The organism is Streptomyces sp. NPDC051020 (genome assembly GCF_040683105.1).
GTDB lineage: Bacteria > Actinomycetota > Actinomycetes > Streptomycetales > Streptomycetaceae > Streptomyces.
The window spans coordinates 226,487-274,127 of sequence record NZ_JBFBCG010000002.1 but is presented as its reverse complement, the minus strand read 5'-3'; the positions used below and the strand labels follow the sequence as shown (position 1 = coordinate 274,127).

Sequence of the window (47,641 nt, the reverse complement as noted above, 5' to 3'; positions counted from 1 at the left end):
GTTGATAGGCCAGATGTGGAAGCCCGGTAACGGGTGGAGCTGACTGGTACTAATAGGCCGAGGGCTTGTCCTCAGTTGCTCGCGTCCACTGTGTTGTTCCCGGGTTGCGAACAGTCGCACCGGTTGAACAGTTTCACTCATTAATTAAAAAGTGTGCTTGTTCGCTAGAACCCGATAGGGTTTCGGTGGTCATTGCGTTAGGGAAACGCCCGGTTACATTCCGAACCCGGAAGCTAAGCCTTTCAGCGCCGATGGTACTGCAGGGGGGACCCTGTGGGAGAGTAGGACGCCGCCGAACAATCTTTCAAGGACCCCTGGTCCCAGCGTTCACGCTGGGACCAGGGGTCTTTTTTGTCTTGCCGAAGCGCATCGAGTGTCCGACTGCGCGAGAATGTCTGTAGTACCTGAAGACAGGAGTTCCACCCATGTCCACCAACTCTCCCGACGATCGTTCGGAGCGCGAGCCGCGTCGCCGGGACGGTGGTGACCGGGGCGGCTTCCGGGGTGGTCGTGACGACCGCTCCGGCGGCTCGCGTCGGGACAACGACCGCGGTGGCTTCCGCCGTGATGACAGTCGCGGTGGCGGTTCCGGCGGTGGGTTCCGTCGTGATGACAGTCGCGGTGGCGGTTCCGGCGGTGGGTTCCGTCGTGATGACAGTCGCGGTGGCGGTTCCGGCGGTGGGTTCCGTCGTGACGACAGCCGCGGTGGCGGTTCCGGCGGTGGGTTCCGTCGTGACGACAGCCGCGGCAGTGGCTCCGGCGGTGGGTTCCGTCGCGATGATCGTGCGCCGCGGCGCGAGGACGACCGTGGTGGGTACCGCGGGCCGCGTCGTGATGATGAGCGTGGTGGGCGTCCCGGTGGTGGCTTCGAGCGCCGTGAGGACCGGTCGCGTGGGCCCCGTCGCGACGACGACAGCCGCGGCGGCTTCCGCCGTGACGACAGCCGCGGCGGTGGCTCCGGTGGCGGCTTCCGCCGTGACGACAGTCGGCCCACGAGCGGCGACCGGGGCGGCTTCCGTCGTGACGACCGTGCCGGTGGCTTCCGCCGTGACGACAGCCGCGGTGGCGGTTCCGGCGGTGGGTTCCGTCGCGATGATCGTGCGCCGCGGCGCGAGGACGACCGTGGCGGATATCGCGGGCCGCGTCGTGATGATGAGCGTGGTGGGCGTCCCGGTGGTGGCTTCGAGCGCCGTGAGGACCGGTCGCGTGGGCCCCGTCGCGACGACGACAGCCGCGGCGGCTTCCGCCGTGACGACAGTCGGCCCACGAGCGGCGACCGGGGCGGCTTCCGTCGTGACGACCGTGCCGGTGGCTTCCGTCGGGATGACAGTCGTGGCGGTGGCGGCGCCGGCAGGTTCCCCCGCGATGATCGTGCGCCGCGGCGCGAGGACGACCGTGGTGGGTACCGCGGGCCGCGTCGTGATGATGAGCGTGGTGGGCGTCCCGGTGGTGGCTTCGAGCGCCGTGAGGACCGGCCGCGTGGGCCCCGTCGCGACGACAGCCGCGGCGGCGGTGGATACCGCGGGCAGCGGGACGACCGCGAGCGTGGTGGCTACCGTGGGCGCGACGACCGTGGTGGCTACGACCGCCGGGACGACCGGGACCGTGAGCCGATCAAGCGGCTTCCCATTCCTGACGACGTCACCGGTGACGAGATCGACAAGGATGTGCGGCAGGAGCTGATGAGCCTGCCGAAGACCCTGGCCGAGGATGTTGCCCGCAACCTCGTCATGGTCGCCCGGCTCATCGACGAGGACCCCGAGCAGGCTTACGCGTACTCGCGTATCGCGCTGCGGCTGGCCTCGCGGGTGGCTGCTGTGCGGGAGGCGGCCGGCTTCGCCGCGTACGCGACGCAGAAGTACTCGGAGGCGCTGGCCGAGTTCCGGGCGGCGAAGCGGATGACCGGTTCCGTGGAGTTGTGGCCCGTCATGGCCGACTGCGAGCGTGGACTCGGGCGGCCCGAGCGAGCGATGGCCATGGCCGGCGAGCCCGAGGTGCAGAAGCTGGACAAGGCCGGGCAGGTCGAGATGCGCCTGGTGGCCGCCGGGGCGCGCAGGGACATGGGGCAGATCGATGCCGCCATCGTCACCTTGCAGAGCTCCGAGCTCGCATCAAGTGCCGTGCACCCGTGGACGCCGCGACTGCGCTACGCGTACGCCGACGCGCTGCTGGCCGCGGGGCGCGAGAACGAGGCGCGTGAATGGTTCGCGAAGGCCTTGGAGGCCGACAAGGACGGGGCCACCGACGCGTCGGACCGGCTCGCCGAGCTGGACGGTGTCGAGTTCGTCGACGCTCTCGGTGAGAGCGACGACGACGAGACGGTCGAGGCCGACACTGACGCTGATGTCGATGTCGACGATGCGGATGAGGACGGGTCGACGAAGGCGTAAGACATGAGAGGGGGCGGCATCCCGGGAGGGATGCCGCCCCCTCTTTTTGTGTCTGGCGTCCGTGCCCGCGGTCAGTCGAGGGTGAGGCTGCGCAGGACCAGGCCCGTGGCCGGCTTGGGGCCGAACGAGGTGGACTTGCGGGGCATGGTGACTCCCTGTCGGGCCAGGTCCCGGACGACTTCTTCGCGTACCGGATGCATCAGGACCGCGGTGGCGTTGCGGCGCTCGGCCTGTTCCACGGCTGCCTCGGTGTCGTGTATGTACGCGATGCGTTCCGGGCTGTCGGGGATCTGCCACACATGATCGAGAAGCGTCGCGTGCAGGACCGTCGCATCGAGAGTGCGCCAGGCGAGTGGGCGGTCGGCCGGGATCGTGCGGGCCAGCAGGGCCTCGTCCGGGCGGTCGACGAGATGGAATCGGCCGTCGCCCGCCAGCAGGAAGGCGTTGCCCTCGGCGGCCGCCTCGGCGAGGGCGTCGAGGGCAACGGGAAGTGGTTCCTCGATGTCGCGGACTCGGAAGGTGCCGTTCAACGCGGCCAGCGCGTCAGCGACGGGGAGGCGGTGCAGCAGCCGGTGGATGGCGCGGACCCGGAGCGGGTAGCGGGCCGTGTCGACGAGGAGGACCAGGCCGAAGTCCCAGGGGCCCGGGTCGGTGTGTTCCTGCTGCAGCCGGAGGTAGGTGGCCCAGCGGTGGTGGCCGTCGGCGATGAGCGCCTGGTGGTGAGTGAGGTCGGTCTCGATCTCGGACCGGTCGGCCGGGTCGGTGACCGCCCAGAGCCGGTGCCGGTAGCCGTCCTCGGTGGTCGTCGCGAGCAGCGGCGGCCGGTGGATGGTGCGCTCGATCACAGCGGTCACGCCGGTCGCTTCGCCCTCGCTGCGGTAGGTGAGCAGGAGCGGTTCCAGGTGGGCGGCTGTGGTGCGCATCAGGTTGGCGCGATCCTCGACGACATGGGCCATGACGTCCTCGTGCGGCAGGACGATGCCGTCGGCGGGGGAGGAGAGCGCCAGTGCTCCCACGATGCCGCGTTGCAGGATCTCGCCGCTGCGCTGCTCGTAGACGTAGAGCGTGGGCTCGCGCTCGGGGGCCAGTATGCCCTCGGCGAGCCAGCGGTTCAGAGTCTCGGCGGCCTGTTCCTGGCGGGCGTCGGGCGTGTCGGCCTGCGGCAGGATCAATCGGACGATGTTGTGCGGGTCCGCCGATTCCAGGTGGTGCAGCCCGTCGGGGCGCACGACGACGTCATAGGGCGGTGAGGTCACCGCGGCGAGACTCCCGACCCGCTCGGGGACGTAGCGCAGCCCGCGGAACGGGATCAGGCGCAGCCCCTGGCCGGTGGGACCTGGTGTCTTCATTTCTGCATCGTATGTGCGTTGTGCCGATGCGCGATGATCGGAGGAGAAGCATGCAATGAGGAGCGCAAAGATATGAGTCAGGCGAGCAGGACCCGGCCGAGCGGAATCAGCACTGCGCTGAGTAAGGCGTACGACACGGCTCTGCTGGATCTTGACGGGGTGGTGTACGCGGGCGGCCACGCGATCGTGCATGCCGTCGATTCGCTGGGCGCCGCGCGGGACGGGGGAATGCATCTCGCGTACGTGACCAACAATGCGCTGCGTACGCCGGCTGCCGTGGCGGACCATCTGACCGAGCTCGGGGTGCCGGCCGAGCCCGCCGACGTGATCACCTCGGCGCAGGCAGTGGCGCGGCTGATGGCCGATCAGCTGCCGGCCGGGGCCCGGGTGCTCGTGGTCGGGGGCGAGGGGCTGAAGGTCGCGCTGGTGGAGCGCGGGCTGGTGCCGGTGGAGTCGGCGGACGACGAGCCGGTGGCGGTGGCGCAGGGGTACGGCGGTCCCGACATGGCGTGGGGACGGCTCGCGGAGGCTGCGTACGCGATCAACCGAGGGGTGCCGTGGTTCGCGTCCAACACCGATCTGACGATCCCGGGGGCCCGGGGGATCGCGCCGGGCAATGGTGCGGCGGTCGAGGTCGTACGGATCGCCACCGGTGCCGAGCCGCAGGTCGCTGGGAAGCCGCTGCCGCCGATGCACCGTGAGACCGTGCTGCGGACCGGGGCGGAGCGGCCGCTGGTGGTCGGGGACCGGCTGGACACGGACATCGAGGGTGCGTTCGACGGTGGAGTGGACTCACTGCTGGTGCTCACCGGAGTGACGGACGCGGCGCAGCTGGTGGCGGCCGAGCCGAGGCACCGGCCCACGTATGTGGATGCTGATCTGCGGGGACTGCTCACCGGGCAGCCCGAGGTGACGGAGAACGACGGTGGGTTCGGCTGCGGTGGCTGGACGGCCGCGGTGCGCGGCGACGAGCTGGCACTGGAGGGTGACGGGGACGTGCTCGACGGGCTGCGGGCGCTGTGCGGGGCTGCCTGGTCGTACGCCGGTGAGGGGGCGTGCCGGCTTGATGCGGGAAAGGCGGTGGCCAGGCTCGGGCTGTAGTCCGGCGGCAGCCTGAGGGTGCTGCGGGCGAGGCCTGGGCAACTGGGAGGGGGAGTCCGGGAGTTCGCCGAGGCGACGGATCCTTGCGGGATGAATCGGGCGTATCCGGTGTTCTGCTGGGTGCGGGGAGCCGGGTGGCCCGACAGGTAAGTAGGTTAGGCTAACCTAACCTCGTGTTGGTTGAGAGTCCGCCAGAGCCGAGCGCAGGTCCCAGGGCCGCGCCGGCGACATCCGCGCCCCCGGGGCGCCATGCGATCCGTGCCGTGGGGCTGTTGATCGCCGTGCTCGCGCTGGTGCTGGTATGCCTCGCGAGTATCGCGATCGGTGCCAAGGCGCTGCCCCTCGCTGATGTCTGGCACGGTCTGTTCCACGCCTCGGGGACCCAGAGCGATGTCCTCGTACGGGAGGTGCGTATCCCGCGGACCGTGCTCGGGCTGATCGTCGGCACCGCGCTCGGCCTCGCCGGGGCGGTGATGCAGGCCCTGACCCGTAACCCGCTGGCAGAACCCGGACTGCTCGGGGTCAACGCAGGAGCCTCTGCAGCTGTCGTGTCCGCGATCAGCTTCTTCGGTGTCACCTCCCTGACCGGGTACGTGTGGTTCGCGTTCCTCGGCGCCGCGGTCGTGTCGGTCGCGGTGTACCTGCTCGGTGGCAGCCGGTCCGCGACGCCTGTGCGCCTCGCCCTCGCCGGGACCGCGGCCGGCGCCGCGCTGTTCGGCTATGTCAACGCCGTACAGCTGCTGGATGCGGCGGCACTCGACCGACTGCGGTTCTGGACGGTCGGGTCGCTGGCCTCGGCGAACATGGAGACCGTCGGCAAGGTGTGGCCGTTCATCGCGGTCGGTGTCGTCCTCGCACTGCTCATCGCTCGGCCGCTGAACGCCCTGGAGATGGGCGATGACACCGCCAGGGCGCTCGGCGCCCATCTGACCCGCACTCGCGTCCTCGCGATGCTCACCGTCACTCTGCTGTGCGGGGCCGCGACCGCCGCCTGCGGGCCGATCGTCTTCATCGGGCTGATGATCCCGCACCTGGTGCGCGCGATCACCGGCCCCGACATGCGGTGGATCCTGCCGTACGCGGCCGTGCTCGCGCCGGTGCTGCTGCTGGGCGCGGACGTGGTGGGGCGGGTGATCGCCCGACCGTCCGAGCTGCAGGTCGGCATCGTCACCGCGCTGCTCGGCGGTCCCGTCTTCATCCATCTCGTACGCCGCAAGAGGATGGCCCAGCTGTGAAGGCCATGAAGACCCGCGCGAAGGGTGGAGCCGGCGCGGTCCGGGCCGTACGGACCGGCGGCGGGCTCTCCTTCCGGGTGGACGTCCGGGCGTTCGTGGTGATCGTGCTCCTTGCCGCCGTGGCAGCCGGGGCCGGCATCGTGCTCATCGGCAGCGGGGACTACGCGATGACGCCCGGCGAGGTCGTCAGCACGCTGTTCGGGCACGGCACCTTCCAGCAGCAGTTCATCGTCTCGGACCTGCGCCTGCCGCGGGTCCTCGTCGGGCTCCTGGTCGGCGCGGCACTCGGGGTCGGCGGCGCCGTGTTCCAGACCATCTCCCGCAACCCGCTCGGCAGCCCCGACGTGCTCGGCTTCGGCCAGGGCGCCACGGTCGGTGCGCTGACGGTGATCGTCCTCTTCCAGGGCGGGGCCACCGCGGTCGCGGGCGGCGCCGTAGTCGGCGGCCTGCTCACCGGCGCCGCGGTGTACTTGCTGGCGTGGAAACGAGGGGTCCACGGCTACCGGCTGGTGCTCGTCGGTATCGGCACGGCCGCGATGCTCACCGCCGCCTCGCAGTATTTGATCACCAAGGCCGACCTGGTCGACGCGACCCGTGCCGTCGTCTGGATGACCGGCTCGCTCGACGGGCGCGACTGGGCACAGGTCTGGCCGCTGCTCGCGGTGTGCGGCCTGCTCATTCCGCTGGTGCTCGGGCACGGGCGGGCGCTGCGCACGATGGAGATGGGTGACGACGCCGCGTACGCTCTGGGTGTACGGGTGGAACGCACCCGGCTCGTCCTGATGGGCTGTGCCGTGGTGCTCGTCGCCGTCGCCACCGCCGCGGCCGGGCCCATCGCGTTCGTGTCGCTGAGTGCCCCGCAGCTGGCACGCCGGCTCACCCGCTCGCCCGGGCCCAATCTGGCGCCCGCCGCCTTCATGGGGGCCGCGCTGCTGCTCGTCGCCGACTGGATCGCGATGGACGCCTTCGGCGACCGGCAGCTGCCGGTGGGTGTCGTCACCGGCGTGCTGGGTGGCTGCTACCTGCTGTGGCTGCTCGTCTCCGAGCGCAGGGCGGGGCGGATATGAGAACCCGCCGCACGGCGAATCCGCCCCGAAGGACCAACCCGTCGATGACCCGACCCACCGACTCCCGGAGTACGACCATGCAGCGCCTCACCGCGGACTCGGTGACCCTCGGCTACGACCAGCGGGTCATCGCGGAGAACCTCTCGGTCGAGATCCCCGACAATTCGTTCACCGTGATCGTCGGCCCCAATGCCTGTGGGAAGTCCACGCTGCTGCGGGCGCTGTCCCGGATGCTCAAGCCGAGCCGGGGGCAGGTGCTGCTGGACGGGCAGACGATCCATGCGATGCCTGCGAAGAAGGTCGCGAAGACCCTGGGGCTGCTGCCGCAGTCCTCGATCGCGCCCGACGGCATCACCGTCGCGGACCTGGTCGCACGCGGGCGGTATCCACATCAGGGGCTGCTGCGGCAGTGGTCGCCGGACGACGAACGCATTGTCGAGGAATCGATGGTGTCGACCGGTGTCCGCGAGCTGGCCGATCGCTTTGTCGACGAACTGTCCGGCGGTCAGCGGCAGCGTGTCTGGATCGCGATGGCGCTTGCGCAGGAGACGCCGTTGCTGCTGCTCGACGAGCCGACGACGTACCTCGACATCCAGCACCAGATCGATGTCCTCGACCTGTGCGCGGAGCTGCATGAGACGCGCGGGCGGACGCTGGTCGCCGTACTCCACGACCTGAACCACGCCGCGCGCTACGCCACGCATCTGATTGCCATGCGCGAGGGCGAGGTCATTGCCGAGGGGGCGCCGGGAGACGTGGTCACGGCGGAGCTGGTGGAGCGGGTGTTCGGGCTGCGGTGTCAGGTGATCGCTGATCCGGAGACGGGGACGCCGTTGGTGGTGCCGGCCGCGCGGGCCGCGCGCGTTGTGGATTCGGTGAGGGCTTGAGCGTGGTTGCGCTGCCTGCCGGCGTGCCTCTCCTCGATCGCCGGACGGGCTTGATTCCGGCGGGCGTGATCGGTCGGCGCGGTAGACGCCATGGCCTGGGCGTGGTCGGTTGCCCCAGGGGTCTGGTGGGGTGGGTGTACTACAGCAGTGTTCTGAGGCGCATGAGGTCTCGGATGCTTGCTTCCAGCCGGACCCGGCCCGAGGCCCAGGCCTTTGCGAAGTTCAGGTTCCCGTTCACCATGGCCACCAGATCGTCGCCGTTCATCGCGAGCCGGATCTCGGCCTTCTCGCGCGGTGGGCCCTCGAACGTGTCGAGTACCTGGATCCGGCCATCCTTGAGACGGCCGGTGAAGGTGATCCCGAGGTCCTTGATGTGACAGCTCAGCGAGCGGTCCAGGGCAGCCGCGCTGCGCACGTTGCCCTCGGCCGTCTCGAGGTTGTCGGAAAGTGTGTCGAGTGCGCTGCGGCACTCCGCCATGGTCGCCATCGTGACCGACGGTACCCCAGGCCTTCGCGGTAGCGTTTCCGCATGAGCGACTTGATGCGGGAGCCCGGGACGGCGCCCGGGGAATCGGCGGAGACGGCCGGCCCCGCACCCGAGCCCGCAGCCGCCGCGCGCCTCGGCGTCACGTGCACCCCCACCGGACACGCCGAGGTGGACGCGGGGCTGGAGCGGCTGGCCGACGCGGACCACCTCCCGGCGGAGGGACACATCGAGGTGTACGAGGATGTACACAGTGGGCTGCGCGATGCGCTGACCGCGCTGGATGCCCGGCCCGCACCCGCACCGGTACACGCACCGATGCCCCCGTACAACAACAGGAGCTGAACCGAACGTGGCAGGAGTGGCACGTCGCCGCCTCGACGCCGAGCTGGTACGCCGAAAGCTCGCCCGCTCACGCGAGCATGCGAGCCAGTTGATCGCCGCAGGGCGGGTGACCGTCGGCGGCAACACCGCGACCAAACCCGCCACCCAGGTCGAGACCAGCGCCGCAGTCGTCGTCATCAAGGACGACAGCGACCCCGAGTACGTCTCGCGCGGCGGGCACAAGCTCGCGGGCGCCCTCGCCGCCTTCGTGCCCCTCGGGCTGAAGGTCGAGGGGCGGCGGGCGCTGGACGCAGGGGCGTCGACCGGTGGATTCACCGACGTACTGCTGCGGGCCGGAGCCGGTCATGTCGTCGCCGTCGACGTGGGCTACGGGCAGCTCGCCTGGTCGCTGCAGTCCGATGAACGCGTCACCGTCAAGGACCGTACCAACGTACGCGAATTGACGCTGGAAGCGATCGACGGAGAGGCGGTGGACCTGGTGGTCGGCGATCTGTCGTTCATCCCGCTCGGGCTCGTCCTGCCTGCCCTGGCGCGCTGTGCCGCCCCCGATGCGGACCTGGTCCTGATGGTCAAGCCGCAGTTCGAGGTCGGCAAGGAGCGGCTGGGCAGCGGTGGCGTGGTGCGCAGCCCCGAGCTGCGGGCCGAAGCGGTACGAGAGGTGGCGCGCCGGGCCTGGGCGCTGGGACTCGGAGTGCGCGGAGTGACCGCGAGCCCGCTGCCCGGGCCTTCCGGCAACGTCGAGTATTTTCTCTGGCTGCGGGCCGGAGCGCCCGAGCTGGATCCCGCGGATGTCGACCGTGCAGTGGCGGAGGGGCCTCGTTGACGACGAATGCGGCACGAACTGTCTTTCTTTTGGCACATACCGGCCGGCCGGCCGCGATCCGCAGCGCCGAACTCGTGGTGCAGGGGCTGCTGCGCAGCGGACTCGGGGTACGGGTCCTTGCCGCGGAGGCCGCAGACTTGCCGCTCCCGACGGCCGTGGAGACGGTCGACGACGCCACGCCCGCGGCCGTGGACGGCTGTGAGCTGCTGATCGTCCTCGGCGGGGACGGGACGCTGCTGCGCGGCGCCGAGATCTCCCGGGCCTCCGGGGTGCCGATGCTCGGTGTCAACCTCGGCCGGGTCGGCTTCCTCGCCGAGGCCGAGCGGGACGACCTGGACAAGGTGGTCGACCGGGTCGTCACCCGGGCGTACCGGGTCGAGGAGCGCATGACGATCGACGTCCTCGTGCACAGCAACGGCGACATCGTCCACACCGACTGGGCAATGAACGAAGCGGCCGTGCAGAAGGTGTCGCCCGAGCGGATGCTCGAAGTCGTCCTGGAGATCGACGGGCGCCCGGTCACCGGCTTCGGCTGCGACGGGATCGTCTGTGCGACGCCGACCGGCTCCACCGCGTACGCCTTCTCGGCGGGTGGGCCCGTGGTGTGGCCGGAGGTCGAGGCGCTGCTGATGGTCCCGATCAGCGCTCACGCCCTGTTCGCCAAGCCGCTGGTGACGTCGCCGACCTCGGTGCTCGCCGTCGAGGTCCAGCCGCATACCCCGCACGGGGTGCTGTGGTGCGACGGGCGCAGGACCGTGGAGCTGCCGGCCGGAGCACGGGTCGAGGTGCGGCGCGGGGCCGTGCCCGTACGGCTGGCGCGGCTGCACCAGGCCTCGTTCACGGACCGGCTGGTGGCGAAGTTCGCGCTGCCCGTCTCGGGGTGGCGGGGCGCGCCCCACTGATCGCATCGGTGCCGCAGATCGCGGCCCTCCGGCGCACGGGAGAGTGAATCCGCGGCCGGGGTCCGTCGCACACCGGGGTCCGGACCTCGTAAGGTCGTGTCCGTGTTGGAGGAGATGCGGATACGGTCGCTCGGAGTCATCGACGACGCGGTGGTGGAGCTGTCACCCGGGTTCACCGCGGTGACGGGCGAGACCGGCGCGGGCAAGACCATGGTCGTCACCAGCCTGGGGCTGCTGCTCGGCGGGCGCGCCGACCCCGCCCTGGTGCGGATCGGCGCCAAGGCCGCCGTCGTCGAGGGACGGATCACCGTGTCCGTCGATGAAGCAGCCGCGGTACGGGCCGAGGAGGCCGGGGCCGAAATCGACGAGGGTGCGCTGCTGATCAGCCGTACCGTTTCCGCGGAAGGGCGCTCGCGCGCCCATCTCGGCGGACGGTCCGTACCGGTGGGCGTACTCACCGAACTCGCCGACGAACTCGTCGCCGTGCACGGCCAGACCGACCAGCAGGGGCTGCTCAAGCCCGCGCGGCAGCGGCAGGCCCTGGACCGGTACGCGGGCGACGGCGTCGCCGTGCCGCACGCCAAGTACGCGGCCGCATACCGGCGGCTGCGGGCCGTCGTCACGGAGCTCGACGAGCTGACCACGCGCGCCCGCGAACGTGCCCAGGAAGCGGATCTGCTGCGCTTCGGACTGGGCGAGATCGCCGGCGTCGAACCGCTGCCCGGCGAGGACACCGATCTCGCCGCCGAGGCCGAACGGCTCGGTCACGCCGAAGCGCTCGCCTCCGCGGCCGCCCTCGCGCACGCCGCGCTCGCGGGCAACCCGGAGGACCAGGAGGCCGTCGACGCGACGACCGTCGTCGCCGCGGCCGGGCGGTCGCTCGACGCCGTCCGCGCCCACGACCCGGCGCTCGCCTCGCTCGCCGACCGGATCGGCGAGATCTCCATCCTGCTCGCCGATGTGGCGGGCGAACTGGCCGGGTACGCCGACCAGCTGGACGCCGATCCGCTGCGGCTCGCCGCGGTGGAGGAGCGGCGCGCCGCGCTCACCGCGCTCACCCGCAAGTACGGCGAGGACATCGCCGCCGTGCTCGCCTGGGCCGAGGAAGGGGCGCGCCGACTCACCGAACTCGAGGGCGACGACGACCGGATCGGCGAGCTGACGGCCGAACGGGACGCGCTGCGGGCCGAACTCTCCGGGCTCGGACAGGCGCTGACCGATGCGCGGACGGCGGCGGCGGCGCTCTTCGCCGAAGCGGTGACCGAGGAACTGGCCTCCCTCGCCATGCCGCACGCCCGGGTCTCCTTCGACATCCGCCAGACCGACGCGGCGGACGAGGCGTCCGGCATCGACATCGGCGGGCGGAGCGTGCTCTACGGTCCGTCCGGCGCCGACGAGGTGGAACTGCTGCTGGCCCCGCACCCCGGCGCCCAGCCCCGGCCGATCGCCAAGGGAGCGTCGGGCGGTGAGCTGTCCCGCGTGATGCTCGCCGTCGAGGTGGTGTTCGCGGGCTCCGACCCCGTACCCACGTACCTCTTCGACGAGGTCGACGCGGGCGTCGGCGGCAAGGCGGCCGTCGAGGTCGGACGGCGACTGGCGAAGCTCGCCAAGTCCGCGCAGGTGGTCGTCGTCACGCACCTGCCGCAGGTGGCGGCGTTCGCCGACCGGCAGCTGCTGGTCGAGAAGACGGTCGACGGGGCGGTGACCCGGAGCGGTGTCACGGTCCTGGAGGGCGAGGACCGGGTGCGGGAGCTGTCTCGGATGCTTGCGGGGCAGGAGGACTCGGAGACGGCGCGGGCGCATGCGGAGGAGCTGCTGGCCGCGGCGCGGGCGGACGGGTAGGCGGCGGCGCACTGCGGTGCGGGGGAGTCTTTGCCGTTCGGCGCGGGGGCGGGCCGGCTTCGGTGTCTGCGGCGCGGTGCGGTGCGCGCGCGGGCCTCGGCGCCCCTGCGTCCGAGTGTTCGGGGCCGGCTCGTAGCCTGGCGCGCATGGGAGCAATGATCAGCAGGGTCGCCGCCGGTGCCGTCGCCGCCGGGGTCGCAGGCGGGGTGTACCGGGCGCTGCGGGGGCGGTCGCGCCCGGGGTGGTTGCGGACCAACTATGCGGGGCGCACCGTCGATCTGTACGCCGGGCCCGCCGTCGCACTCGGGGCCGCCGCCGGAGCCACCGTGCTCCCGCTGCCGCCCCGCACCAGGACCGCCGCCGCCCTCGCCGTGCTGGCCGCCGGGGGCTGTGGCGCGTACGACGACTTCGCCGGCGCCGAGGATCCGCGCCGCGGCTTCCGCGCCCATCTCACCGCGCTGCGGCACGGCGAGGTGACCAGTGGCGCCGTGAAGCTCTTCGGCATCGGGGCGGCCGGGCTCGCTGCGGGCGCCCTGCTGAAGGAACGGCCCGTCGACCGGGTCCTCGCCGGTGTCGTGATCGCCGGAACCGCTCATCTCGTCAATCTGACGGACGTGCGGCCGGGCGTCGCGACCGCCACCGTGCTTGCTCTCGGGACCCCTGGGCTGGTCCGGGGCGGACTCGCTGCCGCGCCGATGGGGGCCGTGGCCGCCCTCGCTGCCGAGGAGCTGGGGGAACGCACCATGATCGGGGACGCGGGCGCGCAAGCCCTGGGCGCGGCCCTCGGCCTCGCGGTCGGTGCGGGCAACGGCCGGTGCGGGCTCGCCGCCCATGCGGCGGGGGTCCTGGCCGCGGCGGCCTATGGGGACCGGATCAGCGGGCTCGCCCGGCGCTGTCGGATCGGTGACGTGCTGTCGGGGCGCTGACGCGTCGCCAGTGCAGCGGGTCGCCGGCGTGGCAATATCGCACCGTTGTCCTCACCCGTCCGGGTGGTAACGCACGCCCGGTTGTCGCCGCGCACACCGGAACCACGGCTCCGAGGTGCCGGAACGTGCGTACGGACTGGCATCCTTGGCGATGCACATACCGCCGACTCGGTAGCCCCGGGAGCCATTCAACGTGTCACAGCTGCGTACGGTCCAAGTCCTGGGCGGCGGCAGTGCGGGCAGCAGCGCTCACGTCAGCTCGCTGGCCGGGGGGCTGGTGGCGAGAGGCGTACACGTCACCGTCTGCGCCCCGGCCGAACTGGACCGCGCCTACGACTTCTCCGGTGCGGGGGCCCGCTTCGTCCCCGTACCGCGGTGCAGCGACCCCGCCGCCGTCGCCGCCCTGCGGAGCGCCTGCGTGGGGGCGGACGTGGTCCATGCGCACGGGCTGCACGCCGCCGTACGCACCGGTCTTGCGCTCGGCGGGCGGCGCACCCCCCTGGTTCTGACCTGGCACACCCGGGCGTACGCCGAAGGTGCCCGCAGCCGGCTGCTCCACCTCCTGGAGCGAAGGGCCGCCCGGGCGGCGGCCGTTGTGCTCGGTACGTCGTCGGATCTGGTCGACCGGGCGCGGCGGCGGGGCGCGCGCGACGCGAGGCTCGCGCCGTTCGTCATTCCCCTGTCGCGCATTCCCGCCGCTGTCCGCGACGATGGCAAGGTGCGGGCCGAACTCGGAGTGGTGGGGCGGCCGTTACTCGTCTCCATCGGCAGTCTGGTACCGCATCACGGGTACGAAACGCTGCTCGATGCGGCACGGATGTGGCGTCAACTCGACCCCGTACCCCTGCTGGTCATCGCAGGGGAGGGGCGGGAGCGGGGTGCGCTCCAGCGGCGGATCCGGGACGAGGAACTGCCCGTCAGGCTGATCGGGAGCCGTGACGATGTCGCCGAGCTTCTTGCCGTCGCCGATCTGGCTCTGCTGCCCAGCCGGTGGGAGGCGCGGTCGCTGGTGGCGCAGGAGGCGCTGCGGATGGGAGTGCCGTTGGTCGCCACGGCGGTGGGCGGGATGCCCGAACTGGTCGGGGACGCGGCGGAACTTGTGCCGTACGGCAACGCGGAGGCCATGGCGCGGGTCGTTGTACGGCTGCTGGAGGACCCGGCGGCTCGGGAGCGGATGGCCGGCGCGGGGCGTGCGCAGGCGGCGAGTTGGCCCACGGAGGACGACACGATCGCGCAAGTCCTCAGTGTCTACGACGAGTTGACTCAGCCGTTGGCGATCGGGCGGGGATGGTGAGGTGACGGCGGGGACGCCGAAGCGTCCCGCGGTCGTCTTGGACCCACCCCCCATGCGCCGGTCGGTCTGAGAGGTCGCGCACAGAGGTGGGGTGGAGGAAGGAGCGGGGCGAGGGGCAAGCCTGGCAAGGCGGAGGGGGCACCTCCCATGCCTTTAGGGCTATGGGGGAGTCGTCGACCGACGACAACGCCGCCAGGCGCCGCCCATCGGCACGCGACGCCGCCCCACCTATGGGCGCGACTTCTTCATCTCAGTCGCCCGATGCTCCCGGTTTGGCGTGGCGGCGGGCTCTCAGGGCCAGGCTCAGAGCCAGGACCGTCTGGGGGTCGTCCAGGTCCGTGCCCAGCAGCTCGCCGATGCGGGCCAGACGGTTGTAGAGGGTCTGGCGGTTCAGGTGCAGTTCGCGGGCCGTCTCCGCCTTGCGGCCCGCGTGGGCGAGATACGACTCCAGGGTGGGCAGCAGCGGCGGGCGCGAGGTGCGGTCGTGATCACGCAGCGGGCCGATCGCCCGATCCACGAACGCCGCCAGGTCCGGATGGTCCCGCAGCCGCCACAGCAGCAGGTCGATGTCCAGGCGCCGGGCGTCGTACCAGGGCCGGTTGCCGAGCCCCTGCGCGGCCGTCGCCGTCTCAGCCGCGTGCCGCAGCCCCGCCCCGGCCGCCGCCCAGCCGCCGGCGACTCCGACCACCACGACCGGCGGCTGCGCCCCCGCCCGCTCCAGCGCGGCCCGCTCGACGCCCGCCCGCAGCGCCGCCGCGACCCGGTCGGCGACCGCCGTACGCTCCGACTCGGACCGCAGGCCGAGCAGCAGCGGAACCCTGCCCTCCACGGGGCGGACGCCGAGCAGCACCGGCATGCCCACCGACGACAGCTCCTCCAGGACCGCGCGCGCCAGCAGCGCCCAGTTGCCCGATGGGGACAGCTCGGGGGCCAGTCGCATCACCACCGGCAGCAGCGGCGCCGCGCCCGGCTTGAAGCCCAGTACGCGGGCCTGCGCGGGTGCGTCCTCCGGAGCGATCCGGCCCTCCGCGAGGTCCGTCAGGAAGTCGCCGCGGCCGCGCGCAGCGAGTTCCTCCTCCTGGCGGGCCTGCATCAGCACCACGGCGAGGATGCCCGCCGCCCGCTCCGCCGCCATCCGGTGCACCGTCACCAGCGGCCCGGACACCGCGAGGAGCACCAGCCTGGCCCGTACCGAACCGGACCCGGGGCCGCCGCCCGGCACATCCACCAGCACCGCACCCGTGGGCGGTGCCTCGCGGGCCGCCCGGCCGCCGCGCATCCCGTCCCACACCTGGAGCGGATCGGCGGAGACCGGACCGGACTCGGTGCCCGCCGCGTACAGCAGCTGGCCGTCAGCCGTCTCCAGGAAGACCGGGTTGGCGGTGAAGTCCGCCAGGATGCCGAGCACCTGCGGGACCCCGCCGCCGCCGAGCAGCGCCTCCGTGCACCGCCGGTGCACGTCCTCCGCCTGCCGCAGCAGCGCGTAATGGCCGTTGACGATCTCGGTGTGGATCTCTTCGGTCACCGTCACGAACGGCACCTCGCGGTGCAGCTGCACGAGCGGCAGACCAGCTGCCCGCGCGGCGTCCACGATCGAGGCGGGCAGTCTGCTGAAGCGCGGCCCGAGCTCCACCACCAGGGCGGCGATCCCGCGGTCGGCGAGCCTGCGCACGAAGGTGCGCTGCTCGGCGGGGCGGGTGCCGAGCCCCAGACCGGTGGTGAGCAGCAGCTCACCGCCCTTGAGGAGGGATGCGATGTTCGGGACCTCGCCCGCGTGCACCCAGCGCACCGTGCGGTTCAGCCGGTCCGCGCCGGCCACCACCTCGGGGAGTCCGCTGCGCAGCCCCGGCAGCTCCAGGGCGCGCTGCACGGTGATTCCGCCTTGGTTCTCCACTGGTTCTGGCCTCGTGCTTCTGTTCGGGTCGGGCGGGCTGTCGTTCCTGGTCAGGAAGGTACCGGCCGGGGGCTGCGGAGCCGTCGTCGGGGGAGTTCACCGGGCGGCGGCAGGCTCAATATTGTGGTTGAGGTGGAACACGTTGTCAGGGTCGTACGCGGCCTTGACCGCGGCGAGCCGGGCGTGGTTCTCGGCGCCGAGTCCGGCGACGACCCGGCCCGGGCCCTCGCGCCCGATGAAGTTGAGGTAGACGGCGCCGGTGGACCAGGGGCGCACATCGGTGCGCACCTGATGTACCCACTGGCGGCCGCGCGCGTCGTCGGACGGGCTCTCCCAGACGCCGAACGGGTGCACGGCCCAGCGGGCGGTGCGCCACGGCAGCGGGTACTCGGCGGGGCCGCGGGCCACCGCGCCGCCCATCGGGAAGAGGGCGTGCTGCGAAGCGGAGGGGACGGGCATGTCGGCGGCGCGGGAGCAGAACAGGTCCACCGCTTCGTCGGGGAAGGTGTCCAGGTACTCGGCGGACCAGTAGTTCCGCATCCCGGGCGGGGCGTCGAGCATGCACTGCAGGTCCGCGTACGGGATGTCGGTGATCACCTCGGACTCGTGGTCGAGGGCGAGCAGCGGCCCGGCCAGTTCCCGAGCCCGGGCCGACGGCCCGGTACAGGTGAGCAGGACGCCGCAGACGAGTGCGCCGACCAGATGCTCCGGTACGAAGTCCTCGGGCGGCCCGGTGATGTAGAGAAGGGCTCCGCCGGCCTCGTCCGGTGCGGAGGCCATCAGGTCCCGGTACGCACGCAGCACGTCGGGACCGGCCTCCGGACGGTACAGCAGCAGCGCGAAGGACATCTCCGGCAGTTCGTGCAGGTCGATGGTGAGTGAGGTGGCGACGCCGAAGTTGCCGCCGCCGCCGTGCAGCGCCCAGAAAAGTTCAGGATTCTCGTCGAGGCTCGCGTGGACGGTGCTGCCGTCCGCGGTCACCAGCTCGGCGGCCAGCAGGTTGTCGCAGGCCAGACCGAATCTCCGCTCCAGCCAGCCCGAGCCGCCGCCCAGTGTGAAGCCGCCCACACCGGTGGTGGAGGCCCGGCCACCGGTGGTCGCCAGACCGTACGGCTGGGTGGCCCGGTCCAGATCGCTCATGGTCGCGCCGCCGCCGATGCGTGCCGCCTGGTCGTTCGGGGCGACCGTCACGCTGTTCATGCGGCGGAGGTCGACCACCAGTCCGCCGTCGGTGAGTGACATGCCCGCGACGCTGTGGCCGCCGCCACGGACCGCGATCTCCAGGCCGTGCTCACGGGCGAACCGGACCGACAGCGCCACGTCCGCCTCCGACGCGCACTGGGCGACCACTGCGGGCCGCCGGTCGATCATGCCGTTGAAGATCATGCGCGCCTCGTCGTATCCGGCGTCCCCGGGTGCGAAGGCATCGCCGGTGAGATCGCGGCGGAGACTGTCCACGGCGAGGTCCGTCGTACCGGTGGTGCCGGTGGTACTGCGGGGCGTCATGATGCCCCCTTCCGAGGGCGTGACAGGTCAGTTCCATCGTAGGGCGGTTCCCGGACCGCACCGGCCCGGGAACCGCCCTGCCACGCAACCGGCGGCCGGCGGTCAGCCGACGTAGGCCCCGCTCGCCGTCAGCCGCAGCGCCGTGTCGATCAGCGGCACATGGCTGAACGCCTGCGGGAAGTTCCCCACCTGCCGCTGCAGCCGCGGATCCCACTCCTCTGCGAGCAGTCCCAGGTCGTTCCGGAGCGAGAGCAGCCGTTCGAAGAGCTGGCGTGCCTCGTCGACCCGTCCGATCATCGCCAGGTCGTCGGCCAGCCAGAACGAGCACGCGAGGAACGCTCCCTCGTCGCCCTCGAGACCGTCGACGCCCGCGTCCTCGCCCCTGGTGGGGTAGCGCAGCACGAAGCCGTCCTCCGTGGACAGCTCGCGCTGGATCGCCTCGATCGTGCCGATGACCCGCTTGTCGTCCGGGGGCAGGAAGCCCATCTGCGGGATCAGCAGCAGCGACGCGTCGAGCTCCCTCGACCCGTAGGACTGGGTGAAGGTGTTGCGTTCCTTGTCGTAGCCGTTTTCGCAGACAGCGCGGTGGATGGTGTCGCGCAGTTCCCGCCACCGCTCCAGAGGTCCCTCGATGTCCCCGGACTCGATCAGCTTGATGGTGCGGTCGACGGCGACCCAGGCCATGACCTTGGAGTGGACGAAGTGACGGCGCGGCCCGCGCACCTCCCAGATGCCCTCGTCCGGTTCGTCCCAGTGGTTCTCCAGGTACGAGATCAGCTTGAGCTGCAGCCCCGTCGCGTAGTCGTTGCGGGTCAGGCCCGTCATGTGGGCGAGGTGCAGCGCCTCGATGACCTCGCCGTACACATCGAGCTGCAGCTGTCCCGCCGCGCCGTTGCCGACCCGGACCGGGCTTGAATTCTCGTAACCGGGCAGCCAGTCCAGCTCGGCCTCGCCCAGCTCGCGCTCGCCCGCGATGCCGTACATGATCTGCAGGTTCTCCGGGTCACCCGCGACCGCCCGCAGCAGCCACTCGCGCCAGGCGCGGGCCTCCTCGCGGTAACCGGTGCGCAGCAGCGAGGAGAGGGTGATCGCCGCGTCGCGCAGCCAGGTGTAGCGATAGTCCCAGTTCCGCGAGCCGCCGATGTCCTCCGGCAGGGAGGTGGTCGGGGCGGCGACGATGCCGCCGGTAGGCGCGTACGTCAGTGCCTTCAGGGTGATCAGGGAGCGGACCACCGCCTCGCGGTAGGGGCCGTGGTACGTGCACTGCTCGACCCACTCGCGCCAGAAGTCCTCCGTCGCCTCCAGCGACCCCTCGGGGTCCGGCAGTCCGGGCGGCTCGTGATGCGAGGGCTGCCAGCTGATGGTGAAGGCGATCCGGTCTCCCGGTGCGACGGTGAAGTCGGAGTACGTCGTGAGGTTCTCGCCGTACGTGTCGGCGGGCGTGTCCAGCCAGACGGAGTCCGGGCCGGCGACCGCGACCGTACGGCCGTCGACCCTGTGCACCCACGGGATGACCCGCCCGTAGCTGAACCGCATCCGCAGCTCGGAGCGCATCGGCACCCGGCCGCTGATCCCTTCCACGATCCGGATCAGTTGCGGCGCGCCGTCACGCGGGGGCATGAAGTCGGTCACGCGGACCGTGCCGCGCGGCGTATCCCACTCCGACTCCAGGATGAGGGAGTCCCCACGGTAGCGCCGCCGGTCCGCTGCCGGCGGCTCCGTCCCGGTCGCGTACGCGGGGCCCAGGCGCCAGAAGCCGTGCTCCTCGGTACCCAGCAGTCCCGCGAAGATGGCATGCGAGTCGAAGCGGGGCAGGCACAGCCAGTCGGCCGTGCCGTCCCGGCAGACCAGGGCAGCGGTCTGCATGTCTCCGATGAGTGCGTAATCCTCGATGCGCCCGGCCACGTGCATCTCCAGTCGAACGGCCATGTCGCCCCGTGGGGCGCTTACTGCGGGTCAAGAGGTCGTTGCAAGGGGTTGTTGTGGTGAGCCGAGGGCTCCAATGCCTCGCCCGGGGCGAGTGTCCGAGCAGGATACGACGCACGTGCATGATCCGCGCGACGGTCCCGGCAACACGTCTGCGCCGAACGGGTGGGGCGTGAAGGTGGTGCGGTGATTCTGTGCAACGAGTGTGCCAGGTGTGGCCGGAAGCGGGCTCCCCCAGTCGCTGATACCCTGGTAGCCCGTGGACCGGTGGTCGTCAGCAACAGCGGACGAGGACCCCGAACCGCAGCGACGGCACCTCCGAATCTCCGGATGGAAACGCCGGTACGCACCTCAAGATCCGCGACCACGGGAGCCCCCTTTGGCTATGCAGCCCACATCCACGACGACCAAGCACATCTTCGTCACCGGGGGTGTCGCCTCATCCCTCGGCAAGGGTCTGACTGCCTCCAGCCTGGGTGCCCTGCTCAAGGCGCGGGGCCTTCGGGTCACCATGCAGAAGCTCGACCCCTATCTGAACGTCGACCCGGGCACGATGAACCCGTTCCAGCACGGCGAGGTGTTCGTCACCAACGACGGCGCCGAGACCGACCTGGACATCGGCCACTACGAGCGCTTCCTCGACGTCGACCTCGACGGATCCGCCAACGTCACGACCGGCCAGGTGTACTCGCAGGTCATCGCCAAGGAGCGGCGCGGCGAGTACCTCGGTGACACCGTGCAGGTCATCCCGCACATCACCAACGAGATCAAGCACCGCATCCGCCGCATGGCCACCGACGACGTCGACGTCGTCATCACCGAGGTCGGCGGCACGGTCGGCGACATCGAGTCGCTGCCGTTCCTGGAGACCGTCCGCCAGGTCCGTCACGAGGTCGGCCGGGACAACGTCTTCGTCGTGCACATCTCGCTGCTGCCGTACATCGGCCCGTCCGGCGAGCTCAAGACCAAGCCCACCCAGCACTCCGTCGCGGCGCTGCGCAACATCGGTATCCAGCCGGACGCCATCGTGCTGCGCGCCGACCGTGACGTACCGACCGCCATCAAGCGCAAGATCTCGCTGATGTGCGACGTCGACGAAGCCGCTGTGGTGGCCTGTGTGGACGCCAAGTCGATCTACGACATTCCGAAGGTGTTGCACACCGAGGGTCTGGACGCGTACGTGGTGCGCAAGCTCGACCTGCCGTTCCGCGATGTCGACTGGACCACCTGGGACGACCTGCTGGACCGCGTCCACAACCCCGACCACGAGGTCACCGTCGCGCTCGTCGGCAAGTACATCGACCTGCCCGACGCGTACCTCTCCGTCACCGAGGCCATCCGGGCCGGCGGCTTCGCGAACAAGGCCCGGGTCAAGGTCAAGTGGGTCGCCTCCGACGACTGCAAGACCCCGGCCGGTGCCGCCAGGCAGCTCTCCGACGTCGACGCCATCTGCGTCCCCGGCGGCTTCGGCGACCGCGGTGTCAACGGCAAGATCGGTGCCATTCAGTACGCCCGTGAGAACAAGGTGCCGCTGCTCGGCCTCTGCCTCGGCCTGCAGTGCATCGTGATCGAGGCCGCGCGCAACCTCGCCGAGATCCCCGACGCCAACTCGACCGAGTTCGACGCCGCCACCTCCCACCCCGTCATCTCGACGATGGAGGAGCAGCTCGCCTACGTCGAGGGCGCGGGTGACCTGGGCGGCACTATGCGGCTCGGCCTGTACCCGGCGAAGCTCGCCGAGGGCTCGGTGGTCCGTGAGGCTTACGGCGACCAGCCGTACGTGGAGGAGCGTCACCGCCACCGCTACGAGGTCAACAACGCCTACCGCGCCGAGCTGGAGAAGAAGGCCGGTCTGGTCTTCTCCGGCACCTCGCCGGACAACAAGCTCGTCGAGTACGTCGAGTACCCGCGGGAGATCCACCCCTACCTGGTCGCCACCCAGGCGCACCCGGAGCTCCGTTCCCGCCCGACGCGCCCGCACCCGCTCTTCGCGGGCCTGGTGAAGGCGGCCGTCGAGCGCAGGACGGGCGCCCGGACAGACAGCAAGCAGGGCGCCACGTCGGGCAAGTAGTCCGGCGGCAGGCAGGCGTTACCGTTGACCGGGGTACGGATCGATCGAGGATCCGTACCCCGGTTTCTGTTTTTGTGGGAGGACGTAGATGGTTATCCAGGACACGCCCGAGGAGTGGCAGGTCACTGCGACCGGGACCCCCTTCACGGGCAACAAGACCAGCGTCCGCACCGATGACGTGGTGATGCCCGACGGATCGGTCGTCCGCCGTGACTACCAGGTCCACCCCGGATCGGTCGCCGTGCTCGCACTCGACGACGCCGGCCGGGTTCTCGTATTGCGGCAGTACCGGCACCCCGTGCGCCACAAGCTCTGGGAGATCCCCGCCGGACTGCTCGACGTCCCCGGTGAGAATCCGCTGCACGCGGCGCAGCGCGAGCTCTACGAGGAGGCGTACGCCAAGGCCGAGGACTGGCGGGTGCTGACCGACGTCTACACCACACCCGGCGGCTGCGACGAAGCCGTACGGATCTTCCTCGCCCGGAACCTCTCCGAGGCGGACGGTGAGCGCTTCGCGGTCTCCGAGGAGGAGGCCGACATGGAGCTGGCACGGGTGGAGCTGCAGGAACTTGTACGGGGGGTGCTCGCCGGGGAGTTGCACAACAACTGCCTCGTGGTGGGTGTCCTCTCGCTCGCGGCGGTGCTCGCCGGTGACGGGATCGATTCGTTGCGGCCGGCCGAGGCGCCGTGGCCGGCCCGGCCGTTCGAGGTCTGACGGTCCGCCGGCCCATCGGGACGGAGATAAGACCGACCGGCACATGGGAGGCGGCGTCACGGGCTGGGGCACGCATTTCGCGGCGTTGTCGTCCCTCACCATGGCTCAATCCTTCGCCTGGCGGCTGTATGTAAGTCTTCCGATCGGACGAACTGCCGATCCGATCGGGGGATGCCCTGCCGCGCTCCACTCTGAGGGCGCATACGCCTGAACTACGCTCGGAATGCCCTGTCCGGAGTCCCGGCGGGCAACGCGTGCAGCGAAGTGGAGCGTGGCCCGTGACGGATCAGGCGGTGGACACCAGCGGCCCGGCGACGGCAGCGGGTACCGAGGAGCCGTCCGGCGCCGCACCACCCCGATTCTTCGGCCGCGAACGCGAGTTGAAGGCGCTGCGGGACGATATCGAACGGGCCGGGCTGGACACCCTGGCCGGCCGCAAGACCGCCCGTGCCCGGGTCCTGCTGATCGCCGGACGCCCCGGCTCCGGACGCACCGCACTCGCCGAGGAACTCGCCCGCGGGCTCATGGACTCCGGCGACTACCCCGACGGGCTGCTCCGGGTCCGGCTCACCGAACCCGGCGGCGCCCCCGTCCCCACCGAACGCACCGCACGCGAGCTCCTCGACCAACTGGGCGTCACCGGCCCGCCCGGCGCGGACGGTGACGAACTGTCCGAGATGGTCCGCGAGGCCCTCGCCGCGCGGAGCGCCCTGCTGCTGCTCGACGATGCGGCCGACGCCGAGCAGGTTGATCCGCTGCTGCCGGACAACCCGGACTGCCTCGTCGTCGCCACCGCGCAGGGCCCGCTGACCGGCATTCCCGGCGTCCGGCCCTGCACCCTCGGCGGTCTTGACGCGGGCTCCGCCGTCCAGCTGCTCGCCCGCACCATCGGCCAGGTCAGGATCACCGTCGACCCGCGGACCGCCGAGACCCTTGCCGAGGTGTGCGGCGGGCAGCCGGCCGCCCTGGTCATGATCAGCGGCTGGCTCGCCACCCATCCGATGGCATCGGTCGCCGACGTCACCAAGCAGCTGCGCGAGCTGCCGGACGACGACGAGCAGTCCACCGGTGCCCGCCCGCTGGCCCGTGCCTTCCGGCTGGTCCACGAGTCCCTGCCGCCGATCGCTGCCCGGATACTGCGCCTGCTCGCGCTCGCCCCGGCCGGACTCGCCGACGCCCACACCGCCTCCGCGCTGGCCGGCTGCTCGGTCTCGGCCGCCCAGTCGACCCTCGACGACTTCGTCCTGCTGGGCCTGCTGCGGACCGATGGCGCGGAGCTTTCGCAGTACGAGGTGCCCGGCTGCCTCGTTCCGTTGCTGCGCGCCCTGCTGGCGGACCGGGACCGGCCGGCCGAGATCCAGCTGGCCCGGGCCCGGATGCTGGAGCGGACTGTACGGCAGCTGCAGTCCTGCCGGGCGGTCACCGAGCCGGAGGGCAGCCCGGCGGGCAAGGAGCTCGCCGGTCTGCCGCGCTCGCTGCGTTTCCCGCATCCCGAAGCGGCCGCCGCCTGGCTGCGGATCCGCCGGCCCGCTCTGCTCGCTTCCGCCCGGATCGCCGTCGAGGACGGTGAACTCGACACCCTGGCGCGGCGGTTGGTGGCCGCGCTGGTGCGGGCGCTGGCCGTGCACCAGGGCACCGAGGCCGCCGCACCCGATCTGTACGGGCTGCACGGACTGGTCCTGGCCGTCGCCGAGCGGCGCGAGCTGCCCCGTGAGCAGGCTGCCGCGCTGCTCAATCTCGCCGATCTGGATGCCAGGACCGGGCGTACGAAGGAGGCGCTGACCCGATACCGGGCCGCGCTGGACGCCGGGCGGGCGGCGAAGGACCCGTACGCGACCGGCAGGGCGATGGAATCCGTAGGCGGCGCCTACGCTGAGCTGGGGGATTTCCACCGGGCCTCCGACTGGTTCGGCCGGGCGCTCGCGCAGCGGCTCACCCAGGACGAGCGCGCCGACGAGGCGCGGTTGTACGGGCGGCTCGGCGCCGTCCATACCTATGCCGGGCGGTACGGCGAGGCGCTGCGGAACTGGCGGGCCGCGGCAGCCGGGTACCGCAGGCTCGGTGACCTGCCCGCCCAGGCGCGGGCGCTCAGTGAGGCCGCGCGGGTGCAGGAGTATGCGGGGCGGCCGCAGGAGGCGCTGCAGACCTGCCAGGAGGCCGTGGAGTGGGCGCGGCAGGCCAAGGACGGACGCCTGCAGGCGGCGCTGGAGCTGCGGCTGGCCGACACCCTCGAACGGCTCGGGGACCCCGCTGCGGCCCGGCTGCACCGCAGTATGGCGGACAGGCTGCTGGGCGAGAAGGGCTCTACCTGCGAAATCCGCAGTACGTCGGCAGAAAATTAATGCTTTGTAAGGCTAGACAGCAGGAAGCCCTTCATTAGACTGGTCTTACCGCGAACCTCCGTGGTGTCTCCATTTACACTAAGTGTGTCCGGGTATGTACCGCCATGCCCGAGTAACCCTCTGAGTCAAGGACCGTGATCGACGTGAAGGTCGGCATCCCCCGCGAAGTCAAGAACAACGAGTTCCGCGTGGCCATCACGCCCGCCGGTGTGCATGAGCTCGTCCGCAACGGCCACCAGGTCGTCGTCGAGCAGAACGCCGGCGTCGGGTCCTCGATCACGGACGAGGAGTACGCCGCCGCCGGTGCGCAGATTCTGCCCACCGCCGACGAGGTCTGGGCCACGGCCGACCTGCTGCTGAAGGTCAAGGAGCCGGTTGCTGAGGAGTACCACCGCCTCCGCAAGGACCAGACGCTCTTCACCTACCTGCACCTCGCCGCCTCCCGCGAGTGCACGGACGCCCTGCTGGAGTCCGGCACCACCGCCATCGCGTACGAGACCGTCGAGACCGCGAACCGCGCGCTCCCGCTGCTCGCGCCGATGTCCGAGGTCGCGGGCCGCCTGGCCCCCCAGGTCGGCGCCTACCACCTGATGCGCTCGGTCGGTGGCCGTGGTGTGCTGCCGGGCGGCGTCCCGGGTACGGCCCCCGGTGAGGCGGTCGTCATCGGCGGCGGCGTCTCCGGCTGGAACGCCACGCAGATCGCCGTCGGGCTCGGCTTCCACGTCACGCTGCTCGACAAGGACATCAACAAGCTGCGCGAGGCCGACAAGGTCTTCGGCACCAAGGTCAAGACCGTCGTCTCCAACGCCTTCGAGCTGGAGAAGGCCGTCGTCGAGGCCGACCTCGTCATCGGCGCCGTGCTGATCCCCGGCGCGAAGGCTCCGAAGCTGGTCACCAACGAGCTCGTCGCCAAGATGAAGCCCGGAAGTGTACTTGTCGACATTGCAATCGACCAGGGTGGTTGCTTCGAGGACTCGCACCCGACGACGCACGCCGACCCGACCTTCATGGTCCACAACTCGGTCTTCTACTGCGTCGCCAACATGCCCGGCGCGGTGCCGAACACCTCCACGTACGCGCTCACCAACGCGACGCTGCCGTACATCCTGGAGCTCGCGAACCGCGGCTGGGTCGAGGCGCTGCGCCGCGACGCCGCGCTTGCAAAGGGCCTCAACACCCATGAGGGCCAGGTCGTTTACCGCGAGGTGGCGGAGGCGCACGGCCTGGAGCACGTCGAGCTGAGCACCCTTCTCGGCTGACGAGTCAACGCATCCCGTCAACCCCGCACGTCCGGCCGGACCTTGCCGAGCAAGGTCCGGCCGGACGTGTGTGGGCCCCCGTGAGGCCTTCGCGCAACTCGCGATGAATGTAACTCTTTGCCCGTTTCGTGCAGTTGTGAAATGTGCGCCGGAATGACTGTGCACCCTTGACAGGGGGGTGTTCGATTGCCGACACATCGGGCCGGGTCCGGCGGATTGTGTTGCTGCGAACCGGTGACACGCCATAGAGTCGCCAATCGTCGGCATGGTGTCACGCTGACCTATCGATAAGTTTCCTGGTCACGTCCAAGGAGGTAAGACGACTTGTGAATGAGTCGACATTTACTCCCGGGGGTGTTCAACCAGGGATGCCTGCACGGGGCCAGAGCCCGAACGGGCTGGAGGCTGTCGGCTCCGTCGCTGTCCGCACCTTCGCCACCCACCAGCACATGACGACAGCCCCCCAGATGATGGACGGCCTAAACGTGAACGCCATGGCCGGCAACGAGAGTGGCCGAGAGACCGCCCACTTCGCCGACTTCGACGAGGTGCCCCAGGGGCACTTCTACGACCCCGACGCCGAGTACGAGCCCGATCCGGAGTACGCGGCCACCCTCGCGCCCGACGCTGCCCGCCAGCGCCGCGAGCGGATCGGCCCGACCGGTCGGCCCCTGCCCTACTTCCCGATCCCGGGTCCGCTGACCGATCACGGTCCCGCGAAGATCATCGCGATGTGCAACCAGAAGGGTGGCGTCGGCAAGACCACGTCGACCATCAACCTGGGTGCCGCACTCGCGGAGTACGGACGCCGTGTCCTGCTCGTCGACTTCGACCCGCAGGGCGCCCTGTCCGTCGGTCTCGGCGTCAATCCGATGGAGCTCGACCTCACGGTCTACAACCTGCTCATGGAGCGGGGCATGTCGGCCGACGAGGTCCTCCTGAAGACCGCCGTGCCCAACATGGACCTGCTCCCGAGCAACATCGACCTGTCGGCTGCCGAAGTGCAGTTGGTCAGCGAGGTGGCCCGGGAGTCCACACTGCAGCGCGCCCTGAAGCCGCTGATGGCCGACTACGACTACATCGTGATCGACTGTCAGCCCTCGCTGGGCCTGCTCACGGTGAACGCCCTGACGGCCGCTCACAAGGTGATAGTGCCGCTCGAGTGCGAGTTCTTCGCTCTGCGCGGCGTGGCACTGCTCACCGAGACCATCGAGAAGGTCCAGGAGCGGCTCAACCCGGAGCTGGAGCTCGACGGCATCCTTGCGACCATGTACGACTCCCGTACGGTGCACAGCCGCGAGGTGCTCGCGCGGGTCGTCGAGGCCTTCGACGAGCACGTCTACCACACGGTGATCGGGCGCACCGTGCGTTTCCCGGAGACCACGGTCGCCGGTGAGCCCATCACCACGTACGCCTCCAACTCGGTCGGTGCCGCCGCCTATCGCCAGCTCGCCAGGGAGGTGCTCGCCCGGTGTCACGCCGAGTGAGTCTGCCCGGGGCCGACGAACTGTTCCGTACCACCGGGGGGGTGGGGCTGCAGTCCTCGTCCCCCGCGGACCGGCGGCGCAAGGCGAACGGCGAGGCGCGGGTACCGGCTCCGGCCGGTGAGAACGAGACTGCGGCGGACAGCTCCGGAGCGACCGGGGGAGCGGCCGAGGCCGGCGCCGTACACCCCCAGGAGGAGCACGCGCCGGCGGACGCCGACGCGGGGGATTCCCACAGCCGCGGCGACGACAGCGACCGGGTGGCCGTGGCCGCGCAGGCGGCCCGCCGCCCCTCGGCCTCCTCCCCTTCCGCCACCGCGAAGCAGGAGGCCGTTCCGGCCGTCCAGCAGCAGCGCAGGCGCGGAGGCGGGCGCGGAGCGAACCGGCGGCCCAGCGGCCGGGAACGCCACGACGAGAAGATCACTGTCTATGTCTCCGCCGAGGAACTGATGGACCTCGAGCACGCGCGGCTCGTGCTGCGCGGCGAGCACGGGCTCGCCGTCGACCGCGGGCGGATCGTCCGTGAGGCGGTCGCGGTGGTCCTCGCGGACCTGGAGGCGCGGGGCGACGCGAGCATCCTCGTACGGCGGCTGCGCGGCCGCTGACCGGCGGGGCGCCGGTAGCCTGCCCGGAGAGCCGCGCTGCTCAGCGGGCGGACCGTACCGTAGCGGCCATCGCCGACCGGCGGTCCGGCCCGTCCTGAACGGGCTGCCGCCCGCCGCCCGTATCCCGCCGCACCCTGGACCTCCATGCCGACGAACGACGAGCTCGCCCGCACGCCCCGGCGCCCCCTGGGGCGTGGTCCGGGGGGCCGGCCTGCGCCGGGTGCGGAGGAGGCGTCGGTGACCGGGTGGCCGGGGGAGCCAGGCGCCCCGGCCGTGCCGCCCGCCACGCCTCTCCCCGGCACCGGGACCACGGAGTCCTCGGCGGTCACCCATGGCGACGTGACGTCGGCGCACGGCGACGGGGCGACCGCGGCGGACGGGCACGGCACCGCGTCCGCGGACGCCGGTGGCCCCGCTGCCGCCAGAGAGCCTGCGGCGCTCGCAGAACTCTCGGAGCCCGCAGAGCCCGCAGAGCCCGCAGAGCTGGAGCTGCCGGATCCCGCCGGGCCCGCTGAACCCGCTGAACCCGCGGGCGACGGGCGGTTCACCGTTCGGCTTGCCAACTTCGAGGGACCGTTCGATCTTCTTCTGCAGCTCATCTCCAAGCACAAGCTCGATGTGACCGAAGTCGCTCTCTCCAAGGTCACGGATGAGTTCATGGCCCACATCCGGGCCATGGGGCCGGACTGGGATCTCGACCAGACCACCGAGTTCCTCGTCGTCGCCGCGACCCTGCTTGATCTCAAGGCGGCCCGCCTGCTGCCCGCCGCCGAGGTCGAGGACGAGGCGGATCTCGCGCTGCTCGAAGCGCGCGACCTGCTCTTCGCGCGGCTCCTGCAGTACCGCGCGTACAAACGCATCGCGGAGATCTTCAGCGCCCGGCTCGAGTCGGAGGGACGGCGTTTTCCACGGACCGTCGGGCTGGAGGCGCACCATGCCGAGCTGCTGCCCGAGGTGGTCATCAGCATCGGTGCCGAGGGGTTCGCCAGGCTCGCCGTGAAGGCGATGCAGCCCAAGCCCAAGCCGCAGGTGTATGTCGATCACATCCACGCCCCGCTGGTCAGCGTGCGGGAGCAGGCCGAGATCGTGGTGGCGAGGCTGCGGGAGGCGGGGGAGATCAGTTTCGGGCAGCTCACCGAGGACGCCACGGACACCCTCACCGTCGTCGCCCGGTTCCTCGCGCTGCTGGAGCTGTACCGGGAGAAGGCCGTCACCCTCGACCAGGAGGAGGCGCTCGGCGAGCTCATGGTGCGCTGGTCCGGGGGAGCGGATGCCTCACCGAGGGTGACGGACGAGTTCGACCAGGATGTACAGGAGGACGCAGAGGCATGACTGAGCGCAGCGAGCAGGACGGCGTCGGCGCCACCGTCGCGGATCTTGAACTCAAGCCCGCTCTGGAGGCGGTCCTGATGGTCGTCGACGAGCCCGCCACCGAGGAACACCTGGCCAAGGTGTTGGAGCGGCCCCGGCGGGCCGTCGCCGACGCGCTGCGGGAGCTGGCCGACGAGTACACCGTGCAGCGCCGCGGTTTCGATCTCAGGCTGGTTGCGGGCGGCTGGCGCTTCTACACGCGCCCGGAGTACGCGGAGGCCGTCGAGGGCTTCGTACTGGACGGCCAGCAGGCCCGGCTCACCCAGGCCGCTCTGGAGACCCTGGCAGTGGTCGCGTACCGGCAGCCGGTCAGCCGCTCACGCGTCTCCGCGGTGCGCGGTGTGAACTGTGACGGCGTGATGCGGACCCTCCTGCAGAGGGGCCTGGTAGAGGAAGCGGGCGCGGAACCCGAAACAGGTGCGATCCTGTACAGGACGACGAACTACTTTCTGGAGCGGATGGGCCTGCGCGGCCTGGATGAGCTCCCGGAGCTCGCGCCCTTCCTCCCCGAGGCGGACGCGATCGAGGCTGAGACGCTAGAGGGTGTGCCGTCGTTCGATCCGGACGCACCGGACACCCCGGATACTCACGCAGACGACAAGACGGAATTTTGATGCGAAGCAGTGGCAGGAACAGCGGCAGCGGCAAGAGCGGCGGCAACCGGAACCCCCGGGGTGGCGGCGCCGGGCGTGACGACAGGCAGGACCAGCGTCCCCGCCGGCCCCGGCCCGAGGAGCGCCGCTACGACGTGGGCGGCACGACCGGTGCCGGCGAGAAGAGCGGCGACGGCCCCCGCAAGGGCCGCGGCGCCGCGGCGCGCGGTGGCGCCAAGGGCGGGCCGAAGACCGCGCAGGGCGGCGGCAGGAGCGGCGGCCCGCGGCGTGGACTGCAGGGCGCCCCGTCCCGTCCGCGCGAGCTCGACGCCAAGATTGAGCAGCGCAACCGGGACAGGTACGCGAACAAGCCCGACATCAGGACGCCCAAGACATTCCCGGGCGCCGAGCAGGAGGGTGAGCGCCTGCAGAAGGTCCTCGCCCGCGCCGGCATGGGTTCGCGCCGCGCGTGCGAGGAGCTGATCGAGCAGTCCCGTGTCGAGGTCAACGGACAGATCGTCGTCGAGCAGGGCATGCGCGTCGATGTGCACAAGGACGAGATCAAGGTCGACGGTCTGACCGTCGCCGCCCAGTCGTATCTCTTCTTCGCGCTGAACAAGCCCGCCGGTGTCGTCTCCTCGATGGAGGACCCGGACGGCCGCCAGTGCCTCGGCGACTACGTCACCAACCGCGAGACGCGCCTCTTCCACGTCGGCCGGCTGGACACCGAGACCGAGGGCATCATCCTGCTCACCAACCACGGCGAGCTGGCCCACCGTCTCACCCACCCCAAGTACGGCGTGAAGAAGACCTACCTGGCCGCCATTCAGGGACCACTCCCGCGTGAGCTGGGCAAGCGCCTCAAGGACGGCATCCAGCTGGAGGACGGGTACGCCCGCGCCGACCACTTCCGGGTCGTCGAGAACACCGGCAAGAACTACCTGGTCGAGGTGACCCTCCACGAGGGCCGCAAGCACATCGTCCGCCGCATGCTGGCCGAGGCGGGCTTCCCGGTCGAGCGGCTCGTACGGACGTCCTTCGGGCCGATCCCGCTGGGCGACCAGAAGTCCGGCTGGCTCCGCCGCCTCACCAACACCGAGGTGGGCATGCTGATGCGGGAGGTCGGTCTTTAGGGCCCCTTCGCCCGCGGCTCCGCCCGCTCTCCGGCCCGCGGCCGGTTCCTGGCTTCGATTTTCGAACAGGAATCGGTCGCGGGTCTTTTACTGCCGTCATTGTGCCTTTATAGTCAGGATGACTATTAAGGAGGCGGGTGTGAGTCTCGCGGACATCCTCGATCCCCTGCAGCAACCCTTGGTGACGGTCCTGGACACCCCGGTCAGCTGGACCGAAGTCCTCGGCTTCGGCAGCGGAGCGCTGTGCGTCTGGCTCGTGGCCCGTCAGCACCTCGCCAACTGGCCGATCGGTATCGCCAACAACCTCTTCTTCATCCTGCTGTTCACCCAGTCCGGTCTGTACGCCGACGCCGGCCTGCAGATCGTCTTCATCACCCTTGCCGTGTACGGCTGGTGGACCTGGACCCACGGGGGTGGACCGGGTTCGTCCGCCCTGCCGGTGCGCAGTACCACGCGCACCGAATGGGCCTGGCTGTGCGCGGCAGGGGCGGCGGGGACCCTCGCCCTGACCGTCCTGCTCGACCGTGCCACCGACTCGACCGTGCCGTTCTGGGACGCGCTGACGACCGCGCTGTCGCTGGCGGCGACGTACGGGCAGTGCCGGAAGCTGGTCGAGTCGTGGCGGCTGTGGATCGCCGCCGACGTGGTGTACATCCCGCTCTACGCGTACAAGGAGCTCTATCTGACTTCCCTGCTCTACGTCGGGTTCCTGACGCTGTGTCTGGTCGGGCTGCGCAACTGGAAGCTTGATCTCGCCGTGCGGCAGCGGGAGTTGGCGGAGGTGGCCCGATGAAGCGGTTCGCGCACGGGCTCGTGCTCGGTAAGTTCTATCCGCCGCACGCCGGCCATCACCACCTCGTCCGCACCGCCCAGGACCGCTGCGAGCGGCTGACCGTCCTGGTCTGCGCCGCCTCCGTCGAGTCCGTCCCGCTTGCCGATCGCGTCGCCTGGATGCGGGAGGTGCACCCGGACGTACGGGTCGTCGGCGCCGTCGACGACACCTGGATGGATCTCCACGACCCGGCGATCTGGGACGCCCACATGGCTGTCTTCACCGAGGCCGTCCCGGAACCGGTCGACGCCGTCTTCACCTCGGAGTCGTACGGGGACGAACTGGCCCGCCGCTTCGGCGCCGAATCCGTCTGCGTCGACCCCGGCCGCACGGTCTTTCCGGTCTCCGGCACCGCCGTCCGGAAGGACCCGGTGGGCTGCTGGGACTTCCTCGAACCGCCCGTGCGAGCCGCGCTCACCCGCCGGATCGTCGTCCTCGGCGCCGAGTCCACCGGAACCACCACGATGGCCCGCGCCCTCGCCGACCACTACCGGCGGCGCGGCGGCGTCTGGGCACAGACCCGGTACGTCGCCGAGTACGGGCGGGAGTTCAGCGAACAGAAGCTGGCCGCACTGCGCGCCCAGTGGCCCCAGGCGCAGTGGGAGGACGTCGCCTTCACCACCGACGACTTCCCGCTGATCGCCGAGGCGCAGAACGCCAAGGAGGAGGCCGCCGCCCGGACCGGGTCCCCGGTGCTCATCTGCGACACCGACTCCTTCGCCACCACGGTCTGGCACGAGCGGTACGTCGGCGGCCGCAACCCGCTCGTCGAGGAGACCGCCGACCGGGTCGGCCATCACCTGTGGCTGCTCACCGACCACGACGGCGTCGCTTTCGAGGACGACGGGCTGCGCGACGGCGAGGAGCTGCGGCCCTGGATGACCGACCGGTTCCGGGCCGAACTCACCCGCACCGGAAGGATGTTCGTCGAACTTACCGGGACGCATGAGAAGCGCCTGGAGACCGCGCTCGCCGCTGTCGACGCCCTGCTCGCCGCAGGCTGGAACTTCGCCGCACCCCTCCCGGAGCGACGATGAGCACCGCCCCGGAGGGCTACGACCCGCATGCCTTCGAGCCGTTCGCCGTCACCGTCGACCTGGCGGTCTTCACGGTCCGCGGCGGACGGCTGCACGTCCTGCTCGTCGAACGCGGCGAGGACCCGTACAAGGGGCACTGGGCGCTGCCCGGCGGCTTCGTCCTGCCCCGTGAGTCCGCCGAGTCCGCCGCCCGCCGGGAGCTCGCGGAGGAGACCGGGCTGACCGAGTCCACCGTCTCCGTCCTCCACCTGGAACAGCTGCGCACCTACAGCGATCCGGACCGCGACCCCAGGATGCGGGTCGTCTCCGTCGCGTACGCCGCGCTCGTCCCCGATCTACCGGAGCCGCGCGGGGGCGGGGACGCGGCCAAGGCCCGCTGGTGGGACGCCGGAGCGCTCGGTGCGCTCGCCTTCGACCACGACCGCATCCTCGCCGACGCACACGACAGGATCGGCGCCAAACTCGAGTACACGTGTCTTGCCACCGCCTTCTGCCCGGCCGAGTTCACCCTCGGCGAGCTCCAACAGGTGTACGAGACCGTCTGGGGCGTCGAGCTCGACCGACCCAACTTCCGGCGCAAGGTCCTCACCACGCCCGGCTTCGTCCAGGTCGTGGAGGGATCACCGCGCCGCACCGGCGGACGGGGGAAACCGGCCGCCCTGTACCGGGCGGGTGCAGCCACCGCCCTGCACCCTCCACTGCTGCGACCGGAAGGAAGAAGCACATGATCGTGACCAGGACCATCACCAAAGGCGCTGCCACCGGCGCGCTGACCGGGCTCGCGCTCGGTGACGCGCTGGGCTTCCCGACCGAATTCAACAACGTGCCCTCGATCCTAGCCAAGTGCGGGCCGTGGCGGCAGATGCGGCTGCCGCGTCCCGCGATCGTCTCCGACGACACCCAGATGACGCTGGCCCTCGCGCGGGGCATCCGCACCGCCATGGACCGGGGGCTGCTCACCGCGCTGCGGCTGACCCGGCCGGTACGCGAAGAATTCGTCGAGTGGTACCACTCACCGGACAACAACCGCGCCCCCGGCCGCACCTGCATGACTGCCTGCCGGCTGCTCGACAGCGACCGGCTCTGGCAGGAGGCCAGCCAGACAGGCTCCAAGGGCTGCGGCGCCAACATGCGGGTGGCGCCCGTCGGCCTCGTACCCGGGCTGAGCGAGGAACAGCGTTCCGGCGCGGCGCAGTTGCAGGCCGCCCTCACGCACGGACATCCCACGGCGCTCGCCGCCTCCGACCTGATGGCGCGCGCGGTGTACCTGCTGGCGCAGGGCGCGCAGCCGGCGGGGCTGATCGGGCAGCTGCGCTCGTACGCGTACGAGAACAGCAGCCGTTACCTCTCGCGCTGGCTCGGCGACCTGTGGCGGTACGCGGGCGACGACTCCGGCGAGAGCTACATCCGGCGCGGCTGGGACGAGTGCTTGACCGCACTGGCCAGGGTGCAGGACGCCCTGCGCGACCCGTCACCGGAGGACGACCCGTGCGAGACGACCGGTGACGGCTGGATCGCCGAGGACGCCCTCGCCACGGCCCTGCACTGCTTCCTGCTGTTCCCCGACGAACCGGTCACCGCCCTGCGCAGGGCCGCCTGCACACGCGGCGACTCCGACTCGATCGGCTGCCTGACCGGGGCGCTGGCCGGGGCACATCTGGGGGCCGCGGCCTGGCCCAAGGAGTGGTCGGAGCGGATCGAGTACCGCAGCGATCTGCTGTCGCTGGGGGCGCTCTGGGACTCTTGATCCATGCCCACGAAAGCGATGCACCTGCACGAGGCCGGGCTGCCGGTCACGGACTTCGGCCCGGTACTCGCCGAGGAACCCGGACCGCTGCTGTTCGCCACGGTCTCCGGGGCGCACCTGTACGGGTTTCCGTCCCGGGACCCGGATGTGGACCTGCGGGGGGTCCACCTCCTGCCCGCGGATCTGTGGTGATCCGGTGCCCCTCCGGAGCGTCTCCTCACGCGGTGAACGTCCGGCGCGACGCGGGGAGCCCGGGGTCTTCTTCATCGCCCTGTGCGGACTCCCCTGCGCGCCCCGGACCGGCCGTCACAGGGCAGCAGAGCGGCGGTGGTTGCGAGCGGGCCCGTTCAGCCGGCGCCGAGTGACAGCGCCGACGTTCGGCGGGTGCGAATCAGGAAGTCCTCCACCCGGGCCCGGTCCGGCTCCGGTGGGAGCGGGGAACCCGCGGCCGCCTCGTCGTTCTCCTCGGCCAGGCGGGTCATCCGGCGTTCGACCTCCGGCCAGGGAACCTCGCCGCGCTTCACCGCGAGCAGTTCCTCCCTGGCCGCGCCGACGTCGACCGTCAGCTCTCCCGTACGCAGCAGATCCCGGCCGCTCGCCAGCAGCCGCAGCAGATGCATGGCGTGCTTCCAGCGCGGTGCACCGTAGCTACGGACATCCGCCTCCAGCTTCCTGCGTTGGCCCAGCGCGTAGCGGACGAAGGTCCGGTGGGCGAGACGGGACAGGAACGCATCGCGCAGGGAGAGGAGTTCGCGGCCGACGGGGGTGACCTGTTCCACCAGGGGGGAGTGCAGGCACTCCAGGACATTGGGGTTGGCGATCAGCGCCAGTTCGCAGAAGCGCTCCAGTTCCCAGGAGAACTGCTCCTCCGCCGGGCCCTCGACGTGTTTCGGCGGTTTGTCGAACTGCCAGAAGAGGCGGGTCGGCGCCAAAAAGACACCGCGCCGGTCGGTGTCACTGCCGTCCGTGGCGAGCCCGAACGCGCGTGAGCCCATCACACAGGAGTAGATCGTGTGGTCGCGTACGAGGGCCTCGGCGTCCGGGGTGGTCATGCAGGTGAGCGTACGTGAGGGCGCATGCGTCGCGGCAGGGAGCCGTGGTGTCACCACCGGCCGCATGACTGGCGCACACCCCTCCGGCGAGCGCGATGACCCCGCCTCCCGGGTGCGTTTCGCCGCGGTGGAGCTGCTGTGGGGAGGGGCGGCCACGGAGGCCGGGCGGTCGTCGCTGGTGACGCCCGCAGACTGCCCTGACGCGACCGTCTCGGCGGGGGCTTCGGCTCCCGCCGGGATGGCCGGTGTCATGCGAGCCGGATGGTGTCACCGGTGACGGTGATCCGTTCGGTGGGCAGCGGGCCCGGCGCGGGACCGGCCACGACCGCCGCGTCCGTGATGCGGTACTTGCTGCCGTGGCAGGGACAGTTGATGGTGCCGTCACTGACCGAGTCGACGGTGCACCCCGCATGGACGCAGATGGCGGAGAAGCCCTTGAACTCGCCTTTCTTGGGCTGGGTCACCACGACCTTCTGCTCCGTGAAGATCGTGCCGCCGCCGACGGGGATGTCCGAGGTCTTGGCGAGGACCGTGCCGCTCGCGGCGGAGCCGTTCGGCGTCGTGGCGCTTGCCGTGCCGCTCGCGTGGGAACTTTTCGGCGACGTGGCGCTTGCCGTGGTGCTCGGGGTGACGCCCGGTGAGGTCTTCGGTGCGGATACCGTGCTGCCTCCGTCCCCGGTCGAGCCGCAAGCGGTCACCAGCCCGGCGGCGCCCGCTGCGGCTGCCGTGAGGACCGTCCTTCGTCGTGCGTCCATGGCTTGCTCCTTGTGTGGTGGCCACGACCGGGTGAGCTGTCTGCTCCCGGCATGGGCATCGTGACCCCGCGGACGCCGAGGGCCTAGCAACCTGGCGGCAGACTCGCCCGACTGGCAGAAGCACCGGTTCTGGCCGACATTGTCGATATTCCATCCCTCTTCCGAGGGGCAGAACCACGGCAGGAAACGACCTCGGCAGCCTGCTGGGCGGCGGGAGCCGGAGCGGGGGTGCCGGCGGCGCCGGGACCATCCTCCCAGCGCTGCTGGGCGCGCTGGGCGATGGCAAGGACGGCGCAGGCGGGCTCATCGCCGGGGTGTACGGAGCGGCCACCGTGAACCGCGAGATCCTCTTCGTCCAGTCGGTCCCCGCTGCGGTGGCGCTCGTCCCCGTCCTGTCCGGCGCACCGGCCGGCCGGGTCCGGCGGACGCTGCTCGCCACCGCCGCGTCCCGGTGACCGCTGTGTCTCACGGACAGAGCACCTCGGCCGCCGGCCCCCTCGCCCCTCTAGGCTGAAAACGCGCAGGTTGGCGCCGAGCAGGCGCGACAACCATGGAGCGGCACGAAGAACAGCAGCACGAAGAAGTGAGGAGTCAGACGTGGCGGTACGAGCGGTCCGCGGAGCTGTCCAGCTGGACCGGGACGAGGCCGGACACATGGACGAGCGGGTCAGCGGCCTGCTCACCGCCATCCTGGAGCGCAACAGCCTCGTTGCGGACGACCTGATCAGCATCTGGTTCACGGCCACCCCCGATCTGCACAGCGACTTCCCGGCCGCCGCCGCACGCGGCATCGGCATCGTCGACGTACCGCTGATCTGCGCCCAGGAGCTGGACATCGAAGGGGCGATGCCCCGCGTGGTGCGCATCCTCGCCCATGTCGAGACGTACCTCGCCAAGTCCGAGATCACGCACGTCTACCTCGGGGCCACCGCCTCCCTCCGCAAGGACATCGCCCAGTGAGAACCGCCGTCGTCATCGGGACCGGCCTGGTCGGCACCTCAGCAGCCCTTGCCCTCGCCGGGCGCGGCGTCCACGTCCACCTCCTCGACCACGACCCGGCGTCCGCCCGCACCGCGGCCGCGCTCGGCGCCGGTACGGACGAGGCGCCCGAGGGCCGCGTCGACCTGGCGGTCATCGCCGTACCACCCGCCCATGTGGCCTCGGTGCTCGCCACCGCCATGCGGGACGACATCGCCCGCGGCTACCTCGACGTCGCCAGTGTCAAGGGCGGCCCCCGCCGTGAGCTGGAAGCCCTCGGCGTCGACCTCACGCCGTACATCGGTACGCACCCGATGGCCGGCAAGGAGCGTTCGGGCCCCCTCGCCGCCACCGCCGACCTCTTCGAGGGGCGACCCTGGGTCCTCACCCCGACCCGCGACACCGACACCGAGGTCCTCAACCTCGCCCTGGAGCTGGTCGCGCTCTGCCGCGCCGTTCCGGTCGTCATGGACGCCGACGCCCACGACCGGGCCGTCGCTCTCGTCTCCCATACCCCGCAGCTGATCTCGTCGATGGTCGCCGCCCGCCTGGAGGAGGCCGACGAGACGGCCGTACGCCTCTGCGGCCAGGGCATCAGGGACGTCACCCGGATCGCCGCCTCCGACCCCCGGATGTGGGTGGAGATCCTCTCCGCCAACCCCGGCCCGGTCGCCGATGTGCTCGCCGGAGTGGCCGCCGATCTCGACGAGACCGTACAGGCGCTGCGCAGCCTCCAGACCGGCGACGAAGACAAGCGCCGCGAGGGCACCGACTCCATCGAGGACGTGTTGCGGCGCGGCAACGCGGGCCGGGTCAGGGTGCCCGGGAAGCACGGGGCGGCCCCGGCGTCGTACGAGATCGTGGCCGTGCTCATCAGCGACCGGCCGGGCGAACTGGCCGGGATCTTCGCGGACGCGGGCCGGGCCGGGATCAACGTCGAGGACGTCCGCATCGAGCACGCCACCGGGCAGCAGGCGGGTCTGGTGCAGCTGATGGTCGAGCCGAGCGCGGCCCCCGCACTGGCCACGGCGCTGCGCGAGCGAGGCTGGTCGATCCGCCAGTAGGTGGTGCCCGCGCATGACGACCGCACGCCGCCGGGCCCGCCGTGGCCAGGTCCGGGGGCACTTGTCCACAGGGTGCAAAGGCCCGTCCAGACACTCGGTAACCTTGAGCGGGGCGGGTTCGCGCGTCCCCGTCCCGCCCACCCCGAGTACCAGGAAGGTGTCCACCACCGTGGAAACCGTAAGCGCCGCCGCCCGGACGGCCCCGGCTGCAGTGATCGTTGCCATAGACGGCCCGTCCGGCACGGGTAAGTCGAGCACGTCGAAGGCCGTCGCCGCCCAGCTCGGCCTGAGCTACCTGGACACCGGTGCCCAGTACCGGGCGATCACCTGGTGGATGCTGAACAACGGCATCGACGTGCACAATGCCGCGGAGGTCGCGACCGCCGCGGACAAGCCGGTCATCGTCTCGGGCACGGACCCGGCCGCCCCGACGATCACGGTCGACGGCGAGGACGCCGCGGGCCCGATCCGTACGCCGGAGGTCACCTCCAAGGTCAGCGCCGTCAGCGCGGTCCCCGAGGTGCGGGCCCGGATCACCGAGCTGCAGCGGTCCATCGCCGCGGACGCCGAGGTCGGCATCGTCGTCGAGGGCCGTGACATCGGCACGACCGTGCTGCCCGACGCCGACCTCAAGATCTTCCTGACGGCTTCCCCGGAGGCCCGCGCGGCCCGTCGCAGCGGAGAGCTCAAGGGCTCCGATCTCGCCACCACCAAGGAGGCGCTGATCAAGCGGGACACCGCGGACTCCAGCCGGAAGACCTCGCCGCTCGCCAAGGCGGGCGACGCGGTCGAGGTGGACACCACCGAGCTGACCCTGCAGCAGGTCATCGAGTGCGTCGTCACCCTCGTCGAGGAGAAGCGGGCCGCGAAGTGACCCCTGCCACGGCCACGCCCACGCTACGTGGCGCGGCGGTCGGGCGCGGGATCGGCATCGGGCTGATGTACGGGCTGTGGAAGCCCCGCGTCCTCGGTGCGTGGCGGGTACCCGCCTCGGGACCCGTCATACTCGCGGTGAACCACTCCCACAACATCGACGGGCCGATGCTGATGGGCACCGCGCCCCGGCCCGTGCACTTCCTGATCAAGAAAGAGGCGTTCGTCGGTCCCCTCGACCCGTTCCTGCGCGGAATCGGTCAGCTGAAGGTGGACCGTACGAGCGCCGACCGCACCGCCATCACCCGCGCCCTCGGCGTGCTGCAGAACGGCGGGGTGCTGGGGATCTTTCCCGAGGGCACCAGGGGTGAAGGAAACTTCGCCTCGCTGCGGGCCGGACTCGCGTACTTCGCGGTTCGCAGCGGGGCGCCGATCGTCCCCGTGGCCGTCCTGGGAAGCACTGAGCGTCGCGGGCGGTTGATATCGGCACTGCCGCCGTTGCGCAGCCGGGTCGATGTCGTCTTCGGCGACGCCTTCGAAGCACAAGAAGGTGCGTCCCGGCGCACCCGGAAGGCGCTGGACGAGGCGACGGTACGAATCCAGGAGCGGCTGACCTCGCACCTGGACAGGGCCAGGCGCTTCACCGGGCGCTAAGTAAGACTTGAGTAGTGGGCCGCGTGATCGTGGTCCATCGATGATGATGCAAAGAGGAACGGACTTCATGAACGACCAGATTCACTCCGGCGGCTCGGACCACGAGCACGGAGCGCTTGGCGACGCCGAGTACGCGGAGTTCATGGAGCTCGCCGCGCAGGAGGGCTTCGACGTCGAGGACGTCGAGGGCGCGATCGACGAGGCCGGTCACGGACCGCTGCCCGTTCTCGCCGTCGTCGGCCGCCCCAATGTCGGCAAGTCGACCCTGGTGAACCGGATCATCGGGCGCCGCGAGGCGGTCGTCGAGGACAAGCCCGGAGTCACCCGGGACCGAGTCACCTACGAGGCCGAATGGGCCGGCCGCCGCTTCAAGGTCGTCGACACCGGCGGCTGGGAGCAGGATGTGCTGGGCATCGATGCCTCCGTCGCCGCCCAGGCCGAGTACGCGATCGAGGCGTCCGACGCGGTCGTCTTCGTCGTCGACTCGACCGTCGGCGCGACCGACACCGACGAGGCCGTCGTCAAGCTGCTGCGCCGGGCCAAGAAGCCTGTCGTCCTGTGCGCCAACAAGGTCGACGGCCAGAGCGGCGAGGCCGACGCCACCGCGCTCTGGTCGCTCGGTCTCGGTGAGCCGCACCCGGTCTCCTCACTGCACGGCCGCGGCACCGGCGATCTGCTCGACGCCGTCCTCGAAGCACTGCCCGAGGCTCCGGCCCAGCGCTTCGGCACCGCCCTCGGCGGACCGCGCCGCATCGCCCTCATCGGCCGTCCGAACGTCGGCAAGTCCTCGCTGCTGAACAAGGTGGCGAACGAGGACCGGGTCGTCGTCAACGAAATGGCCGGCACCACTCGTGACCCGGTCGACGAGCTGATCGAGCTCGGCGGCATCACCTGGAAGTTCATCGACACGGCCGGCATCCGCCGACGCGTCCATCTCCAGGAGGGCGCGGACTACTACGCCTCGCTGCGTACCGCGGCCGCCGTCGAGAAGGCTGAGGTCGCCGTCGTCCTGATCGACGCCAGCGAGTCCATCAGCGTGCAGGACCAGCGCATTATCACCATGGCCGTGGAGGCCGGGCGCGCGATGGTGATCGCGTACAACAAGTGGGACACCCTCGACGAGGAGCGCCGCTACTACCTGGAGCGCGAGATCGAGACGGAGCTCGCGCAGGTTGCGTGGGCGCCCCGGGTCAATGTCTCGGCTGTCACCGGCCGTCACATGGAGAAGCTGGTCCCGGCGATCGAGACCGCACTCGAGGGCTGGGAGACTCGCGTTCCCACCGGTCGACTGAACGCCTTCCTCGGTGAGATCGTCGCCTCCCACCCGCACCCGGTCCGTGGTGGAAAGCAGCCCCGCATCCTCTTCGGCACCCAGGCCGGCACCAAGCCGCCGCGCTTCGTGCTCTTCGCCTCCGGGTTCCTGGAGCACGGTTACCGCCGCTTCGTCGAGCGCCGACTGCGCGAGGAGTTCGGCTTCGACGGCACCCCGATCCACATCTCGGTGCGGGTCCGCGAGAAGCGCGGCCGTAAGAAGTGACACCCGGGCGGCCCGCTGACTGACGGCCGACCGACTGTCTGTCCGTCCCGGACATGGCGAAGCCCCGCACGCTCCTGCTGTGAGCGGTGCGGGGCTTCGTCGTCGTACGGTCAGGCCCCCCCGGAGCCAGGTGGCAGTGCCGCCGGGGTGGCGCGCCCGGCGTGCCGGCCGACCCGCTGCCAGGAGCCGAGGTTTCCGGTGCGCGGCGCCTGACTGGAGGCGCCGCCGGAGTGGCTCGCATGACCGGAGTGGACGTTCAGCGGGGTGCGGGTGCCGAACGGTCCCGTACCGAAGGCCATGAAGGCCAGGTCCTCCTCGCCGCTCCGATCACCTGGCAGCGCCCGGAACGACCGGCGGTACTCGGAGTACAACGCGTCGTAGATCGGGGTGGGGGACTGGCCGCCCGATGGCTCCCGCGACGGGCGCATGGCAGGGATCGGGCTCGGGCGCTGGTGGGAGGGGTCGTATGAGTGCACGTACGTGCCAACGACCCCACCGGCCGTCGGATGCGGGCCCGGCGAAGAAATAGCTGCTCGTTGCGGGTGCGAGGAGCGTACGGACATGATCAGGTCCCGGCCAGCGGCATCGCCGCCGCGACCAGGAGGCCGCCGGCCGCGGCCTTCTCCAGTGCGTCGCGCAACAGGTCCTCGCGGGGCTGCTGGCCGATCGATCCGGCCGGGGCGGCGAAGACGAGAACGGTCCGCGATTTGTTGGCCGCGGTCCGCCAGCCCTCGGTGACCTGCAGCGGGGCGTGCGCCTGCCACCAGGCGACGGGAGCCCCACCGCCTGTGCCCGGCTGCAGCACGGCATGCAGCTGGCCCATGGCGAGCAGGATCGACCAGCCGTGCAGCAGGGCGGGCAGCCGGCCCATCCGGTGGACCGGCTGGAAGCCCTGCTCGAGCAGGAGCTGCAGGAAATCGTCGCCTCCGCTGCCGTCCGTACCGGGGCGGGCGATCGCGCCTGTGGGTTCGACGACCAGCGCCGGGTGGAGCTCGTCGTCGATCAGGACGAGACCGCTGGTGACGCCGAGGACGGCCTGGCCGGGCACGAGCCCCTCCGGGCCTTCCGGCTCGCTGCCGGTGATGCTGCGCACGGCGCCCTGCAACTGCTCCTCGGAGACCTGGACGACCTGGGAGGGGATGCAGGTCGCGTGCGCGAAGGCGAGAACGGCGGTCTCTTCGCCGACGAACAGCACCGTGCTGGTGCGCTCCTGCTCGGAATCGCCAGGGGTGCGGCAGGAAGTGCAGTCGTAGCTGCCTGGGGCATTGTCGCCGACGAGCAACCGATCGGCTTCGGCATCGCCGATCTCGGCGCGTACGTCCTCGCTGACGTCGAGCATGCGCGGCACGGGTGGCTCCTCGAACTCGGTACGTGCGCCGGGCGGTTCCCGGCTCATGAAGAGACAACGGGCAATCCGTGGCCGGGGTCACGCGCGAAAGGGAACGGAATCGAACCGTTCGGCGCAGCGGGTGAATCGAAGCCTCAAAAGGTTTACTTTCGGTCAATCGTTGCCGATTGGGGGCACAATGGTCTGCCTGGCCCGACGGGCAGTCGGTTTGGCGGGCGGTCGACAAATCATGAAATCGGCGAACACGGAAGTGGCTGAAACTCGTCGATGCCTTGAGTGAACCGGCGAGCGGTCCTTACCGTCATGACAGTGGAGCCCGCAGCAGATCGGCCGAACCGGGAGACACGGCGAGTCATGCACATTTCGTTTCTGCTCCACAACGCCTACGGGGTCGGGGGCACCATCCGTACGACGTTCAACCTCGCCGGTGCACTGGCCGAGCATCATGACCTCGAGATCGTGTCGGTCTTCCGTCACCGCGACACCCCCGCGCTGGGCGCCCCCGCGGGGGTACGGATGAGTCACCTTGTCGACCTGCGGAAGAAGAGCCCGACGTACGACGGCGACGCGATCGAGCACACCAGGCCCGCCGCCGTCTTCGCCCGCGGCGACAGCCGGTACCGGCAGTACAGCCGGCTCACCGACGCACGGGTGGCGGACCATCTGCGCTCCCTGGAGGCGGATGTCGTCGTCGGCACCCGTCCCGGGCTCAATGTCCAGATCAGCCGGCAGGCCCGACGCGGTCCGGTCCGGATCGGGCAGGAGCACCTCACCCTCGACAGTCACAGCTACCGGCTGCGCCGTGAGATCGGCCACCGCTACACGCTGCTCGACGCGATCACGACCGTCACCGAGGCTGACGCACATGCCTACCGGACCGGGCTGCGGCTGCCCGGAGTACGTATCGAGTCCATCCCCAACGGGGTGCCTGAGCCCGTCGTCGCACCCGCCGACTGCGACAGCAAGTGGGTGATCGCGGCAGGGCGGCTGCACAAGGTCAAGCGGTACGACGTGCTGGTCCGCGCGTTTGCCGAAGTGGTGGCCGTTCGCCCCGACTGGCGTCTTCGCATCTACGGCGGCGGTGATGCGACCGGCGACGAACGGCAGGCACTGCACACGCTCATCGGTCGACTGGGCCTGCACAACCATGTGTTCCTGATGGGCTCGGTCAACCCGCTGGAGGCCGAGTGGCCCAAGGGGGCGATTGCCGCGGTGACCTCGGACCGGGAGTCCTTCGGCATGACGATCGTCGAGGCGATGCGCTGCGGCCTTCCGGTCGTCGCCACGGACTGCCCGCACGGCCCACGCGAGATCATCGACGACGGCACCGACGGACGGCTGGTGCCGGTCGGGGACGCGGCCGCGGTCGCGGACGCCGTGCTCGGCCTGATCGACGACGACGGAACACGGCACCGGATGGGACGGGCCGCCCGCGCCGCATCGCGACGGTTCGACCCTGCGCTGATCGCCGAACGCCACGAAGCGCTCTACACCGATCTCATCAGGCGCGGCGGGCGCCACCACTCGCACAGCGCCCTGCGCACCGGCGTGCACCGGGCCCGCGGCACGGTGCTGGACGTCATGTACGCGCTGCGCCACAAGGCCGGCGATGCGTTGCGCAAGGGGAGGGCCGCGTGACCGCGCCGGCGCTGCGGACGACACCGCCCGCCGAGTCCGCTGCCGGCTGCGTCGCCGACTGCATCGCCGACGCCGACGGCCGGATCACCTTCGAACTCCTCCGGGACCGCCGGGAGGGCGGGGCATCGGGGGGCTTCCTGCTCCTGCGCCTGCGGGGTACGAAGGGGAGGAGCGACCGGACGGTCGAGGACGTGCGGCTGCCCCTGAGCCCGGAGGGTGACGGGCGGCTGCGCGCCGTGCTGCCGGGCACGGCGGAGCTTGCCGAGGGCCGCTGGGACGCGTGGGTGCAGCAGCCGGGCACGGATGGCGGCACGGCTGTCGAACCCGGCATCAGGGATCTGCGGGCCCTGGTCGACCGCACGCCCGACCCCGCCGGCACGGTCGGCGGGGTCGTGGTCCGCATCCCGTATCCGACCGCCGACGGGCGGCTCGCCGTGCGCTGCTGGGTTCGCGCGCCGCACGCGGAGGCCGGGCCGATCACCTTCGGCCCGGCCGGGATGACCGTCGACGGGACGCTGTACGGGGCGGAGCTCGGCGACGACGCGTGCGTGGAGGTGCGGCCGGCCGGCCGTCCCGAGCGCAGCTGCCGGGCGCCCGTGACCGGCAGGGACGGGAGTTTCTCCTTCAGACTCCCGTACGACCTGCCGACCGCCGGACCGATGACCGTGCCGCAGCTGTGGGAACTGTGGCTGTTCCCCGGCGGGCCGAGCGGGAGCGGTACCGGCGGGATCCGGATCTCCCACATCCTCGACGACATCTGGGACCGCAAGAAGATCTTCGTCTACCCGACCCGGGCCGCCACGGGAGACATCCTCGTCGCCCCGTGCTACTCGGCCGACAACGACCTGTGTCTACGGCTGGAACCGGCCCTGCGGCACGACTGACACGGGTCGAGGACAGCAGTTGTCCTCGACCGCTGGCAGACTCGCCCCATGTTGGAGACCTCGGCACGACTGCTGCGCCTGCTCTCACTACTTCAGGCCCACCGCGACTGGTCCGGAGCCGATCTCGCCGAACGGCTCGGCGTCACCCCACGGACCGTCCGGCGGGACGTCGACAAACTGCGCGAGCTCGGCTATCCGGTCAACGCCAGCCCCGGCACCGGCGGCGGCTATCAGCTCGGCGCGGGGGCGGAGCTGCCGCCGTTGCTCCTCGACGACGAGGAAGCGGTCGCGGTGGCGGTCGGGCTGCGTACCGCGGCCGGTCACGGCGTCGAGGGCATCGGGGAGACCTCCGTGCGCGCACTCGCCAAACTCGAGCAGGTCCTGCCGAACCGGCTCCGCCGCCGGGTCGGCGCCCTGAGCGCCTTCACCGTGCCCATGATGCGGGGACCCGGCGCCTCCACCGTCGACCCTGGCGTCCTCACCGAGCTGGCCGGGGCCTGCCGGGACAGCGAGCGGCTGCGCTTCGCGTACCGGTCCCACGGCGGTTCTCTGTCGCGCCGGGCCGTCGAACCGCACCGGCTGGTGTGCACCGAGCGCCGCTGGTACCTCGTCGCCTGGGACCTGGAGCGCGGGGACTGGCGTACCTTCCGGGCGGACCGGATCACCCCCACGCCGCCGCACGGTCCCCGCTTCGTTCCGCGCCGCCCGCCCGCAGAGGACCTGGCCGCCTATGTCTCGAAGGGCGTCTCCACCACTGCCTACGCAACGCATGGGGTGATCCGGCTGAAGGTGCCGGTCGAGCTGGCCGCCGAGCGCATCTCGCCGTCCTCCGGAGTGCTGGAGGCGATCGACGCGGACAGTTGCCTGCTGCGCACCGGTGCGGCGAGCCTCGACGCCCTGGTGATCCACGTGATGCTCATGGGCTTCGACTTCGAGGTCGTCGAACCGCAGGAGCTCACCGATGCGATCAGGGCGGCCCGGGACCGGCTCTCCCGGGCACTCGACTGAAGGGGCCCGCGGACTTTCGGCCGACCGCTCGCCCGGTGTGCCCGGCCGGTGAGGGAGGGCTTGTGTCCGGCTATACGGGCGGATGCGGGCGTCGGTCCCGGTCGGATGGTGTGGATATCCCGACCGGAAGATAAGGCTGCTATAAGGAAGCATGAATTCTCGGTAGCGGGTCCGTTTTCGAATTCCTTATGGGAAGGAAATTCCGACCATCGGGTAGGTCATATTTCCTCTGATTTTCCGAGCCGTTCGGTGATCGTTTATAAGTGTGAATGATTACTGTGCGTCGGCCTGAGAATCGTACGTTCGAGTGAAGCAGTGTGAGGGAAACGGCTGTCGTGATCCTGTGACACAAGCGTGACCGGTGGTGTACGTGAGGATGCCGTGCCGGGGGCCCGCGCCCGGCTTCCGTACCCGTCCGGGGCCGCCTACGGTGGGTGGCATGGCACCTATCCCGACCCCTCCCGCCCAGCCCGATGACACGCCCGACGCGTATGTCGGCCTCGCCGCAGAAGCCGCCGAGCGGAGGGCCCGCGCCCGCGGCTGGCGCACTGTCAGAGCTCTGCCGCCGGGGGCGATCATCACCATGGAGTACCTGGCCGGACGGATCAACTTCGAGGTCGACCACGCCGTGGTGACCCGCTGCTGGGTCGGCTGAGACTCCTGTTCATGAGCAAGGCCCCGACCGAGGTC

At 70.9% G+C, this 47,641-nt stretch carries 43 protein-coding genes, 2 rRNA genes and 2 pseudogenes; 38 read left to right on the top strand and 9 right to left on the bottom strand.

Annotated features, from left to right (window positions below; all coding sequences use genetic code 11):
* The 4 genes from AB0N06_RS02445 to AB0N06_RS02430 form a co-directional block, all read left to right on the top strand.
* Positions 1-73: ribosomal RNA gene (locus AB0N06_RS02445) — 23S ribosomal RNA — on the top strand; the annotation flags it as partial.
* A gap of 108 nt (positions 74-181) precedes the next feature.
* Positions 182-298: ribosomal RNA gene (rrf, locus tag AB0N06_RS02440) — 5S ribosomal RNA — on the top strand.
* A gap of 254 nt (positions 299-552) precedes the next feature.
* Positions 553-1,683, top strand: coding sequence for a hypothetical protein (locus AB0N06_RS02435; protein ID WP_366132901.1), 1,131 nt, complete (start codon positions 553-555; stop codon positions 1,681-1,683).
* Complete coding sequence (locus AB0N06_RS02430; RefSeq protein ID WP_366132900.1) at positions 1,683-2,390, top strand: tetratricopeptide repeat protein; 708 nt, start codon at positions 1,683-1,685, stop codon at positions 2,388-2,390. Before AB0N06_RS02435 ends, AB0N06_RS02430 begins: the two co-directional genes overlap by 1 nt.
* A 71-nt stretch (positions 2,391-2,461) precedes the next feature.
* Here AB0N06_RS02430 and AB0N06_RS02425 read toward each other — a convergent pair whose 3' ends face one another.
* Positions 2,462-3,739 (bottom strand): DUF1015 domain-containing protein, encoded by a 1,278-nt coding sequence (locus AB0N06_RS02425; RefSeq protein ID WP_366132899.1) that lies wholly within the window; start codon positions 3,737-3,739, stop codon positions 2,462-2,464.
* A gap of 72 nt (positions 3,740-3,811) precedes the next feature.
* Here AB0N06_RS02425 and AB0N06_RS02420 point away from each other — a divergent pair, with 72 nt between their 5' ends.
* The 4 genes from AB0N06_RS02420 to AB0N06_RS02405 all read left to right on the top strand — a co-directional run bounded on the left by AB0N06_RS02420 (position 3,812) and on the right by AB0N06_RS02405 (position 8,029).
* On the top strand, positions 3,812-4,840 hold the full coding sequence (locus AB0N06_RS02420) for an HAD hydrolase-like protein (protein ID WP_366132898.1): 1,029 nt from the start codon (positions 3,812-3,814) through the stop codon (positions 4,838-4,840).
* A gap of 275 nt (positions 4,841-5,115) precedes the next feature.
* Positions 5,116-6,075, top strand: coding sequence for an iron chelate uptake ABC transporter family permease subunit (locus AB0N06_RS02415; protein WP_366132927.1), 960 nt, complete (start codon positions 5,116-5,118; stop codon positions 6,073-6,075).
* 5 nt (positions 6,076-6,080) lie between these two features.
* Positions 6,081-7,142, top strand: coding sequence for an iron chelate uptake ABC transporter family permease subunit (locus tag AB0N06_RS02410; protein WP_366132925.1), 1,062 nt, complete (start codon positions 6,081-6,083; stop codon positions 7,140-7,142).
* 77 nt (positions 7,143-7,219) lie between these two features.
* Positions 7,220-8,029, top strand: coding sequence for an ABC transporter ATP-binding protein (locus AB0N06_RS02405; RefSeq protein ID WP_366132923.1), 810 nt, complete (start codon positions 7,220-7,222; stop codon positions 8,027-8,029).
* Between the two features lie 139 nt (positions 8,030-8,168).
* Here AB0N06_RS02405 and AB0N06_RS02400 read toward each other — a convergent pair whose 3' ends face one another.
* Positions 8,169-8,516 (bottom strand): SCP2 sterol-binding domain-containing protein, encoded by a 348-nt coding sequence (locus tag AB0N06_RS02400; RefSeq protein ID WP_366132897.1) that lies wholly within the window; start codon positions 8,514-8,516, stop codon positions 8,169-8,171.
* Between the two features lie 54 nt (positions 8,517-8,570).
* Here AB0N06_RS02400 and AB0N06_RS02395 point away from each other — a divergent pair, with 54 nt between their 5' ends.
* The 6 genes from AB0N06_RS02395 (at position 8,571) to AB0N06_RS02370 (ending at position 14,645) form a co-directional block, all read left to right on the top strand.
* Positions 8,571-8,858 carry a hypothetical protein gene (locus tag AB0N06_RS02395; protein ID WP_366132922.1) on the top strand — a complete coding sequence of 96 codons (288 nt, stop codon included), beginning with the start codon at positions 8,571-8,573 and terminating at the stop codon, positions 8,856-8,858.
* A 7-nt stretch (positions 8,859-8,865) separates the two neighbouring features.
* Positions 8,866-9,681 (top strand): TlyA family RNA methyltransferase, encoded by an 816-nt coding sequence (locus AB0N06_RS02390; protein WP_358858176.1) that lies wholly within the window; start codon positions 8,866-8,868, stop codon positions 9,679-9,681.
* A complete protein-coding gene (locus AB0N06_RS02385) occupies positions 9,678-10,583 on the top strand; it encodes an NAD kinase (RefSeq protein ID WP_327247138.1) in 906 nt (301 codons plus the stop codon). The genes AB0N06_RS02390 and AB0N06_RS02385 overlap by 4 nt, the downstream gene beginning before the upstream one ends.
* A gap of 96 nt (positions 10,584-10,679) precedes the next feature.
* Positions 10,680-12,425 carry a DNA repair protein RecN gene (gene recN, locus AB0N06_RS02380; RefSeq protein ID WP_366132896.1) on the top strand — a complete coding sequence of 582 codons (1,746 nt, stop codon included), beginning with the start codon at positions 10,680-10,682 and terminating at the stop codon, positions 12,423-12,425.
* 146 nt (positions 12,426-12,571) lie between these two features.
* Positions 12,572-13,351 carry a hypothetical protein gene (locus AB0N06_RS02375; RefSeq protein ID WP_366132895.1) on the top strand — a complete coding sequence of 260 codons (780 nt, stop codon included), beginning with the start codon at positions 12,572-12,574 and terminating at the stop codon, positions 13,349-13,351.
* 193 nt (positions 13,352-13,544) lie between these two features.
* On the top strand, positions 13,545-14,645 hold the full coding sequence (locus AB0N06_RS02370; RefSeq protein WP_366132894.1) for a glycosyltransferase family 4 protein: 1,101 nt from the start codon (positions 13,545-13,547) through the stop codon (positions 14,643-14,645).
* Positions 14,646-14,895: 250 nt separating this feature from the next.
* Here AB0N06_RS02370 and AB0N06_RS02365 read toward each other — a convergent pair whose 3' ends face one another.
* The 3 genes from AB0N06_RS02365 to AB0N06_RS02355 all read right to left on the bottom strand — a co-directional run bounded on the left by AB0N06_RS02365 (position 14,896) and on the right by AB0N06_RS02355 (position 19,950).
* Positions 14,896-16,539 carry a PucR family transcriptional regulator gene (locus AB0N06_RS02365; RefSeq protein WP_366132893.1) on the bottom strand — a complete coding sequence of 548 codons (1,644 nt, stop codon included), beginning with the start codon at positions 16,537-16,539 and terminating at the stop codon, positions 14,896-14,898.
* A gap of 96 nt (positions 16,540-16,635) precedes the next feature.
* Positions 16,636-18,045 (bottom strand): FAD-binding oxidoreductase, encoded by a 1,410-nt coding sequence (locus AB0N06_RS02360; protein WP_366132892.1) that lies wholly within the window; start codon positions 18,043-18,045, stop codon positions 16,636-16,638.
* A 102-nt stretch (positions 18,046-18,147) separates the two neighbouring features.
* Positions 18,148-19,950 (bottom strand): glycoside hydrolase family 15 protein, encoded by a 1,803-nt coding sequence (locus AB0N06_RS02355; protein ID WP_366132921.1) that lies wholly within the window; start codon positions 19,948-19,950, stop codon positions 18,148-18,150.
* Between the two features lie 406 nt (positions 19,951-20,356).
* Here AB0N06_RS02355 and AB0N06_RS02350 point away from each other — a divergent pair, with 406 nt between their 5' ends.
* The 14 genes and pseudogenes from AB0N06_RS02350 to AB0N06_RS02285 form a co-directional block, all read left to right on the top strand.
* Positions 20,357-22,042 (top strand): CTP synthase, encoded by a 1,686-nt coding sequence (locus AB0N06_RS02350; protein ID WP_366132891.1) that lies wholly within the window; start codon positions 20,357-20,359, stop codon positions 22,040-22,042.
* Positions 22,043-22,130: 88 nt separating this feature from the next.
* Entirely contained in the window at positions 22,131-22,757 is a 627-nt protein-coding gene (locus tag AB0N06_RS02345) for an NUDIX hydrolase (protein ID WP_366132890.1), read from the top strand.
* A gap of 278 nt (positions 22,758-23,035) precedes the next feature.
* On the top strand, positions 23,036-25,099 hold the full coding sequence (locus tag AB0N06_RS02340; RefSeq protein WP_366132889.1) for a tetratricopeptide repeat protein: 2,064 nt from the start codon (positions 23,036-23,038) through the stop codon (positions 25,097-25,099).
* A 143-nt stretch (positions 25,100-25,242) separates the two neighbouring features.
* Entirely contained in the window at positions 25,243-26,358 is a 1,116-nt protein-coding gene (ald, locus tag AB0N06_RS02335) for an alanine dehydrogenase (RefSeq protein ID WP_366132920.1), read from the top strand.
* A gap of 368 nt (positions 26,359-26,726) precedes the next feature.
* A complete protein-coding gene (locus AB0N06_RS02330; RefSeq protein WP_358858168.1) occupies positions 26,727-27,845 on the top strand; it encodes a ParA family protein in 1,119 nt (372 codons plus the stop codon).
* The gene (locus AB0N06_RS02325; RefSeq protein ID WP_366132888.1) at positions 27,842-28,447 is read left to right on the top strand and encodes a hypothetical protein; all 606 of its coding nucleotides are present in this window, start codon (positions 27,842-27,844) and stop codon (positions 28,445-28,447) included. Before AB0N06_RS02330 ends, AB0N06_RS02325 begins: the two co-directional genes overlap by 4 nt.
* A 144-nt stretch (positions 28,448-28,591) precedes the next feature.
* Positions 28,592-29,779 (top strand): segregation/condensation protein A, encoded by a 1,188-nt coding sequence (locus AB0N06_RS02320; RefSeq protein ID WP_366132887.1) that lies wholly within the window; start codon positions 28,592-28,594, stop codon positions 29,777-29,779.
* Positions 29,776-30,432 (top strand): SMC-Scp complex subunit ScpB, encoded by a 657-nt coding sequence (gene scpB / locus AB0N06_RS02315; protein ID WP_358858165.1) that lies wholly within the window; start codon positions 29,776-29,778, stop codon positions 30,430-30,432. Before AB0N06_RS02320 ends, scpB begins: the two co-directional genes overlap by 4 nt.
* Entirely contained in the window at positions 30,432-31,544 is a 1,113-nt protein-coding gene (locus AB0N06_RS02310) for a pseudouridine synthase (RefSeq protein ID WP_366132886.1), read from the top strand. The genes scpB and AB0N06_RS02310 overlap by 1 nt, the downstream gene beginning before the upstream one ends.
* 139 nt (positions 31,545-31,683) lie before the next feature.
* Positions 31,684-32,337, top strand: a complete 654-nt coding sequence (gene pnuC / locus AB0N06_RS02305; RefSeq protein WP_366132917.1) for a nicotinamide riboside transporter PnuC — start codon at positions 31,684-31,686, stop codon at positions 32,335-32,337.
* Positions 32,334-33,413, top strand: a complete 1,080-nt coding sequence (locus AB0N06_RS02300; protein WP_366132885.1) for an AAA family ATPase — start codon at positions 32,334-32,336, stop codon at positions 33,411-33,413. The genes pnuC and AB0N06_RS02300 overlap by 4 nt, the downstream gene beginning before the upstream one ends.
* On the top strand, positions 33,410-34,141 hold the full coding sequence (locus AB0N06_RS02295) for an NUDIX domain-containing protein (RefSeq protein WP_366132884.1): 732 nt from the start codon (positions 33,410-33,412) through the stop codon (positions 34,139-34,141). The genes AB0N06_RS02300 and AB0N06_RS02295 overlap by 4 nt, the downstream gene beginning before the upstream one ends.
* Positions 34,138-35,160 carry an ADP-ribosylglycohydrolase family protein gene (locus tag AB0N06_RS02290; RefSeq protein WP_366132883.1) on the top strand — a complete coding sequence of 341 codons (1,023 nt, stop codon included), beginning with the start codon at positions 34,138-34,140 and terminating at the stop codon, positions 35,158-35,160. Before AB0N06_RS02295 ends, AB0N06_RS02290 begins: the two co-directional genes overlap by 4 nt.
* 3 nt (positions 35,161-35,163) lie before the next feature.
* Positions 35,164-35,340: pseudogene (locus AB0N06_RS02285) on the top strand (nucleotidyltransferase domain-containing protein); the annotation flags it as partial.
* A 167-nt stretch (positions 35,341-35,507) separates the two neighbouring features.
* Here AB0N06_RS02285 and AB0N06_RS02280 read toward each other — a convergent pair.
* Together AB0N06_RS02280 and AB0N06_RS02275 are read right to left on the bottom strand one after the other, a co-directional pair.
* The gene (locus tag AB0N06_RS02280) at positions 35,508-36,212 is read right to left on the bottom strand and encodes a nucleotidyltransferase domain-containing protein (protein WP_366132882.1); all 705 of its coding nucleotides are present in this window, start codon (positions 36,210-36,212) and stop codon (positions 35,508-35,510) included.
* A gap of 248 nt (positions 36,213-36,460) precedes the next feature.
* Positions 36,461-36,967, bottom strand: a complete 507-nt coding sequence (locus tag AB0N06_RS02275) for a Rieske (2Fe-2S) protein (protein ID WP_366132881.1) — start codon at positions 36,965-36,967, stop codon at positions 36,461-36,463.
* Between the two features lie 302 nt (positions 36,968-37,269).
* On the opposite strand from AB0N06_RS02275, the pseudogene AB0N06_RS02270 reads away from it, so the two are divergent.
* From AB0N06_RS02270 to der, 6 genes and pseudogenes are all read left to right on the top strand, one after another.
* Positions 37,270-37,422, top strand: a pseudogene (locus tag AB0N06_RS02270) (DUF1304 family protein); the annotation flags it as partial.
* Positions 37,423-37,564: 142 nt separating this feature from the next.
* A complete protein-coding gene (gene aroH, locus AB0N06_RS02265) occupies positions 37,565-37,927 on the top strand; it encodes a chorismate mutase (protein WP_358858155.1) in 363 nt (120 codons plus the stop codon).
* Complete coding sequence (locus AB0N06_RS02260) at positions 37,924-39,009, top strand: prephenate dehydrogenase (protein WP_366132880.1); 1,086 nt, start codon at positions 37,924-37,926, stop codon at positions 39,007-39,009. Before aroH ends, AB0N06_RS02260 begins: the two co-directional genes overlap by 4 nt.
* 157 nt (positions 39,010-39,166) lie before the next feature.
* Complete coding sequence (gene cmk, locus AB0N06_RS02255; protein ID WP_366132879.1) at positions 39,167-39,883, top strand: (d)CMP kinase; 717 nt, start codon at positions 39,167-39,169, stop codon at positions 39,881-39,883.
* The gene (locus AB0N06_RS02250; protein WP_366132878.1) at positions 39,880-40,536 is read left to right on the top strand and encodes a lysophospholipid acyltransferase family protein; all 657 of its coding nucleotides are present in this window, start codon (positions 39,880-39,882) and stop codon (positions 40,534-40,536) included. The genes cmk and AB0N06_RS02250 overlap by 4 nt, the downstream gene beginning before the upstream one ends.
* A gap of 67 nt (positions 40,537-40,603) precedes the next feature.
* Positions 40,604-42,073, top strand: a complete 1,470-nt coding sequence (gene der, locus AB0N06_RS02245) for a ribosome biogenesis GTPase Der (RefSeq protein WP_358858151.1) — start codon at positions 40,604-40,606, stop codon at positions 42,071-42,073.
* Positions 42,074-42,183: 110 nt separating this feature from the next.
* Here the strand turns inward: der and AB0N06_RS02240 are convergent, their stop codons facing one another.
* Entirely contained in the window at positions 42,184-42,501 is a 318-nt protein-coding gene (locus AB0N06_RS02240; protein WP_366132877.1) for a hypothetical protein, read from the bottom strand.
* Positions 42,502-42,638: 137 nt separating this feature from the next.
* A complete protein-coding gene (locus AB0N06_RS02235) occupies positions 42,639-43,421 on the bottom strand; it encodes a hypothetical protein (protein WP_366132876.1) in 783 nt (260 codons plus the stop codon).
* Between the two features lie 354 nt (positions 43,422-43,775).
* Between AB0N06_RS02235 and AB0N06_RS02230 the strand changes: the two genes are divergently transcribed.
* The 4 genes from AB0N06_RS02230 to AB0N06_RS02215 all read left to right on the top strand — a co-directional run bounded on the left by AB0N06_RS02230 (position 43,776) and on the right by AB0N06_RS02215 (position 47,606).
* On the top strand, positions 43,776-45,059 hold the full coding sequence (locus AB0N06_RS02230; RefSeq protein ID WP_366132875.1) for a glycosyltransferase: 1,284 nt from the start codon (positions 43,776-43,778) through the stop codon (positions 45,057-45,059).
* Positions 45,056-45,943: a transferase gene (locus tag AB0N06_RS02225; RefSeq protein ID WP_366132874.1), complete on the top strand. Its 888-nt coding sequence runs from the start codon at positions 45,056-45,058 to the stop codon at positions 45,941-45,943. Before AB0N06_RS02230 ends, AB0N06_RS02225 begins: the two co-directional genes overlap by 4 nt.
* A 48-nt stretch (positions 45,944-45,991) precedes the next feature.
* The gene (locus tag AB0N06_RS02220) at positions 45,992-46,951 is read left to right on the top strand and encodes a YafY family protein (RefSeq protein ID WP_366132873.1); all 960 of its coding nucleotides are present in this window, start codon (positions 45,992-45,994) and stop codon (positions 46,949-46,951) included.
* A gap of 439 nt (positions 46,952-47,390) precedes the next feature.
* Entirely contained in the window at positions 47,391-47,606 is a 216-nt protein-coding gene (locus AB0N06_RS02215) for an I78 family peptidase inhibitor (protein WP_366132872.1), read from the top strand.
* Positions 47,607-47,641 lie beyond the last annotated feature (35 nt).

Bases quoted from the DNA above. Each gene is read 5' to 3' on its own strand.
- AB0N06_RS02430 (WP_366132900.1), top strand. From the start codon at position 1,683: ATGAGCCTGCCGAAGACCCTGGCCGAGGATGTTGCCCGCAACCTCGTC.
- AB0N06_RS02425 (WP_366132899.1), bottom strand. From the start codon at position 3,739: ATGAAGACACCAGGTCCCACCGGCCAGGGGCTGCGCCTGATCCCGTTC.
- AB0N06_RS02420 (WP_366132898.1), top strand. From the start codon at position 3,812: ATGAGTCAGGCGAGCAGGACCCGGCCGAGCGGAATCAGCACTGCGCTG.
- AB0N06_RS02410 (WP_366132925.1), top strand. From the start codon at position 6,081: ATGAAGACCCGCGCGAAGGGTGGAGCCGGCGCGGTCCGGGCCGTACGG.
- AB0N06_RS02405 (WP_366132923.1), top strand. From the start codon at position 7,220: ATGCAGCGCCTCACCGCGGACTCGGTGACCCTCGGCTACGACCAGCGG.
- AB0N06_RS02400 (WP_366132897.1), bottom strand. From the start codon at position 8,516: ATGGCGACCATGGCGGAGTGCCGCAGCGCACTCGACACACTTTCCGAC.
- AB0N06_RS02395 (WP_366132922.1), top strand. From the start codon at position 8,571: ATGCGGGAGCCCGGGACGGCGCCCGGGGAATCGGCGGAGACGGCCGGC.
- AB0N06_RS02375 (WP_366132895.1), top strand. From the start codon at position 12,572: ATGGGAGCAATGATCAGCAGGGTCGCCGCCGGTGCCGTCGCCGCCGGG.
- AB0N06_RS02360 (WP_366132892.1), bottom strand. From the start codon at position 18,045: ATGACGCCCCGCAGTACCACCGGCACCACCGGTACGACGGACCTCGCC.
- AB0N06_RS02350 (WP_366132891.1), top strand. From the start codon at position 20,357: ATGCAGCCCACATCCACGACGACCAAGCACATCTTCGTCACCGGGGGT.
- AB0N06_RS02345 (WP_366132890.1), top strand. From the start codon at position 22,131: ATGGTTATCCAGGACACGCCCGAGGAGTGGCAGGTCACTGCGACCGGG.
- AB0N06_RS02330 (WP_358858168.1), top strand. From the start codon at position 26,727: ATGCCTGCACGGGGCCAGAGCCCGAACGGGCTGGAGGCTGTCGGCTCC.
- AB0N06_RS02320 (WP_366132887.1), top strand. From the start codon at position 28,592: ATGCCGACGAACGACGAGCTCGCCCGCACGCCCCGGCGCCCCCTGGGG.
- scpB (WP_358858165.1), top strand. From the start codon at position 29,776: ATGACTGAGCGCAGCGAGCAGGACGGCGTCGGCGCCACCGTCGCGGAT.
- AB0N06_RS02310 (WP_366132886.1), top strand. From the start codon at position 30,432: ATGCGAAGCAGTGGCAGGAACAGCGGCAGCGGCAAGAGCGGCGGCAAC.
- AB0N06_RS02300 (WP_366132885.1), top strand. From the start codon at position 32,334: ATGAAGCGGTTCGCGCACGGGCTCGTGCTCGGTAAGTTCTATCCGCCG.
- AB0N06_RS02295 (WP_366132884.1), top strand. From the start codon at position 33,410: ATGAGCACCGCCCCGGAGGGCTACGACCCGCATGCCTTCGAGCCGTTC.
- AB0N06_RS02290 (WP_366132883.1), top strand. From the start codon at position 34,138: ATGATCGTGACCAGGACCATCACCAAAGGCGCTGCCACCGGCGCGCTG.
- AB0N06_RS02280 (WP_366132882.1), bottom strand. From the start codon at position 36,212: ATGACCACCCCGGACGCCGAGGCCCTCGTACGCGACCACACGATCTAC.
- AB0N06_RS02275 (WP_366132881.1), bottom strand. From the start codon at position 36,967: ATGGACGCACGACGAAGGACGGTCCTCACGGCAGCCGCAGCGGGCGCC.
- der (WP_358858151.1), top strand. From the start codon at position 40,604: ATGAACGACCAGATTCACTCCGGCGGCTCGGACCACGAGCACGGAGCG.
- AB0N06_RS02240 (WP_366132877.1), bottom strand. From the start codon at position 42,501: ATGCGCCCGTCGCGGGAGCCATCGGGCGGCCAGTCCCCCACCCCGATC.
- AB0N06_RS02230 (WP_366132875.1), top strand. From the start codon at position 43,776: ATGCACATTTCGTTTCTGCTCCACAACGCCTACGGGGTCGGGGGCACC.
- AB0N06_RS02220 (WP_366132873.1), top strand. From the start codon at position 45,992: ATGTTGGAGACCTCGGCACGACTGCTGCGCCTGCTCTCACTACTTCAG.
- AB0N06_RS02215 (WP_366132872.1), top strand. From the start codon at position 47,391: ATGGCACCTATCCCGACCCCTCCCGCCCAGCCCGATGACACGCCCGAC.